Genomic DNA, 55,342 nt, shown 5'->3' on the forward strand with positions numbered 1-55,342 from the left:
CAGCTCGACCAGCCGCGCGTCGAGCAGGCCGGTCTCGCCCGCGTCGGTCATCAGCACGCGCTGGCCGACGCCGGCGTACTGGTCGTCCTGCGAGCCCGGCAGCGGCTGCCACTCGGTGCGGCGCGCCATCCAGACGCGCTCGTCGTCGAAGGCCACGCTGCGCGGATACCGCGTCGGGATCAGCGCCACCGAGGCGCCGCCGTTGGGGAACTCCAGGTGCGCCGCCGCCCAGACCAGGTCGCGCAGGTCGGTCGGGGGCTCGATGTGGATCTCCTTGATCGCGGCGTACGGCACCCAGCAGTAGCGGCCGTTGATCACCGCCTCGAGCACCGGGCCCAGGCGCGAATCGCCGTCGCACAGCCAGTCGAAGGCCTCGCCGTCGATCGTGCCGGCGGTCGCGGGCGCCGCCTCCAGCGCCTGCGCGCGCAGCTGCCGCGCGCCGGCCGCGTCGCCGTCGGCATCCAGCTTGAGCGCATGCACCAGGTTGGCCACCCACTCGGCCGGCTCGCCCATCACCAGCGGCGTGGTGCGGCCCTCGAAGACGGCCTCGCGCACCAGCTCGCACTTGAGCGCCTCGCGGTAGGTGTTGACCATCGCCAGCGTGCCCGCGTCGAGCTCGCCGCAGACCTCCAGCTGCGCGGCCGCCCGCGCCCACTGGCCGGTCAGCGCCAGCAGCTGGAACAGCATCGTGCGCAGCTTGGCGTCCTGCGGCTGCTGGCGCACCTGCGCCTGCGCCGCGGCCAGCGCCTCGGTCGGGCGGCCCGCCGCCAGCAGTTCCTGCACTGCGCTCATCACTTGCTCCCGTGGAAATTCAATCGCGCGCCGGCCCCGGCGCGGCGCCAGGACCGCACGCTCAGGTGAGGTCGTCGTCGAAGGTGTGCGAGCCGCCCATCTGGCCCTTGGCGCTCTGCGGCCGGTACTCGACCGAGACCTTCTGGAAGCTCATCGCGACGCGTTCCACCGGGTTGCCGTGCTCGTCGGCCTCGATGTCGTAGGAGGCGATGCGCGCCTTCTCCAGCGTCAGGCAGAAGTAGTCCTCCTGGGCGCCGCCGGCCTTGCGCAGGTAGAGCTTGGCGCTCTTGACCTCGTCGTTGGTCGCCACGGCGCTCATCAGCGCGGTGGAGCCGCTGTCCAGCCCCTTGAGGATCACCAGCTGGCGGTAGCTGCGCCGGCCGGTCTGCTGGCCGGCGACCGCGTCGCCGGCCGCCCCCACGCCCCAGCTGAAGCCGCGCACGACCAGGTCGTTGGCATGGCCCGCGGCGGTGGATTCGCCCTTGACCTTGCCCGCCCGCTTGAGCGACAGGTCCAGGTACATGTCGGCGCTGCTCGCGCCGCTGGTCAACGAAGTCATCTTGCGCTCCGGCATGGACAACGGATGAGGGCAGGCGCGCCGTCATGCGTTGTCCGAGCGCGACGCGGGGCCCGCGAGGGCCGCCGCGCCGCGGAGGTCCGCGAATCGGGGGAACCGGCCAGCGCCGGCCCCAACCGGCTTAGCGGGTCTCGGTCGTGGCCACGTTCCAGCCGAACTTGACCGCGCCGCCCAGGCCGCCCTTGGCGTCTTGGGCCTTGTATTCGAACTCGATGTCCGCATACGACAGGGCCACGCTCTCGCTGATCTCGCCACCGGCGGAGGCCGACGGGGCGACGTTGGTCACCAGCACTTGCTTGAGGGTGACCTTCAGGAAGTCCTGCTGGCCTTCGCCGGCCTTGCGGCAGGTCAGGACGGCCTGGTCGAAGTGCTTGCCCGAGGCGCAGGCCTTGGCCAGCACCGGGGAGGCCTTGTCGTAGTAGTGCGCGAACACGAACGAGCCCGGGATGCCCTTGCCCTTGCCGGAACCGGTGCCGGCGTTGGCGGTGCTTTCCTGGCGCACGTCCCACGACCAGGCCAGCAGGTCGATCTCGCCCTTGTGGTCCTTGTGGGTGGATTCGCCTTCGACTCCGGCGAACTTCAGATTGGCGTCGATCGTCATGATCGGTTTCTCCTTGATGGACTCTTGAAAACAGCCTCCGCCGCCCAGGGACGGCGGGAGCCGGGGTTGTCGGACCGGACGGCCCGGATGGCAATTGCCTCGAAAGTTCAGAACGGCGCCTTCGACAGCGCTCCCTTGGACACGTCGCGCGTCGATAGCGCGCGATTTCTTGGATTAGCGGTGGTCCTCGTCCTCGCCGGCGCGCGCGCCGCGGTGCCTCACTTGCCCTTTTGCGACGGCAGCGTCGAGACCAGCCGCAGCGACACGGTCAGGCCTTCGAGCTGGTAATGCGGACGCAGGAAGAACTTGGACGAGTAGTAGCCCGGGTTGCCCGGGATCTCCTCGACCACGACCTCCGCGGCGGCCAGCGGCTTTTGCGACTTGGTCGTCTCCGACGAGTTCGCCGGATCGCCGTCGACGTAGTTCATGATCCACTTGTTCAGCCACTTCTCCATGTCGCCGCGCTCCTTGAAGGAGCCCACCTTGTCGCGCACGATGCACTTCAGGTAATGGGCGAAACGGTTGCAGGCGAACAGATACGGCAGCCGCGCGGCCAGGTTGGCGTTGGCGGTGGCGTCCGGGTCGTCGTACTCCGCGGGCTTTTGCAGCGACTGCGCGCCGATGAACGCGGCGAAGTCCGAGTTCTTGCGGTGCACCAGCGGCATGAAGCCGTTCTTGGCCAGCTCCGCCTCGCGGCGGTCGCTGATGGCGATCTCGGTCGGGCACTTCATCGCCACGCCGCCCTCGTCGGTCGGGAAGGTGTGGGCCGGCAGGCCCTCGACCGCGCCGCCCGCCTCCACGCCGCGGATGCGGGTGCACCAGCCGTAGGTCTTGAACGAGCGGTTGATGTTGGTGGCCATCGCGTAGGCCGAGTTGGCCCAGGTGTACTTCGCGTGCTCGCCGCCGCCGGTCTCTTCCTCGAAGTTGAACTCCTCCACGGGGTTCGTCTTCGCGCCGTAGGGCAGCCGGGCCAGGAAACGCGGCATGGCCAGGCCGATGTAGCGCGCGTCGTCCGACTCGCGCAGCGACTTCCAGGCGGCGTACTCGGGCGTGCTGAAGATCTTGGTCAGGTCGCGCGGGTTGGCCAGCTCCTGCCACGAGCCCATCTGCATCAGCGACGGGTTGGCCGCGGCGATGAACGGCGAGTGGGCGGCGGCCGAGACCTTGGCGATCTCGCCCAGCAGCTCGACGTCGGGCGGGCTGTGGTCGAAGTAGTAGTCGCCGACGATGCAGCCGAAGGGCTCGCCGCCGAACTGGCCGAATTCCTCTTCATAGACGCGCTTGAAGATCGGGCTCTGGTCCCAGGCCGTGCCCTTGTAGCGCTTGAGCGTCTTGCCCAGGTCGTTCTTCGAGATGCTCATCACGCGGATCTTGAGCTGCTCGTCGGTCTCGGTGTTGTTGACCAGGTAGTGCAGGCCGCGCCAGGCCGACTCCAGCTGCTGGAACTCGGCGTGGTGCAGGATCGCGTTGACCTGCTCCGAGAGCTTCTTGTCGATCTCCGCGATCATCGACTCGATGGAGACGATGACGTCGCTGCCGATCAGGTTGGTCTGCGACAGCGCCTGCTGCGCCAGCGTCAGCACCGCCTGCTCGACGGCGGACTTGGCCTCGTCGGTCTTGGGCTTGAATTCCTTGTTCAGCAGCGAGGCGAACGCGCCGCCTTCGTACTCGATGCCCTGCAGCGATGGCGAGGCTTGTGCGAGGGTCTCATCGGCCATGGTGCTTGCTCCGTGGGGTCCGTCGATCGGTGGTCTTCACGGCGGCGCGCTTACTGCGCGTCGCCTTCGGGTTTCTGGGCCGAGGCCAGGGACTTCAGCAGCGCCTCGTCCTTGACGACCTTGGCGATGAGCTGCTCGGCGCCGGCCTTGCCGTCCATGTAGGTGATCAGGTTGGCGAGCTGCTGGCGGGCTTCCAGCAGCTGCTTCAGGCCGTCGACCTTGCGCGCCACCGCCGCGGGCGAGAAGTCGTCCATCGATTCGAAGGTCAGGTCCACCATCAGGTTGCCCTCGCCGGTCAGCGTGTTGGGCACCGGGAAGGACACGCGCGGCTTCATCGCCTTCATGCGGGCGTCGAAGTTGTCGACGTCGAAGTCCAGGAACTTGCGGTCCGACACCGGCGGCAGCGGCTCGGTGGGCTTGCCCGACAGGTCCGACAGCACGCCCATCACGAAGGGCAGCTGGACCTTCTTCTCGGCGCCGTAGAGCTCGACGTCGTACTCGATCTGCACGCGCGGGGCGCGATTCCTGGCGATGAACTTCTGGCTGCTGGTGGCCATGGGGTGCTCCTTGAAGCGTGGATCGGGTGAAAGGTCGAAACGGGGGCGCGGGCTCGGGACGTTGCCGGTCACTCGCTGGGCATGCCGGCGAGCTTCTCGATCTCGTGCACGCCCTCGGGGTTGAGGTCGCGCATGATTTCCAGGAAGTTCTTGCTCATCAGCCGCTGCGCGCGCTTGATCAGCAGCGGCGCGGGGTTGCTGGGTTCGTGGCGCTCGATCCAGTCGCACACGCGCTGCAGCGCCCGCACCGCGTCGTCGCGGCTGGCGATCGTGCCCGGCGCGGCGACGGCACCGGCGGCGAAACCGCCGCCGCTGGCCGGCGCGGCGGCCGCGCCGTCGTCGGCCGCGGGCGTCTCGGCGTCCTGCCCGGTGATCTGGCCGGCGGCCGTCGCCAGCGGCTTGAACAGTCGCAGCAGCGGGGAGAAGTCCGGCGCCTGGCCGACGCCCAGGTGGGCCTCGATCGCCTCGACGATGCCCTGCACCGCCGGCAGCGCCTCGCGCAGCCGGCCGGCGAAGGCGGGATCGGCGGCGGCGTGCGCGGCCAGCCCGGCCATCAGGCCCTCGGGCGACGGCACGGCTTCCTCGCCCATCGGATCGGCGTTGCCCAGCGCCAGCTCGACATCGCGCAGCCGGGGGCCGCCGCGCTGGCCGGTCAGGCTGGCGGCGCGCAGGTCGGCGATGGCGGCCGTGCCGCTGATCAGCGGCTGCAGCGCGTTCAGCCGCATCGTCGGGTCGTCGTGATCGGAGGCGTCCAGCTGCGGGTGCACCTGGGCCCATTGGCGTTCCAGCAGGCCGCGGATCAGGGCCAGGCCCTGCAGCGCGGCACCCAGGCCGTGCAGCCGGGCGCCCGAGCGCAGCAGCCAGACGGCCACGCGCAGGTCGCGGGTGCGGCGGGCCAGCGCCAGGGCCTGCTCCTGGACGGCGGACCAGTCCGGGTCCTCGGCGGGGATGACCGTGTCGCCGTACTGCTGCTCCGGCTTGCCCGCGCCCGCCGCTTCGAGGGCGAGGAACGCAGGGTCGTACTCCAGGTCGGCGCCACAAGGGGCGTCGTCCTGCAGCGGGGCAAGCAGCGCGTCGAGGTCGAGGTCAGCCATCGCGTCGGAGGCAGCGGAACAATTGCATGCCACGCACTCTATTGACAGCGGTTGCGGCGCACAGTGGTCGAAAGTCACTTTGGGCGGGGCGCCTCCGCTCAGGCTAGGGATTGCCGCGATCGCGGACCCGGGGTGACGCCGACCGGGCGTTCGGACCCCGGGTCGCCGAGGCCGCCTTCTTGAACGCAGCCGTCAGAAACATTAACAACATGTTTCCGTGCGGGACAAGAACATGGCGCGGTCGCCATACTCCGCCCCCGCAAGACCTGTCCCCGACGCAAGGGACAGGATCACCAGAGGCCGCGCCCATGACCCAGAAGACTTCCTCTCCCCTGTCCGCCCCGCTGCCGCCCGACGCCGGGCGCCGCCAGGCACTCGCCTTCGCGGGGGCGAGCGCGCTCCTGGCCACCCTGTCGGCCTGCGGCGGCGGAGGCGGCGACTCGGCCGGCGCGCCCGCCTCGCCGGCGGCCCCGGCCCCGCCGCCGACGGCGACGGTCAAGCGCGGCCTGGCCTACGACCTGAAGGACGCCGCCGACTTCAACGCGCTGGCCGGCGGCAGCGTCGGCTGGTGGGTCAACTGGGCGCTGCAGCCCAACGCGGCCGTCGTCGCGCAGCCGTCGATCGCCGGCGCGATGGAACACGTGCCGATGCTGTGGAACTTCGACTTCGACACCGCGAAGACCGTCGCGGCGCTGAAGGCGCGGCCGTCGGTGAAGTTCCTGCTGGTGCTCAACGAGCCCAACCTGACCGACCAGGCCAACCTGACGCCCGCCCAGGCCGCCGCCCAGTGGCCGCGCTACGAGGAAGTCGCGCGCCAGACCGGCGTCAAGATCGTCGGCCCGGCGATCACCTGGGGCACGATGACCGGCTACGCCGATCCGGTGGCCTGGATGGACGCCTTCCTCGCCGCCTACCGCGGCGCCAACGGCGGCCGGGACCCGCAGATCGACGCCCTCGCCTTCCACTGGTACGACTACGGCCTGGCCGGCCAGCTCGACCGGCTCGTCAAGTACGGCAAGCCGTTCTGGGTCACCGAGATGGCCAACTGGCATTCGCAGAACGACGGCGCGCAGATCGACAGCGTCGCCCGGCAGAAGGCGCAGATGGCCGAGATGGTCCAGATCTGCGAGTCCCGCGCCGACGTCGTCCGGTATGCCTGGTTCACCGGGCGCTGGTCGCCGGACCCGCATTTCACGAGCCTGCTCGGCGCCTCCGGCGTGCTGACCGAGGTCGGCCAGCAGTACAAGGCGCTGCCCAAGGCTTGACGCGGCCGTCACGCCCGCCAGGGCGCGGGAACCTCGATTGCTGATCCCGGGGCATCACCACTTCACGGAGTTGCCCCCATGAACTTCCAAGTCTCCTCGCATCGCCGCGCCCTGCCCGTCGTCGCCGCCGTCGCGCTCGCCCTGGCCTCGGGCATCGCCGCCGCGCAGGCCACGGCGCCCGCCACCGCGCCCGCTTCGGAAGCGCGCGCCGCCCATGCCGACAGCAGCTTCCTGAAGAACGCCGCCGAGGCCAACTTCGCCGAGATCAACGCCGCCAACATCGCCTTGAAGAAGGCCAGCAGCGCGGACGTGAAGACCTTCGCGCAGAAGATGATCGACGACCACAAGAACGCCGACGCGGACCTGCAGACGCTGGCCGCCAGCAAGGGCGTGAAGCTGCCCACCGACGCGTCGATGGTGCAGAAGGGCAAGGCCAAGATCCTGGAGCAGCGCGACGGCACCAGCTTCGACCACCATTACGCCGAGAACCAGGTGGGCGCGCACAAGGACGCGGTCAAGCTGTTCGAGAAGGCGTCCAAGGACGCCAAGGACGCCGACGTGAAGGCCTGGGCCGCCAAGATGCTGCCGACGTTGCAGCACCATTTGCAGTCCGCGCAGGCGCTCGAGCAGAGCACCAAGGCGGCCGACAAGAAGAAGTGATCCCGGTCAGCGCAGCGCGGCGATCAGCGCCGCCTGCGCGATCCATCGGCGTCGCTCGACGCCGATCTCCTGCCCGCCGGACGTCGCGAGCACCGCCCGCACGTCCAGCACCGGCACCGCCGCGGCCATCGCCAGGCGCCGCGTCACCGCCGCCGGCAGCCCGTGGCAGGCCACCGCGCCGTAGAGCCGGCCCAGCATCCGCCCCACCTCCTCCACCGACGCCCCGCCATCGAGCGCCCGCGCCGGGTCCAGCCGCGTGATCCGCGCGCCGAGCGCCTGTGCCGCCGCGATGAATTGCGGCACCGGTTCGGCCTGCTCGTCGGCGCACAGCACACCCAGGTGGCGCCCCGCCAGCGGCTGGGGCGACACGCCGCCCCGCGCCGCGCGCTCGAGCTGATCGGCCTGTTGCGCCAGCATCGCCGCCGTCGGCGGCAGGACGGACACGGGCGGCGTCGGCAGCGGCGAAGCGGGAGGCGGCATGGTCGGAAGCGGGGCGCGCGGGGCGCGAGGCAGGTGCATGGCGGGGAGCGGCGTCGAGGCGCGGCAGGCGCGCGCCGGCGGCGAGTGGCGGAGCCTAGTCACCTCGCGAGGACACGCGTTGATCGATGTCAACGCCTGGGCCGGGCCGTTTTCGAACTTTTCCGGCCGCTGCCTCATTCGAGCTGTCGTTACCGAACCGTCACCGAGGGTTCACCGACTGTTGCGGGCCGATGTCAAGGATTGGCGTCCCCGTTGCGGGCGCTTCCTAGCATCACCGTCAACCCTTCAACGAGAGACAGTCATGCAAAGCGCCATCGACCCCGACCTGATCGAACGTCCCCGCGATCGCCTGCGCCAGGCCCCGGCCGGCCGACTGCGCATCGCCTCTCCGGCCGACCAGGATCCCCCGGTCGCCCGTCCTCCCGTCCTCGCCCCGGCCGCGCCCGAACTGCGCGTGCTGCGCCGCCCGCCGGCGCAGGACCCGCTGACCAACGAACCGCGCATCCATCAACGCGATCCGCACGAGCGCATGCTCGAGGTGATGCGCGTGATCCGCGACATCGTGCAGCCGGCCGCCAAGGTCGTGCGCGCCGGCGACATGATCTACCGCGCCGGCCAGCCCTTCAACACCGTCTACCTGATCAATGCCGGCGCGTTCAAGCTGGTCAGCCGCAGCCTGGACGGGCGCGAGCAGATCGTCAGCCTGAAGTTCCGCGGCGACTGGCTGGGCTTCAGCGGCATCGCCGACGGCCGCCATCCGAGCGACGCGGTCGCGATGGACACCGGCAACATCTCGATCATTCCCTACGAGACGCTGACCGCCGCCTGCGCCCGCCACCCCGAGATGATGGCCATCGTCCACGAGGCGCTGAGCACCGAGATCACCCATGAGCGGCAGTCGCTGATGTCGGTCTGCACGCTGGCCTCGCTGGCCCGGGTGGCGGCCTTCCTGTGCGCCTGGGCGCGCAGCATGCACCAGCGCGGCCTGCGCGCCGACGAACTGACGCTGCGGATGACCCGCGCCGACCTGGGCAACTACCTCGGCATGACGCTGGAGACCGTCAGCCGCTGCCTGTCCAAGCTCAGCCGCCTGGGCCTGATCCGGTTCGGCGAACGCGGCCGCCGCCAGATCTCGATCCCGAGCCTGCAGCGCCTGGAGCAGTTCGTGATCGGCGGCTCCCTGTCCGAGGACCTGTCCCAGGTCCAGTGACCCGTCGCCCTCAGCGCGACATCACCTTCGCGATCGCCCGCGCCAGCGCGGCGCGATCGTAGGGCTTGGGCAGCAGCTCCCAGCCCAGCGCGGCCTCCGGTCCGGAGGCCAGCAGTTCCGCCGAGAAGCCCGACATCAGCAGCACCGCGGTGTCGGGCCATTCCTTCTGGACCCGCGACGCCAGCTCGGTCCCCCGCATGCCGGCGCCCAGCGCGATGTCGCTCAGCAGCAACTGCGGCAGCTCGCGGCCCGCGTCACGGCTCGCCGAGTCCTGCAGATGCCGCAGCGCCTCCTCGCCGCTGACGCAGGCCGTCACGCGGCAGCGCAGGTCGGTCAGGAAACGCCGCGCGACGGCGCGCACCTCCGGGTCGTCCTCGACCAGCAGCACCCGCAAGCCTTCGGGCACCGCGTCGGCGGCGACGTCGCCGTCCACGGCCTCGTGCGCCGCCTCGGGCGGTTGCGGCAGGATCAGCGTGAGCGTCGTGCCCCGCCCCGTCGCGCTGTCGATGGCGACGGCGCCGCGCGACTGCCGCGCGAAGCCGTAGACCGTGCTCAGCCCGAGCCCGGTTCCGCGCCCGGCCTGCTTGGTCGTGAAGAACGGTTCGAAGGCCCGCTCCTTCACGCCGTCCGGCATGCCCGTTCCGCTGTCCGTCACGGCGATGCGCACGTACCGCGCCCCGGCGTCGGCCGCCTCCTCGTCCAGCTCGCGCTGGAGCTCCGGCGGCACGGCCGCCAGCGGCGCCGCCTCGAAGACCAGTTCGCCGCCCTCGGGCATCGCGTCGCGCGCGTTGATCGCGATGTTCAGCAGCGCCGACTCCAGTTGCGCCGGATCGGCCTGCACGTCGGGGCAACCGGGCGCCACGTCGATGCGGATGCGGATGCGCTGGTCGAGCGTGCGGCGCAGCATGTCGGCCAGCGAGCGCATCATCGCGGCCACGTCGACGCTGGCCGGCTGCAGCATCTGCCGCCGCGAGAACGCCAGCAGCTTGCCGGTCAGCTCCGCGCCGCGGCGCGACGCGCGCGTGGCCGCCGCCACCAGCTGCGGCGCGAAACCGTCGTCGCTCACCGCCGGCAGGTCGGCCAGCACCTGCAGGTTGCCCTGGATGACGGTGAGCAGGTTGTTGAAGTCGTGCGCGATGCCGCCCGTGAGCTGCCCGACGGCTTCCAGCCGCTGCGAGTGGTGCAGCGCCTCCTCGGTCTGCGCGCGCTGCAGGCAGGTGCCGAGCAGGTTGGCCACCGATTCCAGGAAACGCAGCTCCGCGTCGCCGAAGCGCTTGGCCTGCCGCGACCGCACGGTCAGCGTGCCGACCGGCCGGCCGCGGTCCGACAGCGGCACCGCCAGCGCGGACACCAGCCCGGCGCGGCGGTACGACGCGGGCACGACGAAGCGCGTCTCGGTGCCGTAGTCCTCGACCACCACCGGCCGCCCCTGCGCCAGCACGAATCCCTGGGGCTGGTCCGGCAGGCTGGGCACGACGCCGCCGAAGCCCTCCTCCTCGAGCAGCCCGACGCCGCCGGCCACCCGCAGCGCGGTGCGGTCGGGCGTGAGCAAGAACACGATGGCCATGTCGGCCTCGAGCGCCCGCGCCGCGATCGACGGCGCCTGGCGCAGTACTTCCTGGGGGTCGAGCGAATCGACGGCGACCCGGCCGAGCTGGGCCAGGTGCTCGCTGTAGCGGGCGCGCTGCAGCGCCTGGCGCACGCGCGGGTACTCGGCCACGCTGCGGATCGACGCCATCGTGTAGGGCAGCCCGAGCGGCTGCAGCGGGCTCAGCGCGATCTCGACCAGCACCTCCGAGCCGTCGCGGCGGCGCGCGACGAGCTCGGTGGCGGTGCCGCCCATCGGACGCGCGCGCGGCGCGCCCTCGTAGGCCCGGCGATACGCCGCGTGACGCGGCCGGATGCTGTCGGGCACCAGCATCTCGATCGGCGCGCCGACCAGCTCGTCCATCGGATACCCGAGCAGTTGCAGCGCCGTCGGATTGGCCAGCCGGATCAGCCCGTCATCGTCGACCAGCACCAGCCCGTCCGGCGAGGCGGCGAAGAGCGCCCGGAACACCGCGTGTTCGTCGACGCCGGACGGCCAGTCGCTCATCGCGCGCCTCAGGTCGAGAGCGTCGAGGTGACCCTCGGCGCGAACAGGTAGCCGGCGCCCCGCACCGACTTGATCCATTGCCCCTCGCCCGACTCGGCGCCGAGCTTGCGGCGCAGGCGGCCGACCTGCACGTCGATCGTGCGGTCGAACGGGCCCGACTCGCGCCCGCGGGTGTGCTCCAGCAGGAAGTCGCGCGACAGCACGCGTCCCGGATGCAGCAGGAAGGTATGCAGCAGGTCGAATTCGCCGGTCGTCAGCGCGACCTCGTCGCCGTCCGGGCCGGTGACCTGGCGCGCGGCGATGTCCACGGTCCAGCCCTCGAAGTGCAGGCGCTCGCGGCCGGCGGACAGGTCGTGCACGAACTCGCCCGCGGGGCTCGCCGCGCCTGGGGCGCCAAATGCGCCGGTCGCGCTCGCGGAGGCGGGGTCCGGCGCCGGTGCCGGCGCCATGCGTCTGAGCACCGCCTTCACCCGCGCGACCAGCTCGCGCAGGTCGAAGGGCTTGGTCACGTAGTCGTCCGCGCCGATCTCCAGCCCGACGACCTTGTCCACCGCGTCGCCGCGTCCGGTGACGATCACCAGTCCGCAGCGCCAGTGCTCGCGCAGCTGGCGCGCGATCACGAAACCGTCCTCGCCCGGCAGGCCGAGGTCGAGCAGCACCAGGTCCGGCGCGTCGGTCGCCATCAGGTCCATCAGCGCGCGGCCGTCGTGCAGCTGCGTCGTGCGGAACCCGTGCGAGCCCAGGTAACCCGCCAGCAGCAGGGTGATGTCGGGCTCGTCGTCGAGGATCGCCAGGTGCGCCGGCGCGGGCGCGCGGGCGGCGGTCGTGGCAGCGGGCGGCAAGGTTCCGGGGGTGGTCATCGGGGTCGCATTCTAGGAGGCGCCTCCGGGACGGCGCGACCTCGTGCTCAGCGGACGTCGGCGCGGATCAGCCGCTCCAGCGTGCGCGTCAGCCGGTCCAGGTCGATCGGCTTGACCATGTGCTCGTCGAAGCCGCTGCCCAGCGCCTTGTCGCGGTCCGAGGCCTGGCCGTAGCCGGTCAGCGCGATCAGCCGCGGCGCGGCCTCGCCAAGCTCGCGGTGGATCAGCGTGGCGAGCTGGTAGCCGTCGATCACCGGCATGCCGATGTCCAGCACCGCCGCGTCGAAACGCGACGCGTGCAGGCGGTCCAGCGCCTCCTGCGGCAGCGTCGTCGTGACCACGTCGTAGCCGGCGTAGCGCAGCGCCAGGCCCAGCGTCTCGGCGGCGTCGCGGTTGTCGTCCACCACCAGCACCCGCCCCTGCACCGGCGGCAGCGTGTCCAGCGCCTCGGCGGCCGGGCCGGGATCGGGCGGCACGGCATGGATCTCGGCCGGCAGCGTGACCCGGAAGGTCGCGCCCTGCCCCGGTCCGGCGCTGCGGACCGCGACCTGGCCGTGATGCATCTCGACCAGCTGCTTGACGATCGCCAGCCCGATGCCGAGCCCGCCCTTGGAGCGGTCCAGCGTCGTCGAGCCCTGCTCGAACAGCTCGAACACCCGCGGCAGCATGTCCGCGTCGATGCCCGCGCCGTTGTCCTCCACCTCGATCACCAGCGCGCCGCCCTCGGCGCGCGCGGCCACGCGGATCTCGCCGTTGGTCGGCGTGTACTTGGCGGCGTTGCTGAGCAGGTTCACGACGACCTGCCGCAGCCGCGCCCGGTCGCCCACCAGGTGCAGCTCCGGGCCGACCTCGCAGGCCACGCGCAGCTGATGGTTGCGTTCCTCGAGCAGCGGGCTCACGCCCTCGATCGCGTCGGAGAGCAGGAACTGCACGTCGACCGGCTCGCGCGACAGCTCGATCTTGCCGCGCGTGATGCGGGTGATGTCGAGCAGGTCGTCGACCAGCTTGGACAGGTGGCCGACCTGGCGCTCGATGATCTCGTGCTCGCGCGAGAGCTGGCCGGTCTGCAGCCGGATCAGGTGCAGCGCCGTCGAGATCGGCGCCAGCGGATTGCGCAGCTCGTGGCCGAGCATGGCCAGGAACTCGTCCTTGGCGCTGGCGGCGCGTTCGCGCTCATGGTCCAGCCGCGCGGCGTGCAGCCCGGTCGAGGCCAGCGTCGCCGCGGCGCGCATGAACGCGCTCTGGTGCGCGGACGGGAAGTCGGGCCGCGACGAGCCGAACCACAGGCTGCCGGCCCGGCCCGCCGGGCCCAGGTACAGGCGCACGACGCGCAGCGTGCCCAGCGGCGATTCCAGCGGGGTCGCGGTCTCGGCCATGTCGGGCATCTGGCGGCAGGCGTCGATGAAGTCGGTCCAGGCCTCATGCGACACGCGCACGCCGCCCAGCTGCAGCAGCGTCGTGGCGGAGGCCTCGGGCACCAGCGGCGCGTGCACCAGGCACACGGCGGTGCCGACGATGCGATTGACCGCCTCGGTCGTCAGTTGCAGCACGGTGGCGGCGTCGCGCCCCACCCAAAGCGCCGGCAGCGCCAGCAACCCCATCAGGTCGCGCAGCGCCCGGTCGGCGGCGGACGGTTCTCTTTCTCGGGACATCGTCGTCATTCGGCGCGCCGGCTCCTGCCTGGCACTGGAAGCGCCGCCGGTGCGAGCCGCCCGCGGCGCCGGCCGGTGGCGCGGCGCGCGGACAACTCGCGCAGCATTTCCGCCGGCGGGGTGAAGAACGGATTCTCGCGCAGCACGCCGCCGATCATCGTGAGCGGATGCGTCCGCAGCAGGTCCATCATCGTGGCCCCGTCCAGCGGCGCGAGGTCGTAGACGCAGATCGCCGGACACCGGTTCGTGTCCAGCACCTCGTTCAGGCGCGCCTCGTACTCCAGCAGATCCATCCGGTCGATGCCGTGACGCACCGCCCAGCCCATCTGCGTCATGACGCGCAGCCCGCCGGATTCGGATCCGGCGCCGTCCCCGTCCCCGCCGACTTCGGCGGTGGCCCGGTCCATCGCCGCCAGCAGGTCGTCGACATCCAGGCCGCCCGGCTCCGGCGGCCAGGGCCGCACGCGCAACTGCCCGCGGTGCTCGCAGCCGGCCACGTCGATGCCCGCGGCGGCCAGGCCGGCCCGGTGTTCGTCCAGCGTGGACGGCGCGACCAGGTGCAGGCTGCGTTCGCCGCGCTCCAGCGCCTCCCGGTGGAACGGCGCCAGCACCTGGGACGCCTCCTCCCGGCTGTCGAAGAAGGCGCAAATGTGGAAATGGGTTGTGATCACTGCTCTCTCACAACGCCCGGGGCGGCATGGCGCCGGGCGTCCTCCGACCCGAGTTGAAACGGCCAGTGTGCTGACTCTTTTGGGTTGACCCATTGATGTTAGCCTTGAAGCAGGTGTACGTAATGCGACCAGAAGCGGCGCTGATCGAACAGAACAGGTTCGGCCAGCCGTTTGCCTGTTGCGGGACGTCATCTTTCGAGGAGTCACACCATGGAACCCGTCGTCCACCCGTTCTCGGCGCTGTTCGAGCAGTTGGGCCTGCCCGCCGCCGAAGCCGACATCCGCGCCTTCATCGAGCGCCATCGCCCGCTGCCGGGCGAAACCCGGGTGCAGGACGCGCCGTTCTGGACGCCGTCGCAGGCCAAGACGCTGCGCGACATGTGGCTCGAGGACGCGGACTGGGCCGAGGTCGTCGACCAACTCAACCTCGCCTTGCATTGATTTGACGAATCCGGGGTCGCGGCGCCCCGGCGGAGGACCCGACAGAGGTCCCCGGACACCACAGGGATGGACATGCAACACACACTCGACGACGCCGTCGGCTCGAGCGCGCCCGCCGTGGCCGCGATGACGGATCCCGCCGCGGCCGGCGCCACGGAAGGCGGACGCACCGGCCTGCGGGACCGGTGGACCCAGCCGGCGCTGCGGCTGCTGGGCGTGGCGACGGTCGTGATGCTCGCGGGGCTGATCGTGGTCTGGGTGATGGCCTGGACCTGCAGCGACCCGGCCAACCTGCTGAAGACGATTCCCGAGGCGACGCATTTCGAGATGCGCGAGGTGCCGTCCGGCGATCCCAAGGCGCGCGGCTTCGACGGCCGGCTCGTCGACGCGCGCGACCGGCTCGCGCTGCCGGCCTTCGTCCGGACCCCGGTGCACAACGCGCTGTATAAGGTCGCGGAGAGTGCTAAGCGCTTGATTTGACGAGACTTCTGCGGCGCACCGTATGCGGCCACTGTAGGAGCGACTGTATCACCGCCCGGCTAGGACAATGCCGGACGAAGATGGACACCGGGGGACAACAAGCGCTCGCCATCTACCCTGCCTTCGGGCTGGGCTTCGTACCGATCCAGATTGCGAGCCCCCAAATGCCGCTCACGTCGTCCGTCAGAATGATGTTCGTGAACGGAATGCCGGCGTGCGCAAGGGCGACCATGAGGAGTTGCTTTTCAGGGGTAGGTTCGCCACTGACCTCAATGCCCACTTGCGCATTGCTCATTCCCCCAAAGTATCTCGCCTCGTGGCCGGCCGCCTCAATCGCTTCGGATATCTGCTTTTGGAAAGCTGACGGCTCAGCTTCATGTCGGTTGTGGCACACCCAAATGGACATCCTAGGTTGTCCTTGAAGCGCCTGCACAAGTTGGTCGCGTTGCTTAGAGGTCAGACTACGCGCTTCGAGTTGAGATACCAGGTACCGATTCAGCCTAGCAGTTGCAATACGGTTAACGATGGGCCCAACTGCCGCGATGCAGCCGGCCACTATTGCCGTAAGGGTCCATCCGTATCCACCAGCAAATGCTGCCAGCGTTCCGGCAAAGACCGCCGCCAGAAAGGCCACACGGTCGACAACCTTCCAAATCTTCATTTCCCCTCCCCAAGGTCTGCAACGATAGATCAGGACAGCGCGGTGCGAAGCACAAGTGCCGCCTGTTGCGCCACGAGATCAACCTTGGCATCAATTATTTCTTGCCATGCCGGATGGGAAACGTTGTTCAACGTATTTGGCAAACCTAGGTAGGTCAAGTAGAGCTCGGTTTGACTCTGAGGCTGCCCCGTGTGAGCAACGAGGTGCCGAAGAAGCTTGGCCTCGGTTCGAGGATGGGGAGCTTGCGTCGGGGATTTATAGGCCGGATAGGAGATTGCGCAATTCGTCTTCGGATGTGTGAGTTCGATGATCTGAAAGAAGAGCATGATCTTCAACGATGAATCTTTGGCGTCGCATGCAAGCCGCCAGAAACGAGCCTGAAGCTCCGCAGCCTGAGTCCACACCAAGGGCGTCAATTCACCCGGCAAATTGCCTTGAATGTCGGTGGAATTACTGAGGGAAGACCCGGCCGTGCGTCGTTCCATTTCGGCTTGAACTCGCACCACCGTAAAGAAGAAGACTCGATCAAGCTCTCGTGTCACCTGAGGTGTAGTAGAAGGGTCCTCGGGTGTCTGTGACTCCACCGAGAGGATCACCCCCTCGTCGGTTTGGGCGATTGCCATCGTGGGCGGAAGAATGCTGATGACCGACGCAAGCGAAAGGGAGTGCTTGGTTGGAAACGTGAGTCGGTAACGGGTGAAGGTGGTCATTTGCGTTCCCAAGGCTTGCACCCGAGTACTTTATGGCCTCCGTACGATCATGGGGTCTTGCCGATTTGGGGGCTTGGTCAATTCTGCGGCAGCGTGAATGAAACCGCGCACACGTAAGACGCAGGGATACGGCTCGGCAAAGTAGGAGCGGCCGAAGTCCTCCAGGTCGCGCCGGGTCCAGGTTTTGCGAGGCTCAGCGGTGCGGCACACGAGGTCCAGCCATCCCCGCTCAGGTACCGGCTGGCTCCAGTAGTCATCTCCGAGCTGTGCGAGCGACGCAACCCGCTCCAATGCTCCTGGCGAATGCTTGGCAAGCGCCCACAGGGCCAACGGCCGAGGGAGACCAAGCGTGACGACTAGCCTTGTCTCGGTCATGCGTCGCCCAGCGAGGCCCGCTGCGCGTCCAAGGCGGCAAGCCGACTACGCAGCTCAGCGGCTTCAGCATCGAGCCGCTGGCGACGTTGCCGGTCAAGCTCCGCTTGGGCCTCGGTGCGGACGTGTACTTGTCGGGCGTCAATCCTGGCGCGGAGCTCGGTGCGCTCCCATTCGTACCGGGCGATCTGCCCTTCCCGATCAGCCCGGTCCCACGCAGCGCAGCGTTGCGCCTCTTCCTGTCGCCGCTTGGCTTCCGCATCAACCTCGGAGTGAAGGGAGCGGAGCAGCTCCTCCATGCCGCGCAACCGCAGCTCATCGGGGTCCGACACGACCGGAGCGGCCATAGGACCGCGCGGGGCAAGCGCGTTCAGAGTCATTGCGCCTCCTGCTGCTGGCCGGCTGACACCACGAGGGCTTGTCGCACCTGCTGGCGAGCGACTTGGCCAGACCGCATGAGGATCTCCGCGCCGGCCTGCACCGCAGGAACCTGACGGAACTGCTGAAGGAACTGCGCTGCCGCGCCAGGCGGCAGTTGCCCCAGCAACCTCGCGGCGGCTTGAGGGTCCTGAAGCGCGTCAGCCAATGCCCGCGCCGTGGCGTCAGCAACATCCTGCCGAGCCCCACGGACGGCGCCTTGCGCAATTCCGCCGAGAACCGGCACGTGGCCCGCAGCCATCTGCGCCAAGTCGATTGCAGTATTCGAACCGCCACCCATCGTTCCGCTGATCTTGCGCACGCGGCCCGGCATTTCACCGCGCCGAAGGGTGGCCGTCAGGGCTTCAAGCTGTTGCGCTGCTTCGGGGGCGAACTTTGAGCCGAACCGACCTTGCCCGTTGGCGGTGATCGCGCGTTGCAGGTTCGATGCAGTGACCTGCGGGACTGCGCCCATGAGCGGTTTGTGGGCCAAGTCCTCGCCGATCCCCTGGAGGGCCTGACCGCTCGTGATCGGCTTGGACCGCGCAGCGTAGTCCGCGAGGTAGTTGCTCCACAGCCCATCGCTTGCGCCGTTGAAGCCCGAGTCCACGGCGTCGATGATCCCTGCGACTTCGCGGCGCGCGCTCTTGGCTGCCGAACCGAGTTCATCACCCATCGTCGCCTTGGCGGCAAGTTTCTCGCTCAGCGCCTTGCGCGCCTCGTACACGCGGGCGGCCGATGAGTCCGGATCGATCACCGACCGAACGTAGGCGACGACCTTGCGCACGTCTGGGTTGGCACCCGAGGGGCCCTTGTCCAGCGCCTCCACGTAGTCGAGCAGAACTTTCCCAGGTGTTCCCGCCTTGTCCACGAGCGCCAATGCGCGTTCACGCACCGGACCGGTGGCGAGGTCTCGGGCGGTCTTCTGGCGCTCAACACGCAGCGCCGAAGGCGTCAGACCTTGCAGTTCGTCATACACGGCCGCATTGCGCGCCGTGTCGAAGCGGACCCACTCATCGGCGGTGGCCGGGTTTGCGCGGCTCGCCGCCTCCAGCCGGGCGAGCGTGGGATCTCCAGCGCGCTGCGCGGCGGTCTCGGGGATCGCCACGCGCGGCCCCACGCGGGATGCACCGGCGCCGGGGACGGATTCACCGGGAGCGGTGCGCATGGAAGTTGCAATGGCAGTGCGTTCAGCTTCGGGGACAGCATCCAGGAGCAGCCGTTGCGCAGCCCCCTCGGGGTTCATCGTGTCGCGCACCCCGCGAGCCAGGCCAGCAAGTGCCCGACCAGTTGCCGGAAGCGCTCGCGCCAACACAGGGTTGAGCACGGCGCCAGCAGCCGCGCCCATCGCCGCGTTGGTCACTCGGCTTTCCCCTTGCGACTCGATGACCGGGCTGAGCGCTCCTCCAGCCCCGCCGCCCACCGCCCCGGCCAGGGCCGCGGCCTTCACAGGATTCGCAGCCGCATAGGCGCGTGCCGCGTTCGCAGCGGGCACCAACGCGGGCGTGCGGGCTGCCAGGCCCCCGAGCAATCCGCCGCCCAGCATCACGGCAGGAATCGTCGGAGCGACTTCGCCGGCGACCTGCAAGAGCCGCCCTCCACGCGTGCCCTCTGCCGCCCGGTCCGCATAGAAGCGCTGCTCGCGCAGTTCATCATTGCTGGGACCGTCGCCAAGGCCGATCTTCGAAGCAAGCTGCTGCACTCCCTGGCCGAGGCTGCGCATACCGGCACCCACGTTGACAAGGGCTCGCTCGCCCCAGGGCATGTCTTCGAGCGTGGCCTGCGCTGCGTCACGGCTCATCTGCTCCTGACGCTGGGCGCGAGCCTGGGTCACACGCTGGCGCAGTTCAGGCGCATCCCGAGAAATCCCATCGGGGATGTTGTTGATGACGATCCCGTCGCGGGTCTCGATGCTGTAAGGCATGGGGCCTCCCCTCAGTAGTCCACCACGTAGCGCGAGGACGAGTTGTTGGGTTGCGCCTGCTGGCCGCGTTGAGCCGCCACAGCCTGCGGCAGACCACCACCCGAGGTGCTGCCTTGACCACCCGGGAGCGCCCGACCTGCCCGAGTCTTGAGCGACTCGATGTAGTTCTGAGCGCTGAGGAACTTTGCCCGGGTAACGCTGGCATCTTCGCCCCAACGCGGCGTCAGTTCGTTGACCTTCTGACGCGCTTCGTACTCGTTCATGCCTGCACCGGTGGCCGCGCGCAGCAGCGCTTCCGAAAACGAGCTCGCGGCCGTGCTGAACTGCTGGCGCTCGGGTGACATGGCGGCATAGGCTGCGTCGGGGCTCACCTTCGACAAGGCAAGCTCCTTTACCGACGGCTTGGCCGCAGCCGGATTCTTCCCGTAGATCGAGATCATTTGCCCGTAAGCGTTCGTGGCCTGCTGGAGCCAGCCGGCGGCCTTGCGCTCGTCCTCGCTCGCGTTGCCGGCGCTCACGCTGCCCGGCTGTTGTCCGACAGCCTGCGAACGCGGCACGTACTGCGGCTGGCCGTTGGCACCTACGACGATCATGAGCGGCTCCTGCCGGTTCTCGCGCGCCTCGCGACGCCAGGCGAGATTGGCGGCTTGCTGCTCGCGCGCCATTTCGCGGCGGAAATCTTGGTCGCGAGCCTGCTGCTCCCGCTGGTCTTGCGCGCGCTGCGCATATGCCGCCTGCTGCGCCTCCCATGCATCCACCTTGTCCTGCTGACGAGCAATCGACTGGTCCTGGCGCGCCTGTTCAACCGCCTGCTGACGCAAGACCTGGCCCCCTACCTGTGAGAGCGTCTCATCACCGGAGAGGAGCCCAAGAAGTCCGAGTGCCTGCTGCCGCGCGACCGCCTCGGCTACCGGAATGCGCAGGAGTTGAGCCTGCGACAACCTGGCGGCGTAGGGATTGGCGGCCGCTGGGGCTTGATCGGGCAAAGTCGCATTGGCGGCGGTAGTCATGGCAGCTCCTCAGTCGAGAGGGGTGCAAAAGGCACTGACTCGGGGGCGATCAGCGGCAGGACATCCTCCGCAACGCTCGGCTCTTGGCCAGCCAGTACTCCAAAGGCTTCACAACCGTCGGGCTCGTTCAGCAACTCCCGCGCAGCCATGAGGAGCTCTTCTGACGCCGGTCCCTCGGCGACAGCCTGAACCGCCTGGCGCTCCAGAAACATCGGCAGCGCCTGACGAAACACCTTGCCCGGTGGGTACTGAGGCGGCGCGTCGTCTACAGCTTCATCGGGGGAAAGTTCGGTTTCAGGCACGGCAGTCCCCATCACATGCCCCCAGGAGCGCAGTGCTGCAGCTCGCACCATCTGCCCTTGGGCTCGGCTCGCCGCAGCGAGCAGAGCCTGAGCGGTGGGGTCCATCCTCGGCGGGATCAGAGGCACCTGGCGAGGAATGCGGTTCGGTTTCATGACACGCCTCACGCGGCGTCCGTTGCGCCGATGAGCCCGTCATCCATCAGCGGGTCTTCGAACAGGGCACGAGCGTTGTGCATGTCCATCGCCGCCGCCACCGTGTCTCGCAGCGACGGACGCGAAGCGCTGAACTGCTCGGGCAAGCGCACATGATCCTCATCGCTCCAGTGGTTCATTGCCTGAACGATCGATGCGCGGCGATTGGCCTGATCGTTGCCGACCTGGGCCAGGTCCGGACGATTCGGGAGCAGAGCCGTCTCATGACGGCGCTGCTGAGCGTCACGCTCGCGGAAGCGGTCAGCAACGCGCTGCTGCAGGTCCGAATCGCGAGAACGCTCGGCGACGAACTTGATCGATTGCCGATCCCACGGCACCGGGGTGGAACGCGAATCGTCGGCCATGCGGTCGAGCATGTTCTCGCGAGCCCTCGATTCCCAAGCGGTCTGGACATAGCGCTCCGTCTGGTGTTCGAAGTCCTTGACCCCCTTCACGTACACACCAACCAGTTGCATGGCCTCGGAAAAGAGCTGATCGCGCTCAGCGCTGGCCGGACGGCGCTCGATCTCCACGGCCAAGCCGGCGGCCCATTCGGTCGGGGACAGCCCGTGACGCTCGCGCAGCATCGCGGACTGGGCCATTGCCAGCGGCAACAGGGCGGCATAGGTCGGGCGCATCGCAACTCTCCTCAGTGATCGAACGGCCACGGGGCATCGCCCATCGCCGATTGAAGCGCGGCGCGAAAGTCCGCCTTTTCCTTGCGCACCAGGTCGGCATGACCGGCGGACTGGCCATCGAAGTAGCAAGCGCGCCCCCAGCAATCGGAGACGGTTGCCCAACCGAGGGGCCGATACCTCTCAGGCGGAGCCAGCAAAAACGAGCGGCCGAACAACCCCATGGGGTCGAACTCAGCCACGTTGAGCAACTCATCGCGCATCGACCCCAAAGCATGGAGCTTTCCGGCGGCGAAGGCGGTGGCATCACAGGCTGCGCGATAGGCAGCTCCCGCCTTCTTGGCCTCGGCTTCGAGCGCATCGAGAATCGCCAAGCGGAGACCAGCCCTGGCGCCGGAGAACTGTTGCTTCGAGGAGCGCGCGAGTTGCTCGAGTTCAAGCGCCGTCACCCGCACGGTCGGGTCCACGCTGTACCGCGCCGTCAATGCCCGAAGGTCGGCCTCTTGCTGACTCACATGAGCCGCCGCGAACGCTTCGCCCGCCACCCGCAACGCACTCGACTGCTCGGCCGAGAACATACCCGCCAGGCTGGGGACAGACAGAGCATCGCCCTCGGGCTCCGCCCTGCGACAGGTGCCAGGCGGACGGCCGCGCTTGGCGCGCTGCGCTTCAATCAACGACAAGGGGCGGACCTGAATGCCAGTCGCAACCGGCACCGCGCCGTCCCGGTCCAGGCGATCCGAGAGCGCTTGCTTCTCAGCGCCATTGAGCTGGTCGATGTGAGCGGGCTGGGCGGACATAAGTAATCCAATGGATTAGTGGGAACGACGATGGCAGGGGTGCGGAGGAGGAACACTTTTTTCCCCCAGGCCCCCACCTGCCGATTGACCTCCCCCCGGGGGTGCGGCCGGGACGCTCGCACAGCTCGGAGCATCTGAAGGCGCTGGAGCTTGCGCGAACGCGTGACGCGGGATCGGGTCCGGCGAGTGCCGTTCGCGGCCCCTGGGCACGAGGAGACACCTCGGTGAGGCATCCGCCGCATGACGTTGCTCGGCCTCGGCATTCGGCCGACAGGTGGATGCGCTTTGCAGACCGACGTTATGTGTGTGAACGTTGGTCTCGCCTGCAAACCCGCATGGTTGCTGGGTTCCCGGATGATTGGGACGCGAGGCACTGTAAACGGCACTGTGCGCGGACATGGGTCACTCCATGTCCAGCACTTCACCGGTCCCATCCGGCGCGGCGCGCGGTGGACCAATGTGACCAGCGACCGGGGAGCTGAGGACGCCGGGGACAGGCGCTGCCTGAACCTGGATTGTCTGGATGACGAACTGCAAGCCGTCGAGCAATGCGTCGCCCTTGGTGGGAGCGTCAGCCCAACCCCGGCGCAGGATCGCTTCCGCTGCCTGGACGCGGATACCCGGGGCGTTGCGCTTGTTGGCGTGGATCTCGGCCAGGGTGCGCAGCGCCGGCTCGGTCATGTCGCGCGCGAGCTGCGTCACCGTGCGGCCGTCGCTGGTCTTACGGGAGCGCCCGCCGGGATTACCCGATTCCCCCGGCTTCCACTTCTGCGCGTCGGGCCAGCCGCCACGCTTGGCGCGTGGCTCGGCGGAGACTTCGGCGGTATCGACTGACTGCACCATGGTCCCGAAATTCTCGGCACGCGCGCGTCAGTCTCCCGACAATTTCAAAGTCTCACGCCAGTCTCGCGAGAGTCTCATGAGAGCGTATTGAGAATGCGGCGGCTCCCGTAGGAAAGGAAATCAGTCTCACGAGTCTCACTCCCCCTAGGGGGGTGAGACTCGTGAGACTGATTCCTCGGGCCGCCCGCACCGTGAACGCGCCTACTGCTTCTCGGGCGGCAAGGTTTCTAACTCGTCAGAAACGAACTTCCGCATTGCGAGGCTGCGGCCCAGTGCCGTCAGTTCGTAGTGATTGGCGCCCCGCCTGCTCAACGCCTTGATCTCTATCAAACGATCCATCGCGTGTTCGGCTGCAGTTCGCGAGGACCCCATCGTCGACGCAAGATCGGCGGCAGAGAGGATCGACGCCTTGCGCTTTTCTAGCGTCGATACGATTCCCATCAGGGCATCAATATCCGTCCCGCCCAAAGCGGTTTCGAATGAACTCAATGGTGGGCGCTTTTCGAGGGAGCGCAGGCGTCCCTCCAGGTTTTCAACGGACTCCTTCAACGCGCGGTTTTCCGACGACATCTCATCGACAAGGCGCTGCGCCTGTTGCACTTCGGCCCGCGCGGCGGAGCGAATCGCTCGCGATTGCTCCACGGACAAGAGCTCCGCCCCCTCAATCTCCTGCTTGATGCGATTCAGCGTCGCCTGGTGCGTACGCACATATCGGAAGACCAGGGTGGCCGGAAACGGGTACAGGAACACGTAGGCCAGCGCGGATGCCAATGGAGCAAGTACGCCGCGCCAGACAACTTCCCAATCGCTACGGAAGGCAACCGTCTCGATGAGGCGAAATGTCGTCGTGACGGAATTGCTTGAGAGCAAGATCACCAGAAACTTGTAGTTCCACAGCGGCCAAGCAAGGATGAACGAGCCGATGAGCGGGCTGGTCAGGCGATCAAGCAACGTCTCTTTGGCGGACGTGATGAGGTCGTTGAACATGCGTTCCTCCTGGCCGGAAATATACCGGTCAAGTCCGCATGTCGAACCTAGGAGATGCCTGCGGCTGAAGACGCCGACAAGACGATCAACTCGCCCGACTCCGCCAGTTGGCCTGAGTCGATCATCCGCTTGATGGTCTTGAAAAGATTGGGCTCCGACATACCCGGTTGCCCGAGCAATGCCCGAACGATCTCCGCCCGAATCAAGCCCTCCCCGCGTACGTTGAGGAGTTGGGTGATCGCGATGGCCGCAGGGGTTGCGATCAGCTTGCCGCCAATCCTCGGCGGGGCACCTTTGGGCACGACGACGCAAGCGAACCTCTCTACCCCGAAGTCCGTCCTGCCGATGTGCACCGGTTTCAGCTCGAATGAGTAACGGTCGCTCTTCCCCGGGAGGTCACGCTGCTTTTCGACCGTCAGCACCTGCTTGTCGTTGAGCTCGATTGCGGAGTCCAGGGCGCAGTAGGTTCCGCTCCAGCCGCGCAGGCCCCTCTCGGAGTTCTTGCCGGTGTGGCTGATCCAGAGCCAATGCGCTCCGGTCTTGTTGACGATCTCAGCGGCGCGACGAATCACGGGGCCCATGTCCTTCCCAGAGTTCTCGTCCGCGCCGGGCGTCATCGCCGCAAGGGTATCGGCGACGATCAACGCCACCTTCTCCCCGCTCACCCGTTCCGCGCGGGCGATGACCTCCATCAGCTCGGCTGCCGAGGTCTCATTCCTCAAATCGACCGCATCCGGCACGATCATGAGCAGACCGAGCGCTTCGCCGCGCTCGATGCGATACGCCTTGATCCGATCACAAATGGAACTCCCGCCCTCGGTCGCAAGGTAGAGGACGAGCCCGCGCCGCGTCTTGCGGCCCATCCAAGGAACACCGAGCGCGACTGCGCATGCCATATCGAGCGCTACGTAGCTCTTGCCCGCGTTGCTCGGTCCGTAGAGACAGGACATCGCCTTCCGGCCGAACACCCGTTCGATGAGCTCATCCGTATACAGAGCCGGCGCGGTGGAAATCTCGGCTGCGCGGACCAGATTGAGCTCCCGCGGCGAAGCGCTCGACCCATCCTGCATGGACGCATGCGTCGAACGCTTGGGGCGAGTCGGCCGAGACGGTTGCACCGCCTCGATCACCGAACTGTCCGGGGGCGGAAGGCACCTCGGCATCCAGTCGTCCAAACGCATCGGTATGACGGAGCTGTCTGCCGCCACCTCCGCCGCCGCGTCCGCTACATCGGAGAACCGGGCATCGCATATGTGGGGCGCCCACTCGCGCAGTTCGGCTTCGTGGTCGCGCTTGGAACGTGTGTGCATAGGAACGCGTGCAGCGTCCTCCCTGCGCCCCTTGAGCGCGGCCAAAGCCCAGGCGAATCCCTTTCCCTTGGTCACCGCTTCTAGCGCGATGAGCTCAAAGTCTTCGGCCTTGACGCCGGCCTTCACCAACTCGCGCAAGACCAGGTGGCCCGGGTGAGCGTTGGCGAGTCCACCTTGACGCATCGCCTTTGCCGCCACTCCGCATTCAGCCTGCCACGACGACCGATCGGTCGTCTCACCAGCATCCTGCTCCAGCATGAGACCTCCAGGTGTCAGGCGTTGCCATACTGGGTCAACCGGCGGAGCAGCAGACGACGGCTCAACCAGCAATGCCAATATTCACCGCTCGCGCCTTTGGGCGGCGGCGATGCCAGCCAAGCGGCATACCTGCACTGCCAATACGACGACGCAAGGGCGGAGGCAATTGCCTCATCGGCCCCTTTTGCAGCCATGGCACGAGGAAGAGCGATGGTCATGGTGGTGACTCCAAAATGCGTTGAGCCGATTGCCTGGGACCCAGAGGTCTCCGACAATCGGCTCTCTTCGCGGCTGGTGGGCCGCTGGGCCGGTTCGCGTGGTGGCGCCCGGCCCATTTCTTTTGGCCAAGCGCTGCGCTTACCGGGGATTCGAACTAGGCCGTTGCCCCCTTGCGCTGCGGCATGCGACCGCCATCGGCGATCCACTGCTCAATGACTTCGGGACTCCACAGCAGACGCTGCGGCATCCGGATGGTGGGCGGCGGGCAAACTCCACCCTTTACCCAACGATGCACGGTGCAACGGGACACGCCGAAGAGCTCAGCGAGCTTGTGCTGGTCATACATCGGCCGGGGCATGCTCATTTGCGCTCCTTGTTTGCGGCGGTTTCTGCCGGTTGCAGAATGCTGCGCGCGCAAGACCTGGCCCGCAACGAATCCAAAGGATTGGCTGGGGGACTTCCGAGGACATGCGTGGACAGGCATGGACCGCCCCTCGGGTAACTCCCAACAAAGAAAAACGCCCCGAGGCATGAACCGTCGGGGCGTTGTCCGAGTTGCGCTCGCTCAAGCGACGCGCAGCGGCACGACGTTGTTGAGCACGCGATCCATGTAGTCAGCCCAACGCTGGCTCGCCGCAGCCCGCTCTTCGAGATAGGACGCCCGGGCGTAGGCACGTACGGTGCGCGATCCCTGCTGATGCGCGAGCTGGGCCTCAAGAGCTTCAGGACGTTCCTTGAGGGCCTCATCCGCCAGTGTGCGGAACGTCGCCCGGAGCCCGTGCGGCGTCACCTTGCCACGCAGACCCATGGCCTTTAGGCTTTGGCAAAGGCTGCCCCTGCTGATGCCCTGCTGCACGCCTCTCCTGGCAGCGGGAAGCACAAACGGTGACCCGTGCACATTCGCCTCCCGCCGCGCTTTGATGATCTCTACCGCCTGCGCCGGCAGCGGCACAACGTGGGGCTGTCCCGATGCCTTCTCATGCTGCTTGCGCTTCATGTCGGCCGACGGAATGACCCACACCGGGCCAGCGAAATCTAGCGACAGGCCGTAGCGGCTCCAGTCGAATTGACCACCCTCCAAGTCCAGGTCATCCCAGCGCATGCCAGCGACGTTCCCCGGGCGTTGAGCAAGCAATGCCCCGAGCATCAACGCGTCGCGGTGGGTCTCGATGTGATAGCTACGGATGGTTGCGAGAGCCTCGCGCAAATCGCGTTCGGTCAACGGGGCCGGCCGATGCCTGCGCGGCGGCACAGCATTCATGTCGAGACGAAGGTCGTCCGCCGTGTTGCTCGTCACAACACCCCGTCGACGAGCCCAGGAGAACAGCTGATCCAAGAACCCGCACACGAACTCGCGCACGGACGGAGCCGCAACGCCATTGACGACGCTCACGAGCTCGGGATAGGTCACATCCCCAACGGGCTTCGCGCCGATGGAGGGGTTGACGTGCAAGCGAAAGCACCGCGTCCAGTTGTCGGCATGAGACTTCGACCATTGAACCTTGAAGCCCTTGGGCCGCTCGTCCTCTGGGAGCCAGCGCTCGGCCTTGAACTCGGCTTCCAGCGCTGCGACCGTCCCGGGCGCGGGCTTGCCGGCCTTGACGAGCGCGGCACGCTCCTGCTCGGCGCGCTGCGTCGCCTTGTTCTCATTCCGGCTCGTGGCCGGACAGTCGCCATTCGCGATCAGGCGTCGAGCATCGTCCGCAGCCTGGCGCGCTGCCGCGAGGGTCAGGTCGGGCCAGGTGCCCAAGATCAGCGTGTTGCGCTTGCCGGTGGCCGGGCTCTTGAAGTCGAAGCGCCAGGAGTGCAGCCGCGTCGGGAAGACGAGCTTCAGGTAGAGCCCCCGGCCGTCGGTGAGCTGCTTGGCGCCACCCTCGCGGGCGGCTTCGATCTGCTTGGCGGTGAGGGCGAGGGATTTCGTCATGTCGGCTCCGTTGAGGTCATGGGCGGAGCCGCCTGTGCGACCCACTGTAAAACCCACTGGAAGTTGTGCTGTCCTTGCTTGTCCTCGCGTGTCCTCTCATGACCTCCGATGACCCGCCATGATCGAGCAGAACACCGATGAACACTGGAGAAACTCGCGACAGTGTCCGCAAATGACCTAAGCTGTCAACGTCGAATCTCCCCTACCTGACCTTCCGCTGTACAAGGTCCGTTTCCAGATCGACATCGACCCCTACCTCGAGGCCAGCGACAAGCACGACCCGACGCGCGGCAACGGCGCGCCGATCCTGGGCCGGCCGCCGGCCAAGAGCCTGGTGTTCTCGCAGGCGATCAATGGCGCCGACGTCTACCTGAACGACGTCTGGCTGGACGGATTCGCGCAGTCCCGGCAGGACGCCCGCTTCATGTGGTTCCGCCCGCTGGTGGCCGAGCTGCCGCCGCGGCTGCTGCGCCGGGACGGCCCCAACATCGTCACCGTCGAGATCACCAGCTGGGAGCCGTACTTCACGATCGCGCCGATCCACATCGGTCCGTCGCAGGAGGCGTCCTATGTCGCGGAGTCGATCGACTTCCTGGCCCGCACGCTGGCGAACGCCTCACGCGGCTTCTGCCTGCTGGCGGGCGTGTTCATGGTGGGCGTCTGGCTCGCCAACCGGCGCGACCCGGTCTATGGCCTGCTCGGCGCCGCCGCGCTCACCTGGGCGGCGGTCTACACGCTGTCGCTGTGGATCTACATGCCCGCGCACTGGCGCCCGCTGTGGCTCTGGGCCTTCTACCTCTGCGCCGGCGGGCTCAACGTGCTGCTGGTGCAGTTCATCCTGCGCTACGTCGACCGCCCGCTGAGCCGGCGCGCGCTCGGCACGCTGGTGGCGATCTCCGCGGTCGCGGCGACGGTCTGGCCCTTCCTGGGCGCGGTCGTCGAACTCAACCTCGACATGTTCTGGATCTGGGTGCTGATGCCGTTCCAGGCCTGGGCGGTCGCGCAACTGGCCCGACACGCGTGGCGTACCCGCAGCACCGACGCGATGCTGCTGCTGGTCGTGGTCGTGCTGGCGGGTGCGCTGATCCTGCACGACTACAACGTGCTGATGCAGCTGGTCCGATGGCGCGTCGATCCCGACGACTGGAACCTCGTGCGGCTGCTCACCGCGCCGATCTACCTGACCCACCTGGCGCTGCCGCCGCTGCTGATCGTGATGGCGCGCGTCCACCTGTCCAAGTACCGGCAGAGCCTGGAGCACGTGCGCCAGGCCAACCACATCCTGGCCGAGTCGCTGCGCCGCCGGGAGATGGAGCTGGCGGTGAGCTACTCGCGCCAGAGCGACCTGGAGCGCCGCGAGGCCGCGCAGGACGAGCGCGAACGCATCTACAGCGAGCTGCATGACGGCATCGGCTCGCGCCTGGTGACGACGATCTTCAGCGTGCGCGAAGGCCGGCTCGACCGGCAGCAGCTCGAGCGCGGCCTGCTCGACGTGCTGCAGGGCGTGCGCGACGTCATCAGCGAGACCGACACCACCGAGCATCGCGAGATCCAGGACATCCTGTTCGACTACTGCCTCAACCTCGATTCGCTGCTGAGCGCGCCGGACTTCCAGATCGAGTACGAGATCGAGAACGGCCGCGAGTGCGTGCTGCTGGGGGAGCTGTCGAAGGACGTGATGCGCGTCGTCGAGGAGAGCGTGGCCAACACGCTCAAGTACGCGCAGTCCACGCGGCTGTCGATCGCCTTGCGCCAGGACGACGCCTGCCTGACGCTGACCGTCGAGGACAACGGCGATGCCGCGGCGGGGGCGTCCTCGGCGGTGCGGCCGGCGTTCGGCGCGTCGACCGGCCACGGCCTGGCCAACATGAAGGAGCGGGCGCGCCGCATGGGCGGCGACTATCGCTTCGAGCGCGGCCCCGCGGGCGCTCGCACGACGCTGACCCTGCCGTTGGCGGCGTTGCCGCCCGGCCCGGACCGCAGCCGTCCGGATACCCCTTCCGACGCTCCGGATTTCACGCGACATTCGCTTTCATAAACTCCTCAAGATATTCCATCACCCGCGTGCGGCGGGATATGACGGGTTTCGGGGAGCGGGCCAGCGGAAAGCGGCGCCGCACATATTGACGGCGGCGTCCTCCATATTCCCCGGATTCAGTCGGCGGATCACTTTCTCAATGGGCGCCGCCCAGCGCGTGCCGTTCGCCCGCGTGAACGTCACAGGCCGACGCGCAGGCCCGGCAGGCTTGCGCGCAACGCTTGCAATGGGCGTGCGAATGCTTGTCGCATTCATCGGCGCAGGCGCGGCACACATGGGCGCACAGGGCGCAGAAGTCGCCATGGTGGTCGGATTCCCGGGACAGCACGCCGAGGGTAGCTTCGCAGATCGCGGCGCAATCGAGATCCAGCAACGCGCACGCCTCGAGCAGGCGATCGCCCGAGCGGATGCAGGCATTGGCGCACTGACGCGCCGCGATCAGGGCGTCGGCGCAGGCTCTCATGCAGGGTTCGAGGTCTTCGGTGGGGGTCATGGCGATGTCCGATGAGGGTGGCGAGGCCCTTCTCCCGGCAACCGACATGCCCCTCACAGGCGTCCCGTTCGCGCGGCCCCTCTCGCGCGAAACCGATCGATCGCCATCACTGACATATCTTTGCTAGTGGTTTTACGTGATTCAACCATCATTGGCAGTCGATACGGAACTGCTAGCAAATGAATGCTATTGGCGACGAAGGAGACCCGAAACGAAACTGGACACCGAAGCGAGACCACCCCCAGGGAGTTTCCCGTGTCCATCCGTCCCCATATCCATTTCCTCCGCTCCGCGAATATCAATATCTCCCTCCCCGGACGATATTCATTCGCCGCCCTGGCGGCAGCCGCGCTGCCCTGCCTGGCGTCGCCACACGTCGCGGCGAGCGAGCCGACGCCCCACCCGGTCATGCGGGCCTCGGCCGCTGACGACACCGGCCCAGCTGCCTCCTGGGGCGCGGCGATGGACGAATTCCTGTCCACCGCGCTGATCGACGATCCCTCCATCGAACGCGCCCGCGCCGCGATCGCCGCGGCGCAGGACGGCATCACCGCGGCGAAATGGCAATTCGGTCCCACGCCGAGCTTCTCGCGCGAGCTGGCCACCGGATCGAGCCGCTACGTCAATGTCCTGCGCATCCAGCAGCCGCTGTACACGGGCGGCCTGCTGAGCGCCAACCTCAGCGGCGCCCGCACCGCGCTGCAGGGCAGCCAGCAGGAACTCCTCGCCGCGCAATTGCAGTTGAAACTCAAGATCGTCCAGAGCTGGGCCGACTGGGTCAAGGTGCAAGGCCGCATCGACAGCCTGGACCTGCTCTGCGACGTCCACGAGCGGCTGCTGGACATGATCCGCCGTCGCAACCTGGCGGGCGTCGCGACGAACACGGATGCCGCGCTCGCGGCATCCCGCTTGAGCGCGGTGCAGGCCGAACTCGCCCAGGCGCGACTCGAGGAAGGCCTGCAACGCGACCGCCTCGGCCGTCTCGCCCGCCGGCCTGTCGACGCGCCGCTGCGCACGGCGCTCGACGGCGACCTTCCCGCGCCGCCGTCGCTGCACAAGGTCCTGGACCGCATCCAGCTGTCGCCGGAAATGGCCCTGGCTCGCGCCAATGTCGATCTCGCGCGCAACGAGCTGGCCAAGGCCAAGGCCGCGTTGATGCCGACCCTCAGCCTCCGGCTCGACCACCAGAGCGGCGCGTACAGCGACCAGCGCGTCGGGCTGGTCTTCCAGGCCAGCCTGCAAGGCGGTTTCGCGGGCCTCGCCGGCGTCAACGCGGCGCGTTCGCGGATCGCCGCGGCCGAGGCCGCCGTCGCCGCGACCGAGCAGGACCAGCTCGGGAACTACCAACTGGAGTACACGCGCTATGCCGCCGCGGCGACGTCGCTGCGCAATGCGGCGCGCACGGCGGCCACCAGCGAAGACGTGCTGGCCTCCTACCGGCGCCAGTTCGACGCCGGCAAGCGCGCCTGGCTCGACCTGCTGAACATGGTGCGCGAGACCCATGCCACGCGCCAGATGGCACGCGACGCCGCGATCGACGAGCGGGCCGGCCTGTATCGGCTGGACCTGCTGCTTGGCGGCGGACCGGATCGGGACTGATCCCTCGCCGCCGCCGGGCTTCGCGCACGAACACCACTCGCTTCAGAAGGGCTGTCATGACCTGGAATCCATTCAAATCCCGCCCGCCGGGCGACACCGCATCCGCGCCGGAGGCGCTCGCCAACGCATTGAGCCACTGGATGCGCCTGAAGGGCCGTCCCACGCCGCCCGCGCTGGTGCGCCAGCGCCTGGCCGCGATGCCGGCCGAGGGAGACACCCTCGACGCGGCCCGCCATCTGGCGGCCACCATCGACGAACGGGTCCGCCTCGTCACCCTCCCGGGCCCCCAGCTCGCCGCGCTGCCGCTGCTGTGCCGGCATGACGAGCATGGCTGGCAGGTCGTCACCGCCCGAACCGCGGAAGGCCTGTGGTCCTGCATCGGCGCGGACCAGGTCCGGCGCGACCTCGTGCTCGACCGCGTGCCCTGCTTGCACGCCGTCGCCTCCGACGAACAGGCCGAAGCGGGGATCTGGCGCAGCGCCCACCAGATGATGCTGTCGCAGGTGCGCCGGCAGTGGCCGATCTTCGTCGAAGCCGCCGGCCTGTCCCTCGTCCTCGCGCTGATCGGCATCTCGATCTCGTTCTTCTCGATGCAGGTCTACGACCGCGTGATCCCGAACCAGGGGCATCAGACCCTGTGGGTCCTGACCATTGGCGTCGCGCTGGCGGTGCTGATCGAGTTCCTGCTGAAGGTGGCCCGCGCGTCCTTGCTCGAACCCCGGCTCAAGCTGCTCGACGTGGGCATCTCGAAGGCGCTCATGGCTCGCCTCAACGCCATCCGGATGGATCAACGCCCGGGCTCGGTCGGGACGCTGGCATCACAGGTGCAGAGCTTCGAATCGATCCGGGGCATCCTGTCGGCCAGCACCCTGTTCCTGTTGTTCGACATGCCGATGGCGCTGATCTTCGCGGTCGTGATCGGGATGATCGGCGGCATCTGGATGGCGCTGCCCGCCGTCGTGCTGTTCGGCGTGACCGTGTCGATCGGCCTGCTCCGGGCTCGAAGGATCGCGCGATTGACGGCGAGCAACCAGACCGGCGCGAACGCCAAGACGGGCCTGCTGGTCGAGACCATCGAGGGCACGGAGAGCATCAAGGGCCTGGGCGCCGGCTGGCGCTTCGAGTCGCGCTGGTCGGGACTGTGCGAAGTCAACGCGGCGCAAGGACTGTCCCTCAAGCACGAGAGCGACACCACGTCCTACATCGCGGCCGCGTTACAGCAGGCCAGCTACATCTCGTTGATCTGCGTCGGCGCGGTCCTGGCCATCGACGGGCAACTGACGCAGGGCGCGATCATCGCCTGCTCGATCCTGTCGGGACGCGTCCTGTCGCCGCTGGCTTCGATTCCTCCCCTGCTCGTCCAACTCGGCAGCGCCCGGGCGTCGATGAAGGCGCTGGACGCCATCTTCAAGCTGCAGGTGGACAACGATGGCCTCGAGCGCCCCATCGTCCCCGAATCCCTGCGCGGCGAGCTGCGCTTCGAGGACGTGGAGTTCGCCTACCCCGGCCAGAAGGAGCCGTTGCGCATCGGCCATCTCCGCATCGCGCCGGGAGAAAAGGTCGCCGTGCTGGGCACGATCGGCGCGGGCAAGACCACGCTGCTGTCCCTCGCCTGTGGCCTGTCCAAGCCGACGCGCGGCACGGTGTTCCTGGACGGCGTCGACCAGCAGCAGATCCACGCCGGCTGGCGCTCGACGCAGATGGCCTACTGCCCTCAGCATGCGTGGCTCTTTGCCGGCACGCTGCGCGACAACCTGCTGTTCGGCCTGCCTGACGTCAGCGACGACCAACTGATCGCGACCTGCCAGCAGACCGGCCTGTGGCCGATCGTCGCGCAGCATCCGTCGGGGCTGGATCGCAAGCTGTCCGAGGGCGGGCGCGGCCTGTCCGGCGGGCAACGCCAACTGGTCGCGCTGACGCGCCTGGTCCTCGCCGACCGCGCGGTCTGGCTGCTCGACGAACCCACCTCCGGCATGGACGACGGCCTCGAACAGGCGACCGTCCATCTGATGAAGCAGCTGCTCAAGCCCCAGGCGACGCTGCTGCTGGTCACGCATCGCCTGTCAATGCTTGCGCTGGTCGAGCGGGTGATCGTCCTGTCGCCGCAGGGCGTCCTGCTCGACGGACCACGCGACGCCGTGCTGGCCAAGCTGCAGGGCCGGCCCGCGCCGGCGCGCGCCGCCCAGCCCGTCGAACCGGCCGAGGCGGCGACCTGAAGCCCGCCGCCGCGCCACGACTCTCACAACATCGGGGAATCAAATGAACAACTCTCGTGCGTCGCATGACAGCCAGTCACGGGTCCGTTGGACCGTCATCGCCACGGTGGCGGCCTTGGGCGCAGGACTCTGGTGGGCCGCTCAGGCCGAACTCGAACAGGTCACCCGCGCCGGCGGCAAGGTCATGTCCCTGTCCCGCACCCAAGTGATCCAGGCGCCCGATGGCGGCGTCGTGGAGACACTCTTCGTGCACGAGGGGGACGCGGTCCGCAAGGGCGACCTGCTGGTGCAGTTCGACAGCACCAAGGCCAGCTCGGCGCTGGCGGACTCCAGCGAGAAGAACGCGGCGCTGAACGCGTCGCTCGCCCGGTTGCGCGCGGAGACGCTCGGCACGCCCTACAGCCCCGCCGGCGCCGGCCCGTTCAACGACCTGCAACGCAAGCTCTACGAACGCCGCCGCACCGCGCTCCAGGAAGAACTGGCGGTGCTGTCCAAGTCCGCCGAACTGGCCAGGCGCGAGGTTGAGCTCAACGAACCGCTGCACAAGGCCGGAGACATCAGCGCCGCCGAGTTCCTTCGGCTGCAGCGCGCGGCGAACGAGGCGGCCGGCCAGGTCACGTCCCGGCGCAACAAGTTCCTCCAGGACGCGCAGGCCGAGCTCACCAAGACCGAAGAGGACCTGGCCAGCGTCCAGCAGATGCTGAACGATCGCCGCGGCAACCTGGAGCACACCCAGCTGCGAGCGCCGGTCGACGGCATCGTCAACCTGATCACGTTGACGACGGTCGGCGCGGTGTTGCGCCCCGGCGACGAGATCATGCAACTGCTGCCCACCGGGGAGGATCTCATCATCGAGGCGCGCCTGCGGGCCGCCGACATCGGCTTCGTCCGTCCGGGCATGCTGGCGACGATCAAGCTCGATGCGTTCGACTACAGTATCTACGGCGCCCTCGACGGCAAGGTCACCTACGTCAGCCCAGACGCATTGACCGAACGGACACCGCAGGGAGAGCAGCCGTACTACCGCACACATATCCATATCAATGGAAAGCGCTTCAAGGGGGAGAAGGCGGATCGGATCGTCATCCAGCCCGGCATGACCGCCACGGCCGAGATCATCTCTGGCCGACACACGGTGCTCGACTACCTGCTCAAGCCGGTCAAGAAGACCTTCTCGGAATCGCTCGTCGAGCGCTGAGGCCCTGCCTGGCCGCACGACACTTGAGCCATCGCCACTCACTTCGCGCCATCCCATTTCCTTCGATCGTCATCGACAACAACTTGGAACTTCAGGGGCACATCACATGATCACCGTCACCATCATCGAAGACGACGCGACCGTCCTGCAGCGACTGATCGACGTCGTGTCCGCCAGCAGCGCCTGCCAGATCGTGGGCATCGGCCGCAACCGCGGGGAATCGGTCTCCGCGATCCTCGCCAACCGCGCCGACATCTACCTGGTCGACCTGGGACTGCCCGACGTGGACGGCATCGACCTGATCAAGCTGATCAAGGAGAAGTGTCCCGACGCGCACAGCATCGTCATCAGCACCTTCGGCGACGCCAAGCATGTGATGCGCAGCCTGCGCTCCGGCGCGTCGGGTTATCTGCTGAAGGAAGAGATCCAACCCAGCCTGATCGACAAGATCATCGCCACCCACAACGGTCACGCGCCGCTCAGCCCCGCCGTCTCGCGCCTGGTGCTGGACAAGCTGGAAAGCCTGGAGACCGGCGTCAAGCCCAAGGTCGACAAGGCGCAGAAGCTCAAGGAACTCGGCCTCGGCCAGCGCGAATGGAGCGTGTTGAACCTGCTCATCGAAGGCCTGCCGATCGTGGACATCGGCAACCGGCTGTCGATCTCGCGCTTCACGGTGAATCAGCATCTGCGCTCGATCTATCGCAAGCTGAACGTCAACTCGCGCGCCATGGCCACCAGCGTCGCCCGCACGCATGGCCTGATCGACGACTGAACGATCCTGCCGGACAGGCGGTTCGAACAGCAGCCCGAACCGCCGCCTCGACAACGAAGAAGCCGCCCTCGGGCGGCTTCTTCGTTGCGGGAGCGGCACAGGATCAGGCCGCGAGCGGCTCGGGACGCGCGAAGCCCCGCGATGGGACGGTACCCACCGCCCGAGGCTGCAGCCGCATGCGCAGCAACTGCTTGCAGATCACGAAGGACGCGCGCTCGAGCTCGCCGGAGGTGCGCACCAGTCCCTCCTGCCGAAGGCGAAGGCGCCCGTGGGCCAGTTGACCGCGCAGCAGCACCGCCAGCTCGCGGTCGCGGCCGTGAACGGCGGCGATGTTCAACACCGCCAGCCAGGCGACCAGCACGGCGCGGGGCATCGACTCGAGCACCTCCACCAACGAATCGGAGACCGCCACCTCCTGCGGCGCATGGATCTCCTGCAGGCGCAACAGACGCGCGACGATCGCCGGATGCCGGCCCGCGACCATGGCCAGCGACGGTGCCGCCACGCCGGCCCGCGCCAGCAGGTAGAGCTGCCCCACGACCGACGCCTCGCAGCCCGGCAGCGCGGTCACCGCCAGCGTCGACGGGCAGGCGATGCCGAAGCCCTGGAAGTAGTCGGCGCCGGCGGACAGGGCGCGCTCGTGGACCTGCTCGTCATCGATCTTCTCGGCGATGACGGCCATGCCCAGTTGATGGGCCTTGCGGATCAGCGACTGCAATTGATCGGTCGTCAGGCCGGGGACATCGATCTTGGCGAACTGCACCCACGGCGCCAGCGACCAGCGCTCGTCGTCCAGGCGGACGACGTCGTCCAGCGCGAAACGATAACCACGCCCGTGAAGATCCCGGATGCGCTGCGTGAGCGCCTCGTCGACCTCCACCGTTTCCAGCAATTCGATGACGCCGACATCGGGCGTCATCGACTCGGCGATCGGGCTCATCAGGGTGCGGGCATCCATGTTGACCAGCACGTCGCCGATCGGATGCTCGGCCGCCGGCGAGCGGGTCAACAGCTCGCCGTCGAGCAGCGCGTTCGACAGCACCGCCGCCGTCGCGTATGCCCCCAATTCCGGCCCCACCGGATCGTCGCTGCCGTTCCAGCGAAACAGCAGTTCCGTCGCGACAACGCGTCCTGTCCGATCGATGATCGGCTGGCTGGCGTACCGGACATGGGGGGTGAGGTGTTCACGCGGGGAGATCGTTGGCGTGGGGGAATCCGCACCGCTGACGGGGGTGCGACCGGAGTCGAGGGAGCGGGTCATGACGCTGGGCAAGAGGGAAGTGGCGGGAAGCTTCATGCTATGAATCGCCCTCTCGAAACCGAATAGCAAACTCTTGTCATCCCCGACTGCCACCTAGCAGTTATTGGTGGGTTGCACCGACTACGACGAAGGAGGCACGCGGGCCTCGTCCTTGCCCCGTGCCCTCGACGTCCGGCACGTGTCGCACCGCAACCCGGTGCGACGCGCGCGCAACTCATCCGCCGGCTTCGGCACGGGGCGCCACCGCGCGGGGATACTTCCCCACGCAGGCGGCGAAACGACCGCCGGGCCGTTGGGTTTTCATTCCGGATCACAAGGAGAAGCAACATGCAGATGCGACACACCCGACTGGCCGCGGCCGCCCTCGCGGCGGCGATCCTGGCCGGCTGCGCCAACATGGACGAACGCCAGCGCGGCACCGCGGGCGGCGCCGCGATCGGGGCCGTCTCCGGCGCGGTCATCAGTTCCGCCACCGGCGGCAAGGCCGGCACCGGCGCGCTGATCGGCGGCGCGCTCGGCGCGGTGGCCGGCAACGTCTGGTCGCGCCACATGGAAGACAAGCGCCGCGCGATGGAACAGGCCACGCAAGGCACCGGCGTCGAGGTGACCCGCACCGCCGACAACCAGTTGAAGCTCGACGTCCCGAGCGACATCTCGTTCGCGACCAACAGCGCGGCGCTGGAACCGCGCCTGCGCCCGGTGCTCGACGCCTTCGCCAACGGCCTGAACAGCAATCCGTCGCCGACGATGGTCCGCGTGGTCGGCCACACCGACAACACCGGCTCCGACGCGATCAACGACCCGTTGTCGCTGCGCCGCGCGGAAAGCGTGCGCAGCTACCTGGCCGATCGTGGCGTGCGCGGCGAGCGCATCGAGGTCGCCGGCCGCGGCTCGCGCGAGCCGCTGGTGTCCAACGACACGGCCGAAAGCCGCGCGAAGAACCGCCGGGTCGAGATCTTCCTGCGCGAACCGCAGCAGGGCAGCGGCGGTTGAAGCCGCCTCGATGAACAAAGGGCGCCCCGCGGGGCGCCCTTTTCATTGGGAAGCACCAGGCGTCAGAACTGCGGCTTGGCCGGTTCCGGCCCCATGTGGGGCCCGGTGCGATGGAGCGCCCCGCCCTCGCCTTCCCAGGTGGTGACCTCCTCCGGCTTGCCGTGCGAGGTCTTGTGGCGTTGCGTGGCGCGGCGCGCCTGCCATTGCCACAGCGCATAGCCGGCCAGGCTCGACAGCGCGATCGGGACCAGTCGTTTCATCAGCATGATGGATCGCTCCTCGCTTGATCAACGGGTGGGCGCGCTGGCCTTGGGCTGGCGCGGCGGCGGGACGTCGGGACCCGGCCGCATCGTCGCGCTCGGCGGCGTGGCGGGCGCGCCCGCGGCGGTGGGGTTCTCCTGCACCATGCGGTCGATGCGGGTCAGGATGCCGCCGCTTTCGACGCTGCCATCGCGCGTGCCCTGGCCCATGACCATCCGGCGGCAGTCCTCGCGGTCGTCCTCGTTCACGCGCTGGCAACGCAGCATCGCGTTGTTGGCGAGCTCCTGCGTGCTCGCGGTCTTGAGGCGGCCGCGCTGCGCTTCCTGGCGCGCGGCGCCGGCCTCCTTCAAGCAGGTGGCGCGGGCCTGGCCGGATTGGCCGGACAGGCAACGGGCCCGTTCCTGCTCATAGGTCGACTGGGCGTCGGACTTGGTCGAGGCGCCCGCGGCGAAAGCCGGCGCGGCCACCATCATGACCGCCGAGAGCACGGCCCCGGCGGTGACCAGGGCGGCGGTGGACGGCGACGAGAGGGTCTTGTTGAACTTGATCATCTGGATTCCTTTCCGGCGCGCGGCGCCGCAGCGGACGGACGATGAAAGGGAGGATGGAGCAAGCGTAGGCCGCCCGCGCGCCGGCGTCTGTCGTACCGCGCCGGAGCCGCCTGTAGGACGAGTCCGGCAGCGCCGCGCTCGGCGTCCCGTCCTACATCCGGACGTGGACCCTGCCGACCCCCGCGCGCCGGGGGCCGCTTCTACAGTGGCTGCAAGCGCCGCGCCGCGGCCGACAGCAGGAAAGGACATCGTCATGTTGAAGTGGGCCTTGATCTTTGCCGTGATCTCGCTGGTGGCGGGTGTGCTCGGCTTCACCGGCGTCGCCGCCGGCGCGGCCGGCATCGCCAAGATCCTGTTCGGGGTCTTCCTGGTCATCTGCCTGGTGCTGCTGGTGCTCGGCATCACCGGCGTGAACGCCTTGCGCAAGTGACCGTCCCGCATCCGTTTCCAGAGGAGCCAGCCCATGAACGCCCCTGAACACAAGCACCTGCAGCTCGACGAGCAGGCCTTGCAGCGCGCTCGCCAGCACCTGGACGAAGGTCCCGTCACGCCGAGCTACGGCCCGTGGCGCGACGACGTCGTGCGCCTGCTCAACGACGCGCTGGCCACCGAGCTCGTCTGCGTGCTGCGCTACAAGCGCCACTACTTCACCGCGCACGGCATGAACTCGCCGCGCATCGCCGAGGAGTTCCTCGAGCACGCCACGCAGGAGGCCGTCCACGCGGACCGCATCGCCGAGCGCATCGTGCAGCTCGGCGCCGATCCGGACTTCAGCCCCGACTCGCTGACCCGGCGCAGCCATGCCGAGTACGACGAGGCCAAGGACCTGAAGTCGATGCTGCGGGCCAACCTCGTCGCCGAGCGCATCGCCGTCGAGGCTTATCGGCAGATGATCCAGTTGATCGGCGACAAGGATCCGACGACGCGCCGCATCCTCGAGGAAGTCCTCGCCGAGGAGGAAGAGCACGCCGACGACCTGGCCGACCTGCTGAGGGAGTGATCGGTGCGCCGGCGCGTCGCGGCCCTGGTCTTCGCGCTCGGCATCGGCGCGGGCCTCGTCGCCTGCGGCACGCCGCGCCCGCCGGTCAACGGCCGGATCCCCGACCCGCCCGCGTCGGCGCCGCCGCTGACGCGGGTCGCCGCGCAGGTGGACGTGGTCGGCACGCGCGGGCCGATGAACCAGGCCAGCCGCGAGCAGGCGCTGCAGGCGGCCGCCGCGCAAGGCAAGGCCGAGCTGCTCAAGCGCCAGCTCGCGGCGATGTCCGCGTTCGGCGATGTCGACCTGTACGCGGGCAACGATGCCCGGCTGCTCGTCGATGGCCCGGCCACCTTCGCCGCGATGTTCGCGGCCATCGGCCAGGCGCGCCGGCAGGTCGTGCTGGAGAGCTACATCATCGAGGACGCCGACGTGTCGCGGCAGCTCGCCGATCTGCTGCTGGCGCGGCGGGCGCAAGGCCTGGAGGTCGCGATCCTGTACGACGCGGTCGGCTCGCTGGGCACGCAGGACGCCTACTTCGATCGGATGCGCCAGGGCGGCATCGCCGTCTGCGCCTTCAATCCGGTGAACCCGCTCAAGCGCGCCCGGTATCACAAGATCAGCCACCGCGACCACCGCAAGATTCTCGTCGTCGACGGCGAGGTCGGCTTCACCGGCGGCATCAACATCAGCGCGGTCTACTCGTCGGGCTCGGGCGGCTTCGGCAGCCGCGGCTCGGCCAAGCCCGCCAAGGCCTCGCGGTCCGCCGCGGCCGCTTCACCGGCCTCGGCGGCGAGCGACGCGACCGCCCAGGCCGACGAGAACGGCTGGCGCGACACCATGATCCAGGTGCGCGGCCCCGCGACGCAGGCGCTGCACACGATGTTCCGCGAGGTCTGGTCGCAGCAGCACTGCGAGGGCACCGTCAGCGCGATCGCGTTACCGCCGGGGCCGCCCGCGGGCAAACAGCTGATGCGCGTGATCCCGTCCACGCCGCAGGACACCGAGAACCGCATCTACACGCTGCTGCTGGGCAGCATCCGCGCGGCGCAGCGCAGCGTCTACCTGACGATGGCCTACTTCGCGCCCGGCCAGGACATGGTGGACGCGCTGTGCGACGCGGCCGCGCGCGGGGTCGACGTCGAGTTGATCCTGCCCTCGCGCAGCGACTTCTCGCCGGTGATGCACGCGGGCCGCAGCCACTACGAGCGGCTGCTCAAGGCCGGCGTGCGCATCCACGAGCTACAGGACGCGGTGCTGCATGCGAAGACCGCCGTGATCGACGGCGTGGTCTCCACGGTCGGCTCCAGCAACATGGACTGGCGCAGCTTCGTCCACAACAACGAGGTCAACGCCGTCGTGCTCGGCGAGGACTTCGGCGACGCGATGACCCGGATGTTCGAGCGCGACCGCGCCGCCTCCCGGTCCATCGACCTCGTCCGCTGGCAGGACCGCGGCGTGTGGCAGCGCGGCAAGGAATTCTTCTCCAGGATGTTTGAACAATGGTGGTGAACAACGAGACCTCCGGCGCGTCGCACGGCGCGCCGACGCCCGAGCCGCGACGACGTCGCGCGCGGCATCACTGGGCGGTGGGCCTGCTGACGCTGCTGGCGCTGCTGCTGATCGCCGTGGGCGTGTGCGAGTGGCTGGGCTGGCCCTTCCTGCGCCGCCCGGCCGAGCAATGGCTGAGCCAGAAGATGGACCGGCAGGTGCGCTTCGACGGCGCCGAGGGCGGCAGCTGGCAGTTGCGCCTGATCGGCCATCCGCGGCTGCGCGCGCACAGCGTGACGATCGCCGGCCCGAGCTGGAGCACCCTCGGTGGCCCGACGCTGCAGGCGCAGGACGCCGAACTGACGCTGCGCTACACCGACCTGCTCGCCTTGCGCCACGAGGGCCAGACCTTCCGGGTGAAGGCGCTCCGCGCCGGCGAGCTCGCGCTGCGGCTGGAGCGCGATGTCGAGGGCCGTGCCAGCTGGCAATTCGGCAAGCAGCCGTCCAGCGACACGCAGATCCGCCAGCGGCCCAAGATCGACGGCGTGCGCTTCGACCTGCTGGAGGTTCGCCAGGGCACGGCGCTGGTCGACGACAAGATCCAGCAGCTGTCGCTGCTGGCGCGTTTCGCGCTGCGCGAGACCTGGACCACGGCGGACCGCGCGGCGTCGGCGGTGCGGTCCGGCGAGGACGGCGCCTCCAGCACCGTGCGCGAGCGGGGCACGCCGTCCGTCGCGAGCCGGGCCGCGAGCGCCGCGGCCTCGGGCACGCGCCTGGCGGTCGACTTCGGCGAACGCCTCGCCGGCAAGCCCAAGGGCGCCTCCGACGCCGCGAGCGCGCCGGGCCCCGGCGAAGGCGGCCGCTACGGCGTGACCGCCCATGCCGAGGGCCACTACCGCGAGTTGCCGCTGAAGGCGACGCTGCAGACCGGCTCCGCCCTGCCCTGGTTGTCCTCCGACCCGAACGCGCCGGCGGTGCCGGTCACCCTGCGCGGCAACATCGGCAAGGCGCAGTTGAGCTTCGACGGCCTGGTGCGCGACCTGCTGGTGAGCCAGGGCCTGGACGGCCGCTACACCTTGAGCGGTCCGTCGCTGGCGGCGGTCGGCGAGCCGCTGGGCGTGACCCTGCCGACCACGCCGGCCTTCGCGATGCAGGGCCGGCTCACCCGCGACGGCCCGCGCTGGACCACCGCCGTGTCCAAGGCCACGATCGGCAAGAGCCACCTCAGCGGCGACTTCGAGTTCCTCAAGCCCGACAACGCGGTGCCCAAGCTCACCGGCGAGCTGCGCGGACGCGAACTCTGGCTGGCCGATCTCGGACCGGCGGTGGGCGTGCCGGCCAATCCCGACGCGCCCAAGGCGAGCCGGCCGACCCGCGTGCTGCCGGACAAGCAGTTCGACCTGCCCTCGCTGCGCGCGATGAACGCCAACGTCGACGTGAAGCTGGCGCGCTTCGAATCGGGCACCGCGCTGCTGCAGGCGGCCGAGCCGCTGAACGCGCGCATCGTGCTGCAGGACGGCGTGCTCGAGCTGCGCGACATCGACGCCCGCGTCGCGCGCGGCCAACTGGCCGGCCGGATGATGCTGGACGGCCGTGAGCCGCGGGCCAAGTGGCAGGCGCGGCTGCGCGTCAGCGGCGTGCACCTGGAGCAGTGGCTGAACCTGGAGCGCAAGAACGGCCAGCGCTGGGTGACCGGCGTGATGGGCGGCCGGATCGCGCTGGACGGGACCGGACGCTCGACGGCGGAGCTGCTGGCCAGCGCCGACGGCCGCATGGTGCTGTTCTGGACCGACGGCACCGTGTCGCACCTGATCGTCGAGGCCGCCGGCATCGACATCGCCCAGGGCCTGGGCCTGCTGGTGCGCGGCGACGACGCGCTCCAGGTCAACTGCGGCGTCGCCGACCTGCGGGTCAAGGACGGCGTGGTGACGCCGCGGCCGATGGTGATCGACACCAAGGACTCGGTGGTGCTGGTGGACGGCGGCATGTCGCTGGCCACCGAGCGGCTGGCGCTGACGGCCAAGGTCGATCCCAAGGACAAGAGCCCGCTGACGCTGCGCACGCCGCTGAACATCCAGGGCACGCTGGGCGATCCCAAGCTCAGCCTGCAGAAGGGCCCGCTGCTGCGCAAGCTGCTGCCCGCGACGGTGCTGGGCGTGGCGGTGGCGCCGCTGGCGGCGATCGTGCCGCTGATCGACCTGGGCGAGGAGCCGGACGAGGAGAGCCTGCGCGCGCTGTCCGAATGCAACGCGCGCCTCGCGCCGACATCGAAGCGGAGGCCGGGATCGTGATAATGGGCGGCTCGTACACGCCCATGCCCATGTCCACCGTTCCCGTTCCCGTCACCGCACCGACGCCCGGCACGCTGAACTGTTTCCTGGTCGAGGACAGCCCGCTGATCCGCGAGAACCTGGTGGCGACGCTGCAGGAGATGCTCGACCTCGAGGTCGTCGGCCAGGCCGAGGACGAGGCGGCCGCGCTGCGCTGGCTGCACGACGAGGCGGTGCCCTGCGACCTGGTCATCGTCGACCTGTTCCTCAAGCGCGGCTCGGGCCTGTCGCTGCTGCCCAAGGCGCGGCTGCTGCAGCCCGAGGCCAAGATCGTCGTGCTGAGCAACTACGCCACCGCCGACATGCGCCGCCGCTGCGCCGAGCTCGGCGCCGACCGCGTCTTCGACAAGTCCAGCGAGCTCGACGAGCTGATCGCCTACTGCCTGGACCTGGCGTCGTCCAAGGCTTGACCCTCACCCCTGCCCTCTCCCGCAAGCGGGAGAGGGGGTAAGAAGGGAGGCGCTACCCGGTCAGCTCGGTGCACGCTCACTCCCTCTCCCGCTTGCGGGAGAGGGTGGGGGTGAGGGCCAGCGGACGATGCAGTACTGACGGCTCAGTGCGCCCCGCCCGCGTCCACCGGCGCGCCCACCTTCGGCGGCCGCTTGGTCAGCCAGACGAAGGCGATCAGCACCAGGAACAACACCGCCGAGACCAGGAAGATGTCGTCCGCCGCCCGGGTGAAGGCCTGCTGGTCGACCAGCCGGTTCAGGAAGGCCAGCGCCTGGTCGTGGCTGAAGCCCTGGCGCTGCAGCGTCTCGATCGCCTGCGTCTCCGGCACGTCGCCCAGCGCCAGTCGCTCCGCCAGGTGATGGTGGTGCAGCGCCGCGCGGTTCTCCCACAAGGTGGTCGAGATCGACGTCCCCATCGCCCCCGCCGTGATCCGCACGAAGTTCGACAGGCCCGCCGCGGCGGCGATCCGGTCCGGCGTGATGCCCGACAGCGTGATCGTCGTCAGCGGGATGAAGAAGAACGCCAGCGCCGCGCCCTGCAGGACGGTCGGGATCATGATGGTCCCGAGGTCGGTGTCGGTCGTGAAGCTCGCGCGCATCCCCAGGACGACGGTGAACATCACGAACGCGAAGCTCGCCATCAGGCGCGGGTCCCACACCGAGACCTTCTTGCCCGCCAGCGGCGACAGCAGGATCGCCAGCACGCCCACCGGCGCCAGCGCGAAGCCCGCGGCCGTCGCCGTGTAGCCCATGTGCTGCTGCAGCCACAGCGGCAGCAGCACGACGTTGCCGAAGAACAGCCCGTAGGCGATCGACAGCACCGAGGCGCCGAACAGGAAGTTGCGCCGCGCGAAGAGCCGCAGGTCCACCACCGGATGGTCGTCGGTGAGCTCCCAGACGATGAACACCGCCAGACCCACCACCGCGATCACCGCCAGCGCGATGATCTGGTTGGATTCAAACCAGTCGAGCTCCTTGCCCTTGTCCAGCATCACCTGCAGCGCGCCGACCCACAGGACCAGCAGCGCCAGCCCGATGCCGTCGATGGGCAGCTTCTTCACCGGCGTCTCGCGGGTGCGGTAGATGCTCCAGGTCAGGCCCGCGGCGAACAGCCCCACCGGCACGTTGATGTAGAAGATCCACGGCCAGGTGACGTTGTCGGTGATCCAGCCGCCCAGCAGCGGCCCGACCACCGGCGCCACCAGCGTCGTCATCCCCCATAGCGCCAAGGCCGTGCCGGCCTTGTGCTTGGGATAGCTGGCCAGCAGCAGCGTCTGCGACAGCGGGATCATCGGCCCCGCCACCAGGCCCTGGAACACGCGCGCCGCCACCAGCATCTCCAGCGAGTGCGCGAAGCCGCACAGCCAGGACGCGAGCACGAACAGCAGCACGCTCATCGTGAACAGCCGCACCGCGCCGAAGCGCTGCGTCAGCCAGCCGGTCAGCGGCACCGAGATCGCGTTGGCCACGCCGAAGCTCGTGATCACCCAGGTGCCCTGCACCGGGGAGACGCCGAGATCGCCGGCGATCGCGGGCAGCGACACGTTCGCGATGGACGAGTCCAGCACGTTCATGAAGGTCGCCAGCGACAGCGAGATCGTGCCCAGCACCAGCGCCGTGCCGGTCAGGGGCGCGGCCGCCGCGGGGCCCGGAGGCGCCGCGGGCCGCGGAGGTGCCGGAGGCACCGGCGGCGTCGCCGCCGCGTCGGAGGAATTGCTCATTGCACGCGCGTGGCGCCCGTCTTGGCGGCGGACTTGCCCAGGTTGGTGGCGATGATCTTGTTGACCTGGTCGTCGGCGGCCTTCTCCTGCGTGTCGAAGATCGCCGTCTGCAGGCGCGGCGCGCTGGCGCCGGTCGCGGAGGCCAGCATCGGGCCGCCCTGGTCACGGATGTCGACCTGCACGTCCATCGACAGGCCCACGCGCAGCGGGTGCTCCTGCACCTCCTTCGGGTCCAGCGCGATGCGCACCGGCACGCGCTGCACGACCTTGATCCAGTTGCCGGTGGCGTTCTGCGCCGGCAGCAGCGCGAAGGCCGCGCCGGTGCCCGCGCCCAGGCCCTGGACCGTGCCGTGGTACTCGGTCTTCTTGCCGTAGACGTCGGCTTCCAGCGTCGCGGTCTGGCCGATGCGCAGCTTGGCCAGCTGGCTTTCCTTGAAGTTGGCGTCGACCCAGACCTGCTGCAGCCCGACCACCGCCATCAGCGGCGCGCCGGCCGCCACGCGCTGGCCCAGCTGCACCGAGCGGCGCGCGACCCAGCCGTCCACCGGCGCGATCAGCTCGGCGCGCTGCAGCGCCAGGTAGCTCTCGCGCAGCCGGGCGGCGGCGCGCAGCACGTTCGGATGGTCCTCGACCTTGACGCCGTCGGTCAGCACCTGGTTGGAGCTCAGCTGGTCCTTGGCGGCCTGCAGCGCCGACTGCGCGGCGGCGGACTGCGCGCGCGCGGCGGTCAGTTGCGCCTGCGCGTGCTCCAGCTCTTCCTTGCCGACGGCGCCGGTGGCCACCAGCGGCTGGCGGCGCGTCACGTCGGCCTGCAGCCGGGCGAGCTCGCTCAGCGTGCGTTGCAGGTCGGCCTCGCGGACCTTGACCTGCGCCTCCAGGCCGCTGTTGTTGGCGTAGAGCGTGCGGACCTCGCGGACCGTCTGCGCCAGCTGCGCCTGCGCCTGCTCGAGCGCGACGCGCGCGTCGACCGGATCCAGGCTGACCAGCTTCTGGCCGGCCTTCACGAAGTCGGTGTCGTCGGCGTAGACCGCGCGCACCGTGCCGCCGACCAGCGGCGTGATCTGCACGACGTTGGCCTGCACGTAGGCGTTGTCGGTGGTCTCGTAGCGGCTGCCGACGATCCAGGCGTAGGCGCCGTAGGCCAGGCCGACGACGACGACCGCCGCGGCGATCACCGTCAGGCCCTTGCGGCGGGACCCGTTCTTGGTGCCGTTCGGGGCGGCGGGAGCTTGCGTTTTGTTCTCGGGGGTGGCGCTCATGGTGGGCTCTGAGAGAGGTTGTTCCGCGGGGTCCGCGTGTTCGGGTCGTCCGCCGGCGCCCTCGCGCCGGGGTCAGGAAGATGGGGTCGCTGCCTGTCTGGGGGGCGGCCGGGTGTCGGCGGCCGTCAGCCGCGCTCGGCCGCGCTGGCCGGCTGGGCCTGCGCGGCGGCGCGGCCCGGTTCGGCGTAACCGCCGCCCAGCGCGCGCATCAGGTTGATCTGCGCGTCGACGGTCAGCGCCTGCAGGTCGATGCGGCCGCGCTGCTGGAGCAACTGGTTCTGCTGCGCGTTGATCACCGCGATGCGGCCGGTCAGGCCGGCGCGATGGCGTTGATCGGCCAGGCCGGCCTGGCTGTCCGCGTTGGCCACCAGCGCGTCCTGCTGCGCGCGCTGCTCGCGCAGCGAGGCCAGCGTCGTGAACTGGTCGCTGGCGTCGCGCACCGCGTCCAGCACGGCGGCGTTGTAGGTCGCGATCGCGGCGTCCTGCTCCGCGGCGCTGCCGCGCAGGTTGGCGCGCAGCCGGCCGCTGTCGAACAGCGGCAGGTGCAGCGCCGGGCCGGCGCCGAACTGGCGGCTGCCGCTCTTGAACAGCTCGTCCATGCCGATCGCGTTCAGGCCGACGAAGGCCGTCAGGCTGACGCTCGGATAGAACTGCGCGCGGGCGACGCGGATGTCCTGGGCGGTGGCCTCGACCCGGGCGCGCGCGGCGGCCAGGTCCGGGCGGCGGCCCAGCAGGTCCAGGTGGGGCGCCTGCTGCCAGTCGAGCGCGGCCGGCAGCGTGGCGTCCAGCGACTCGGTCGCCTTCGGGCCCTGGCCGGTCAGCGCCGCGATCTGGTGGCGCAACAGCTGCTGCTGCTCGCGCAGGACCAGCTGCTGGCGCTGGATGTCGGGCAGCGGGGCCTCGGCGGTGCGCAGGTCCTGGCCGTTGTCCAGGCCGGCGGCGCTGCGCTGGCGCACCAGGTCCAGGCTCTGGTCGCGCAGCGTCTTCTGCTGCTCCAGCAACCGGCCCTGCGCCTGGCTGCGCGCCAGCGCGACGTAGGCCTTGGCCACCGCGTTGGACACGCTCAGCCGCGCCGCGGCGGCGTCGGCCTCGGCGGCGCGCCGCTGGCCCAACGCCGCCTGCAGCGCCGCGTCATGCTTGCCGAAGAAGTCGAACTCGTAGCTCAGCCCGGCCTGGATGTTGGCCAGCGTCTGCACGCTGCCGGCCAGCGGCGGCGGGTAGATGCCGTGCTCGGACAGGCGCTGGCGGGTCGCGTCGGCCTCGAGCTCCGCGGACGGCCGCTTCGCCGCCTCGGCGTTCTCGGTCATCGCGGCGGCGCGGGCGATGCGGGCCCGCGCCAGCGCCAGGTTGGGCGAGCTGGCGATCGCCTGCTCCACCAGCCCGTCCAGCCGCGCGTCGCCGAAGGCCTTCCACCACTGCGCGTCCAGCGCCTGCGCGGGATCGGCGGCCAGACCCAGGCGGGCGCCGGCCTCCGGGCCGTCGATCGGCTGGCCGGGCTCGGCCAGTTGGGGGATGGGCGCGCACGCGGCGAGCACCATCAGCAGCGCCGCGCCCATGGCCAGGGCCAGCGTCGTGCGATGAAGAGAGTGGGAACTCATCGGGGATTCCTCGGGGATGTTGTTCTTGTGAAGGGAAAGGGACAGCGAAAAGGGAAAGGAGGGAAAGGAAACGGCGCGGGCCTCACTCGTCCTTGCAGACCAGCTCCGAGGTGTCGGAGGACATGCCCGCGTCGCGGATCGCATGGCCGTTGGCGACGATGCGCTGCAGCAGGCTGATCAGCGTGCGGAACTCCTCGTCGGTGAAGCCGGCCAGGTGGTCGTTGAAGACCTTGGACAGCACGCCCGGCGCGGCGGCCATCGCGTTCACGCCGACCTCGCTGAGCGAGACCATCACCACGCGGCGGTCCTCGACCGAGCGCTCGCGGCGCACCAGCGACTTGGCCTCGAGCCGGTCCAGCAGCCGCGTCATCGCGCCGCCGTCCATCGCCAGTTCGCGCGCCAGCGCGGCGCTGGACATGGGGCCGTTGAAGCGCAGGCGCAGCATCGGCGCCCACTGGGCATGGGTCAGGTCGTGCTCGCCGAGCATCTTGTCGGCCTGCAGCACCATCGACTGCTTGATCTGGCGCAGCAGCCAGCCCAGGCTGGGCTCGGAGGTGAAGCTGTCGGCGCTGTAGAAATCGGCGGGCGGGGGCAAGGTGGCACTCATGGCGGCGGCTTTCCGTGACGGAGCTTCTGGAAAAAGCTGATGACAATTATTGCTTAGGCAATCATTGCCTTGCCAATCACTGCCTGGGATGGGCTTTGCGCCGGTGGGGCTATTCGCGTCACGGGCGGCCTCTACACTGACCCGATGTCCGCCCTGTCCCCCTCCTCGACGACGTCCCCTTCCGATGCGCCGACCGGCCCGGCCGGTCCGGCAAACGCCGTGCGCACGCCGCCGCCGCTGCGGGCCATGTGGCCGGCGCTGTGGCCGTTCCTGCGTCCGTACCGGGGGCGGATCGCCGCGGCGGTCCTGTTCCTGATGCTGGCGGCGGGGGCGACGCTGGCCTTCCCGATCGCGCTGCGCGAACTGATCGACCAGGGCCTGGTGGCGGCCGATCCGGGCGAGCGCCTGATGGCGCTGCGGGAGCACTTCTTCTGGCTGTTCGCGACCGGCGCGGCGCTGGGCGTGTTCTCGGCGCTGCGCTTCTACGCGGTGACCTGGCTGGGCGAGCGGGTCAGCGCGGACCTGCGCACGGCGGTCTACAGCCATGTGCTGCGGCAGAGCCCGGAGTTCTTCGAGACGACGCAGACCGGCGAGGTCATCAGCCGCATCACGACGGACACGACGGTGATCCAGGGGATCGTCGGCTCCAGCCTGTCGATGGGCCTGCGCAACCTGATCATGGGCCTGGGCGCGGTGGCGCTGCTGATCGCCAGCAACCCGTGGGTGATGACGCAGGTGATGGGCATCCTGGTGCTGGTGGTGGCGCCGGCGATGTTCTTCGGACGCCGGGTGCGGCGGCTGTCGCGCTCGAGCCAGGACCGCATCGCCGACACCAGCGCGATCGCGGCGGAGATGCTCAACGCGATCACCGTGGTGCAGTCGCACGCGCAGGAGGCGCGCGAGACCACGCGCTTCGATGCCGCCAGCGAGGCCGCCTTCGACACCGCGCGCAAGCGGACCAAGGTGCGTTCGCTGCTGGTGGCGTTCGTGATCACGGCGACCTTCGGCGCGCTGCTGTGGGGCCTGTACCAGGGCACGCAGGCGGTGATGGCGGGCCGGATCTCGGCCGGCCATCTGGGGCAGACGGTGGTCTACGTGATCCTGCTGGTGTCGTCGGTGGCGGTGCTGGCCGAGGTCTGGGGCGACCTGCTGCGGGCCGCCGGCGCGACCGAGCGGCTGATGGAGCTGCTGGCGGCGCAGTCGCCGGTGGCCGATCCGGCGGCGCCGGCCGCCCTGCCCGCCTCGACCGGTCCGGCGCGGGTCGCGTTCGAGCAGGTCCGCTTCCATTACCCGTCGCGGCCGGACCGGGCGGCGCTGGACGATTTCACGCTGCGCATCGAGCCCGGCGAGACGGTCGCGCTGGTCGGCCCCAGCGGCGCCGGCAAGAGCACGGTGCTGCAGCTGCTGCAGCGCTTCTACGACGTGCAGTCGGGCGCGGTGCAGCTCGACGGCATGGCAGTGGACCGGGTCCGGCTGGCCGAGCTGCGGGGGCGCATGGCGCTGGTGCCGCAGCAGAGCGTGATCTTCTCGGCCAGCGCGCTGGACAACATCCGCTACGGGCGTCCGGACGCGAGCCGCGAGGCGGTCATCGCCGCGGCCAAGGCAGCCCATGCGGATGAGTTCATCCGCCAGTTGCCGCAGGGCTACGACAGCTTCCTGGGCGAGCGCGGCGTGCGCCTGTCCGGCGGGCAACGCCAGCGGATCGCGATCGCGCGGGCGATGCTGCAGGACGCGCCGTTGCTGCTGCTGGACGAGGCCACCAGCGCGCTGGATGCCGAGAGCGAGCGCCTCGTGCAGCAGGCGCTGGACGAGGCGATGCGCGACCGCACGACGCTGGTGATCGCGCACCGGCTCGCGACGGTGCAGCGGGCGGACCGGATCGTGGTGATGGACCACGGGCGCATCGTCGAGCAGGGCTCGCATGCCGAGCTGGTCGCGCGCGGCGGGCTGTACGCGCGGCTGGCGGCGTTGCAGTTCAACGCCTGACGCCGGAACGCCCCTCGCCCCCGCCCTCTCCCGCCTTCCCTGGCCCCTCTAAAATTCGTTCCCATGACCGCCGACATTTCCTCCGCCCGCCCCGTGCGCAGCCAGTACGAAGACTTCATGCGCCATGTCCACGAGCATGGCGTCGCCAAGGGCGACCGGACGGGCACCGGCACGCGCAGCGTGTTCGGGCATCAGATGCGTTTCGACCTCAGCGAGGGATTCCCGCTGGTGACGACGAAGAAGGTGCACCTGAAGTCGATCATCCTGGAGCTGCTGTGGTTCCTGCGCGGCGATTCCAACGTCAAGTGGCTGCAGGAGCGGGGCTGCACGATCTGGGACGAATGGGCGCGCGAGGACGGCGACCTGGGTCCGGTCTACGGCGTGCAATGGCGCAACTGGCCCAAGCCCGGCGGCGGGCACGTGGACCAGATCGCGGAGGTGGTGAAGCAGCTGAAGACGAATCCCGATTCGCGCCGGATCATCGTGTCGGCGTGGAACGTGGCGGAACTGGACCAGATGGCGCTGATGCCGTGCCATGCGTTCTTCCAGTTCTACGTGGCCGACGGCAAGTTGTCGTGCCAGCTGTACCAGCGCAGCGCGGACATCTTCCTGGGCGTGCCGTTCAACATCGCGAGCTACGCGCTGCTGACGCTGATGCTGGCGCAGCAATGCGACCTGGCGCCCGGCGACTTCATCTGGACGGGCGGCGACTGCCACATCTATTCGAACCACGCGGAGCAGGTCGAGACGCAGCTCGCGCGCGCGCCGTTCCCGTATCCGACGATGTACATCGCGCGCAAGCCCGCCTCGATCTTCGACTACGAGTTCGAGGACTTCGAGCTGCGCGACTACCAGCACCACGCGGCGATCAAGGCGCCGGTGGCGGTGTGACGGCTAGACTGCGGTCCGAGCTTCATCGAAAGAACAGCGCCATGTCCCGCCGTCCCGAAGACCTGACCGAATCCGCGATGCGCGCCGCCGAGCGCCGTTTCCCGGAACTGGCCGCCAAGGCCGGCCGCGAGGCCTACAAGCAGGCGCTGGCCGAGACGGGGGCCGTGGTCGTGGCGACAAGCAAGGGGCAGCTCGTGAAACGCAAGGCCGACGGCACGACGACGGTCATCAAGGACCTGCCACCGGACAAGCGCGTCAAGGTCGGCCTCGTGCTCAAGCGTGTCAAGCAAGAAGCCGCCTGATCCGAGACGCGCGTCGCAGCCGCGCCTTCGCGCGCCAGCTCGGCCTGCACGGCCTGGTCGGCCGCCTGACGATCGACGCCGCGCTGCAGTTGCGGGTTCCGGGCCCCTACGACTCGTACCTCGCCTCCGTGCTCGCGGATGCCATCCGGCGTGAGCTCCTCGAGGAGGGGCAGACCTTCACCTTCGAGACGGTCATGTCCTCGCGCGACAAGATCGACTTCATGCGGGAAGCGCGCGAGCGCGGCTATCGCGTCTACCTCTATTTCGTCGCGACCAAGGATCCGGCGATCAACGTGGACCGGGTGCGCAATCGCGTGAAGCGCGGCGGTCATCCGGTCCCGGCCGACAAGATCCGGGAACGCTACGTCCGCTCCATCGATCTACTGGCCGAGGCCGCCGACGCGGCCCATCGCGCCTATGTCTTCGACAACTCCGGCGCGAGGCACAAGCTCCTCGTCCAGGTGGTCGACGGCCAGTCGATGGAGATCGAATCCGGCGCGATGCCCCGGTGGTTCGTCGAGACGGACCTCTGGCGATCGTTCAACGGCTGATCAGGGCGTCCGGCGAGATCCGGCGCGGCATCGCCTTCGCCTGGCCTACTCGCCTCGCGCCCGCGGGTCGCGCAGGAAACTTTCCCAGCTCAGGCCGATGCCGGCGCGCTCCTGCCCCGCCGGCGTGTGCGTGCCCGCGCCATTGGCATCCAGGAGCTGCCCTTGTCCGGTCCAGACGACGTACCGGAACAGCGTTTGCGCCTCGACCTTCCCAGGCCGCCCGACGCTCGCCGCCAACGCCGCCACGACGCGCTCGAAATCGGCGGGCCGGATCGTCAGGTTCACCTGCTTGAGACGGCCCTGCGCGAAGTAGCTGTTGACATGCAGCACGTCGCAGCCGAAGAGACGCTCGCCGCGTCCCTTCGCCAGCAACGTCTTGCCCGGCACTTCGAAACGACGGCAGCTCGACAGCGTCTCGCCCTCGGTGCATCGACCGCCTGGGAAGCGCTTGGCGAAGTCCTCGACCGACATGTCCAGGCGAAGCCCATCGATGTCGAAGAGCCCCGCCTGCGGGGCCGACGCCGCGCTCGCGGCCGAGCGCGGCAGCGGCTGCGGCTGCGGCTGCGCCTGGACGTCCGCGACGCCCGCCGCGGCGATCAGGCCGAGCGCCAGCCCCCGCGCCAGGCGCGGCATCGTCCGCATGTCAGCGCAGCCCCTTCACCTGCAGCCAGCCGTGCGGCAGGCCGGTGCCCACGGCCAGCGTGCCGTCGGGCAGGAAGCCCAGCGCGCTGAAGTTCGCGACCAGCTCCACCGGATCGCGGTCCGCCCAGACCTTGGCCATCAGCGGCAGGTCCTGCAGCACGTAGTCGAAGGACTTGGCCTGCAGGTCGACCCGCACCAGCCGGTAGTCCGTCGCGGTGCGCAGCCACAGCGTCCCGTTCGGGTGGAAGAACATCAGCGGGTCCGAGCCCGACAGGTAGGTCTTGTCCTGCTTGCCGTCGATCACCTTTGTCAGCGAGCCGTCGGCCTCGACCTTCCAGAGCGCGCGGTCGTAATAGAACACCACCGTGCCGTCGGCCGAGGCCGCCACCGTCGTCAGGCCGGCGCCGGTCAGCGTCTGCAGCGTCGTCACGACGCCGTCCGCGGTGATCTTCGCCAGGCGGCGGTGCTGGTCCACGACGTAGATCGTGCCGGTCGGCGTGACCGTCAGTCCGCTGATGCCCGAGAAGCCCGCGCCCGCGCCGGTGCCGTCCTGCGAGGTGTAGGTCGAAGGGCTGCCGGCGATCGTCGCGAGACGGCCATCGGCGCCGCGGCGGCGCACCGTGCGGAAGTTGTCGACGAAGTACAGGTTGCCCGCGCCATCCGCCGCCGTCAGCGTCACGAAGTTCGCGCGTCCGATCCCCGTGCCGCCGTCCATCACCGGCAGGCCGCTGCCGCTGATCTCGCGGGTCAGGCGCGGCTGCGCGCTCATGTGATACCGGTACACGTGGCCGTTGTTGGTGAAGTACACCTCGCCCGCGCTGTCCGTCGTCAGCGCGCCCAGCGGGATCACCCAGGCGTCCGCGGCGCTCTGCAGCACCGGCAGCGGCAGGATCGAATCCGACCGCGTCTGCCCCGCCACGACCGCGTGCGTGCCGCTGGTCAGGTTGACCCGCTCGATGACGTGCTCGCCGCCGCCCAGGCTGACCCAGGCGGTGTTGGTGTCGTACAGCGCGACGCTGACCGGGTAGCTCAGCGTCGTGACCGTGCGCAGGCTGTCGTCGGCGCCCAGCGCGCGCAGCGTCTGGTTGAACAGCATCACGCCGGAACCGTCGGCGCGCAGCGCCAGGCTGCTGCCGGTGGTGAAGCAGGCCGAGTCCGTCGGCTTGACCGAGGCCGCCGCGTAGCGGACCACCGTGCTCACCGTGCCGTCGGCGCCGATCTTGCGCAGGCCGTAGCAGCCGTCCAGCACCAGGATCTCGCCGTTGGCCCGCACCGCCACCGCGTCGAGCGAGCCGAAGCGCGCCACGTCGGCCGCGCCGTCGACCCAGGCCGCCGTGTCGGTCGAGCCGGCCACGGTGGTGATCTTGCCGTCCTTGAGCCGGAGCACGCGGCGCGTGTCGACCAGGATCAGGCTGCCGTCCGCGGCGGTCGCGATGCCGT

55 protein-coding genes (1 of these 55 cut by a window edge) are annotated in these 55,342 nt (G+C 69.1%); 20 read left to right on the forward strand and 35 right to left on the reverse strand.

Annotated elements, in window-relative coordinates:
* From N5D62_RS18875 to tssA, 6 genes are all read right to left on the reverse strand, one after another.
* The coding region (locus N5D62_RS18875; RefSeq protein ID WP_279759418.1) for a type VI secretion system accessory protein TagJ at window positions 1–792 on the reverse strand (792 nt) is incomplete at its 3' end.
* A 61-nt stretch (window positions 793–853) separates the two neighbouring features.
* Window positions 854–1,351 (reverse strand): type VI secretion system tube protein Hcp, encoded by a 498-nt coding sequence (locus N5D62_RS18880; RefSeq protein WP_279759419.1) that lies wholly within the window; start codon window positions 1,349–1,351, stop codon window positions 854–856.
* Window positions 1,352–1,490: 139 nt separating this feature from the next.
* Complete coding sequence (locus N5D62_RS18885; protein WP_279759420.1) at window positions 1,491–1,970, reverse strand: type VI secretion system tube protein Hcp; 480 nt, start codon at window positions 1,968–1,970, stop codon at window positions 1,491–1,493.
* 218 nt (window positions 1,971–2,188) lie between these two features.
* Window positions 2,189–3,688 (reverse strand): type VI secretion system contractile sheath large subunit, encoded by a 1,500-nt coding sequence (gene tssC / locus N5D62_RS18890; protein ID WP_279759421.1) that lies wholly within the window; start codon window positions 3,686–3,688, stop codon window positions 2,189–2,191.
* Between the two features lie 50 nt (window positions 3,689–3,738).
* The gene (gene tssB, locus N5D62_RS18895; protein ID WP_279759422.1) at window positions 3,739–4,245 is read right to left on the reverse strand and encodes a type VI secretion system contractile sheath small subunit; all 507 of its coding nucleotides are present in this window, start codon (window positions 4,243–4,245) and stop codon (window positions 3,739–3,741) included.
* A 68-nt stretch (window positions 4,246–4,313) separates the two neighbouring features.
* On the reverse strand, window positions 4,314–5,339 hold the full coding sequence (gene tssA, locus N5D62_RS18900; RefSeq protein ID WP_279759423.1) for a type VI secretion system protein TssA: 1,026 nt from the start codon (window positions 5,337–5,339) through the stop codon (window positions 4,314–4,316).
* Between the two features lie 308 nt (window positions 5,340–5,647).
* Here tssA and N5D62_RS18905 point away from each other — a divergent pair, with 308 nt between their 5' ends.
* Both N5D62_RS18905 and N5D62_RS18910 read left to right on the forward strand, forming a co-directional pair.
* On the forward strand, window positions 5,648–6,604 hold the full coding sequence (locus N5D62_RS18905) for a glycosyl hydrolase (RefSeq protein WP_279759424.1): 957 nt from the start codon (window positions 5,648–5,650) through the stop codon (window positions 6,602–6,604).
* A 78-nt stretch (window positions 6,605–6,682) separates the two neighbouring features.
* Window positions 6,683–7,264 (forward strand): DUF4142 domain-containing protein, encoded by a 582-nt coding sequence (locus N5D62_RS18910; protein WP_279759425.1) that lies wholly within the window; start codon window positions 6,683–6,685, stop codon window positions 7,262–7,264.
* A 6-nt stretch (window positions 7,265–7,270) separates the two neighbouring features.
* On the opposite strand, the gene N5D62_RS18915 is transcribed toward N5D62_RS18910, so the two are convergent.
* Complete coding sequence (locus tag N5D62_RS18915; protein ID WP_279759426.1) at window positions 7,271–7,744, reverse strand: hypothetical protein; 474 nt, start codon at window positions 7,742–7,744, stop codon at window positions 7,271–7,273.
* A 301-nt stretch (window positions 7,745–8,045) separates the two neighbouring features.
* Here N5D62_RS18915 and N5D62_RS18920 point away from each other — a divergent pair, with 301 nt between their 5' ends.
* Window positions 8,046–8,954 carry a helix-turn-helix domain-containing protein gene (locus tag N5D62_RS18920; protein ID WP_279759427.1) on the forward strand — a complete coding sequence of 303 codons (909 nt, stop codon included), beginning with the start codon at window positions 8,046–8,048 and terminating at the stop codon, window positions 8,952–8,954.
* 10 nt (window positions 8,955–8,964) lie between these two features.
* Here N5D62_RS18920 and N5D62_RS18925 read toward each other — a convergent pair whose 3' ends face one another.
* From N5D62_RS18925 to N5D62_RS18940, 4 genes are read right to left on the reverse strand one after another with little or no spacing between them, the layout of a single operon-like run.
* A complete protein-coding gene (locus N5D62_RS18925; protein ID WP_279759428.1) occupies window positions 8,965–11,049 on the reverse strand; it encodes a GAF domain-containing protein in 2,085 nt (694 codons plus the stop codon).
* An 8-nt stretch (window positions 11,050–11,057) separates the two neighbouring features.
* Window positions 11,058–11,909 (reverse strand): response regulator transcription factor, encoded by an 852-nt coding sequence (locus tag N5D62_RS18930; protein ID WP_279759430.1) that lies wholly within the window; start codon window positions 11,907–11,909, stop codon window positions 11,058–11,060.
* 47 nt (window positions 11,910–11,956) lie between these two features.
* Complete coding sequence (locus tag N5D62_RS18935; protein ID WP_279759431.1) at window positions 11,957–13,570, reverse strand: hybrid sensor histidine kinase/response regulator; 1,614 nt, start codon at window positions 13,568–13,570, stop codon at window positions 11,957–11,959.
* Window positions 13,567–14,232 carry an MEDS domain-containing protein gene (locus N5D62_RS18940; RefSeq protein WP_279759432.1) on the reverse strand — a complete coding sequence of 222 codons (666 nt, stop codon included), beginning with the start codon at window positions 14,230–14,232 and terminating at the stop codon, window positions 13,567–13,569. The genes N5D62_RS18935 and N5D62_RS18940 overlap by 4 nt, the downstream gene beginning before the upstream one ends.
* A gap of 210 nt (window positions 14,233–14,442) precedes the next feature.
* Here N5D62_RS18940 and N5D62_RS18945 point away from each other — a divergent pair, with 210 nt between their 5' ends.
* Window positions 14,443–14,673: a DUF2789 domain-containing protein gene (locus N5D62_RS18945; protein WP_279759433.1), complete on the forward strand. Its 231-nt coding sequence runs from the start codon at window positions 14,443–14,445 to the stop codon at window positions 14,671–14,673.
* A gap of 72 nt (window positions 14,674–14,745) precedes the next feature.
* Complete coding sequence (locus tag N5D62_RS18950) at window positions 14,746–15,153, forward strand: hypothetical protein (protein ID WP_279759434.1); 408 nt, start codon at window positions 14,746–14,748, stop codon at window positions 15,151–15,153.
* Window positions 15,154–15,265: 112 nt separating this feature from the next.
* On the opposite strand, the gene N5D62_RS18955 is transcribed toward N5D62_RS18950, so the two are convergent.
* The 14 genes from N5D62_RS18955 to N5D62_RS19020 all read right to left on the reverse strand — a co-directional run bounded on the left by N5D62_RS18955 (window position 15,266) and on the right by N5D62_RS19020 (window position 27,717).
* Entirely contained in the window at window positions 15,266–15,814 is a 549-nt protein-coding gene (locus tag N5D62_RS18955; RefSeq protein WP_279759435.1) for a hypothetical protein, read from the reverse strand.
* A 29-nt stretch (window positions 15,815–15,843) separates the two neighbouring features.
* Window positions 15,844–16,524 carry a hypothetical protein gene (locus tag N5D62_RS18960; RefSeq protein WP_279759436.1) on the reverse strand — a complete coding sequence of 227 codons (681 nt, stop codon included), beginning with the start codon at window positions 16,522–16,524 and terminating at the stop codon, window positions 15,844–15,846.
* A 371-nt stretch (window positions 16,525–16,895) separates the two neighbouring features.
* The gene (locus tag N5D62_RS18965; protein ID WP_279759437.1) at window positions 16,896–17,276 is read right to left on the reverse strand and encodes a hypothetical protein; all 381 of its coding nucleotides are present in this window, start codon (window positions 17,274–17,276) and stop codon (window positions 16,896–16,898) included.
* A complete protein-coding gene (locus N5D62_RS18970; RefSeq protein ID WP_279759438.1) occupies window positions 17,273–19,237 on the reverse strand; it encodes a hypothetical protein in 1,965 nt (654 codons plus the stop codon). Before N5D62_RS18970 ends, N5D62_RS18965 begins: the two co-directional genes overlap by 4 nt.
* An 11-nt stretch (window positions 19,238–19,248) precedes the next feature.
* Window positions 19,249–20,247 (reverse strand): hypothetical protein, encoded by a 999-nt coding sequence (locus N5D62_RS18975; protein ID WP_279759439.1) that lies wholly within the window; start codon window positions 20,245–20,247, stop codon window positions 19,249–19,251.
* Window positions 20,244–20,702, reverse strand: coding sequence for a hypothetical protein (locus tag N5D62_RS18980; protein ID WP_279759440.1), 459 nt, complete (start codon window positions 20,700–20,702; stop codon window positions 20,244–20,246). The genes N5D62_RS18975 and N5D62_RS18980 overlap by 4 nt, the downstream gene beginning before the upstream one ends.
* 8 nt (window positions 20,703–20,710) lie before the next feature.
* On the reverse strand, window positions 20,711–21,379 hold the full coding sequence (locus N5D62_RS18985) for a hypothetical protein (RefSeq protein WP_279759441.1): 669 nt from the start codon (window positions 21,377–21,379) through the stop codon (window positions 20,711–20,713).
* 11 nt (window positions 21,380–21,390) lie between these two features.
* The gene (locus tag N5D62_RS18990) at window positions 21,391–22,176 is read right to left on the reverse strand and encodes a hypothetical protein (protein WP_279759442.1); all 786 of its coding nucleotides are present in this window, start codon (window positions 22,174–22,176) and stop codon (window positions 21,391–21,393) included.
* Window positions 22,177–22,578: 402 nt separating this feature from the next.
* Window positions 22,579–23,019: a DUF5681 domain-containing protein gene (locus tag N5D62_RS18995; RefSeq protein ID WP_279759443.1), complete on the reverse strand. Its 441-nt coding sequence runs from the start codon at window positions 23,017–23,019 to the stop codon at window positions 22,579–22,581.
* A gap of 201 nt (window positions 23,020–23,220) precedes the next feature.
* Window positions 23,221–24,006, reverse strand: coding sequence for a hypothetical protein (locus N5D62_RS19000; protein ID WP_279759444.1), 786 nt, complete (start codon window positions 24,004–24,006; stop codon window positions 23,221–23,223).
* A 47-nt stretch (window positions 24,007–24,053) separates the two neighbouring features.
* Window positions 24,054–25,574 (reverse strand): AAA family ATPase, encoded by a 1,521-nt coding sequence (locus N5D62_RS19005; RefSeq protein ID WP_279759445.1) that lies wholly within the window; start codon window positions 25,572–25,574, stop codon window positions 24,054–24,056.
* Window positions 25,575–25,588: 14 nt separating this feature from the next.
* On the reverse strand, window positions 25,589–25,792 hold the full coding sequence (locus N5D62_RS19010) for a hypothetical protein (protein ID WP_279759446.1): 204 nt from the start codon (window positions 25,790–25,792) through the stop codon (window positions 25,589–25,591).
* Window positions 25,793–25,947: 155 nt separating this feature from the next.
* Complete coding sequence (locus N5D62_RS19015) at window positions 25,948–26,157, reverse strand: helix-turn-helix domain-containing protein (protein WP_279759447.1); 210 nt, start codon at window positions 26,155–26,157, stop codon at window positions 25,948–25,950.
* A gap of 201 nt (window positions 26,158–26,358) precedes the next feature.
* Complete coding sequence (locus N5D62_RS19020; RefSeq protein ID WP_279759448.1) at window positions 26,359–27,717, reverse strand: site-specific integrase; 1,359 nt, start codon at window positions 27,715–27,717, stop codon at window positions 26,359–26,361.
* 334 nt (window positions 27,718–28,051) lie between these two features.
* On the opposite strand from N5D62_RS19020, the gene N5D62_RS19025 reads away from it, so the two are divergent.
* The gene (locus N5D62_RS19025; protein ID WP_279759449.1) at window positions 28,052–29,755 is read left to right on the forward strand and encodes an ATP-binding protein; all 1,704 of its coding nucleotides are present in this window, start codon (window positions 28,052–28,054) and stop codon (window positions 29,753–29,755) included.
* A 136-nt stretch (window positions 29,756–29,891) separates the two neighbouring features.
* On the opposite strand, the gene N5D62_RS19030 is transcribed toward N5D62_RS19025, so the two are convergent.
* Complete coding sequence (locus N5D62_RS19030; protein ID WP_279759450.1) at window positions 29,892–30,248, reverse strand: four-helix bundle copper-binding protein; 357 nt, start codon at window positions 30,246–30,248, stop codon at window positions 29,892–29,894.
* A gap of 183 nt (window positions 30,249–30,431) precedes the next feature.
* Between N5D62_RS19030 and N5D62_RS19035 the strand changes: the two genes are divergently transcribed.
* The 4 genes from N5D62_RS19035 (at window position 30,432) to N5D62_RS19050 (ending at window position 36,033) form a co-directional block, all read left to right on the forward strand.
* Entirely contained in the window at window positions 30,432–31,847 is a 1,416-nt protein-coding gene (locus tag N5D62_RS19035) for a TolC family protein (protein ID WP_279759451.1), read from the forward strand.
* Between the two features lie 56 nt (window positions 31,848–31,903).
* Entirely contained in the window at window positions 31,904–34,063 is a 2,160-nt protein-coding gene (locus N5D62_RS19040) for an ATP-binding cassette domain-containing protein (RefSeq protein WP_279759452.1), read from the forward strand.
* 106 nt (window positions 34,064–34,169) lie between these two features.
* Window positions 34,170–35,261: an HlyD family type I secretion periplasmic adaptor subunit gene (locus N5D62_RS19045; protein WP_279759453.1), complete on the forward strand. Its 1,092-nt coding sequence runs from the start codon at window positions 34,170–34,172 to the stop codon at window positions 35,259–35,261.
* A 106-nt stretch (window positions 35,262–35,367) separates the two neighbouring features.
* Complete coding sequence (locus N5D62_RS19050) at window positions 35,368–36,033, forward strand: response regulator transcription factor (protein ID WP_279759454.1); 666 nt, start codon at window positions 35,368–35,370, stop codon at window positions 36,031–36,033.
* A gap of 103 nt (window positions 36,034–36,136) precedes the next feature.
* Here the strand turns inward: N5D62_RS19050 and N5D62_RS19055 are convergent, their stop codons facing one another.
* The gene (locus tag N5D62_RS19055; RefSeq protein WP_279759456.1) at window positions 36,137–37,387 is read right to left on the reverse strand and encodes an EAL domain-containing protein; all 1,251 of its coding nucleotides are present in this window, start codon (window positions 37,385–37,387) and stop codon (window positions 36,137–36,139) included.
* Between the two features lie 240 nt (window positions 37,388–37,627).
* Here N5D62_RS19055 and N5D62_RS19060 point away from each other — a divergent pair, with 240 nt between their 5' ends.
* The gene (locus N5D62_RS19060; protein WP_279759457.1) at window positions 37,628–38,287 is read left to right on the forward strand and encodes an OmpA family protein; all 660 of its coding nucleotides are present in this window, start codon (window positions 37,628–37,630) and stop codon (window positions 38,285–38,287) included.
* A 62-nt stretch (window positions 38,288–38,349) separates the two neighbouring features.
* Here the strand turns inward: N5D62_RS19060 and N5D62_RS19065 are convergent, their stop codons facing one another.
* The gene (locus N5D62_RS19065) at window positions 38,350–38,553 is read right to left on the reverse strand and encodes a hypothetical protein (RefSeq protein WP_279759458.1); all 204 of its coding nucleotides are present in this window, start codon (window positions 38,551–38,553) and stop codon (window positions 38,350–38,352) included.
* Between the two features lie 21 nt (window positions 38,554–38,574).
* The gene (locus N5D62_RS19070; RefSeq protein WP_279759459.1) at window positions 38,575–39,099 is read right to left on the reverse strand and encodes a hypothetical protein; all 525 of its coding nucleotides are present in this window, start codon (window positions 39,097–39,099) and stop codon (window positions 38,575–38,577) included.
* 253 nt (window positions 39,100–39,352) lie between these two features.
* Here N5D62_RS19070 and N5D62_RS19075 point away from each other — a divergent pair, with 253 nt between their 5' ends.
* Genes N5D62_RS19075 through N5D62_RS19095 form a run of 5 tightly spaced genes read left to right on the forward strand, consistent with a single transcriptional unit; the run spans window position 39,353 to window position 44,306 of the window.
* Window positions 39,353–39,529: a DUF1328 family protein gene (locus N5D62_RS19075; protein WP_279759460.1), complete on the forward strand. Its 177-nt coding sequence runs from the start codon at window positions 39,353–39,355 to the stop codon at window positions 39,527–39,529.
* Window positions 39,530–39,562: 33 nt separating this feature from the next.
* Complete coding sequence (locus N5D62_RS19080; protein ID WP_279759461.1) at window positions 39,563–40,099, forward strand: ferritin-like domain-containing protein; 537 nt, start codon at window positions 39,563–39,565, stop codon at window positions 40,097–40,099.
* A gap of 3 nt (window positions 40,100–40,102) precedes the next feature.
* A complete protein-coding gene (locus tag N5D62_RS19085) occupies window positions 40,103–41,587 on the forward strand; it encodes a phospholipase D-like domain-containing protein (protein WP_279759462.1) in 1,485 nt (494 codons plus the stop codon).
* Window positions 41,578–43,857 (forward strand): AsmA family protein, encoded by a 2,280-nt coding sequence (locus N5D62_RS19090; protein WP_279759463.1) that lies wholly within the window; start codon window positions 41,578–41,580, stop codon window positions 43,855–43,857. Before N5D62_RS19085 ends, N5D62_RS19090 begins: the two co-directional genes overlap by 10 nt.
* Before the next feature lie 29 nt (window positions 43,858–43,886).
* Window positions 43,887–44,306 carry a response regulator transcription factor gene (locus N5D62_RS19095; RefSeq protein ID WP_279759464.1) on the forward strand — a complete coding sequence of 140 codons (420 nt, stop codon included), beginning with the start codon at window positions 43,887–43,889 and terminating at the stop codon, window positions 44,304–44,306.
* A gap of 143 nt (window positions 44,307–44,449) precedes the next feature.
* On the opposite strand, the gene N5D62_RS19100 is transcribed toward N5D62_RS19095, so the two are convergent.
* From N5D62_RS19100 to N5D62_RS19115, 4 genes are all read right to left on the reverse strand, one after another.
* Window positions 44,450–46,066 (reverse strand): DHA2 family efflux MFS transporter permease subunit, encoded by a 1,617-nt coding sequence (locus N5D62_RS19100; RefSeq protein WP_279759465.1) that lies wholly within the window; start codon window positions 46,064–46,066, stop codon window positions 44,450–44,452.
* Entirely contained in the window at window positions 46,063–47,325 is a 1,263-nt protein-coding gene (locus N5D62_RS19105; RefSeq protein ID WP_279759466.1) for an efflux RND transporter periplasmic adaptor subunit, read from the reverse strand. Before N5D62_RS19105 ends, N5D62_RS19100 begins: the two co-directional genes overlap by 4 nt.
* 125 nt (window positions 47,326–47,450) lie before the next feature.
* On the reverse strand, window positions 47,451–48,923 hold the full coding sequence (locus N5D62_RS19110; protein WP_279759467.1) for an efflux transporter outer membrane subunit: 1,473 nt from the start codon (window positions 48,921–48,923) through the stop codon (window positions 47,451–47,453).
* Between the two features lie 82 nt (window positions 48,924–49,005).
* Window positions 49,006–49,530, reverse strand: coding sequence for a MarR family transcriptional regulator (locus tag N5D62_RS19115; RefSeq protein ID WP_279759468.1), 525 nt, complete (start codon window positions 49,528–49,530; stop codon window positions 49,006–49,008).
* 246 nt (window positions 49,531–49,776) lie between these two features.
* Here N5D62_RS19115 and N5D62_RS19120 point away from each other — a divergent pair, with 246 nt between their 5' ends.
* From N5D62_RS19120 to N5D62_RS19135, 4 genes are all read left to right on the forward strand, one after another.
* Window positions 49,777–51,516, forward strand: coding sequence for an ABC transporter transmembrane domain-containing protein (locus tag N5D62_RS19120; RefSeq protein WP_279759482.1), 1,740 nt, complete (start codon window positions 49,777–49,779; stop codon window positions 51,514–51,516).
* A 63-nt stretch (window positions 51,517–51,579) separates the two neighbouring features.
* The gene (locus N5D62_RS19125; RefSeq protein ID WP_279759469.1) at window positions 51,580–52,407 is read left to right on the forward strand and encodes a thymidylate synthase; all 828 of its coding nucleotides are present in this window, start codon (window positions 51,580–51,582) and stop codon (window positions 52,405–52,407) included.
* 41 nt (window positions 52,408–52,448) lie between these two features.
* Window positions 52,449–52,709 (forward strand): hypothetical protein, encoded by a 261-nt coding sequence (locus N5D62_RS19130; RefSeq protein WP_279759470.1) that lies wholly within the window; start codon window positions 52,449–52,451, stop codon window positions 52,707–52,709.
* 128 nt (window positions 52,710–52,837) lie between these two features.
* Complete coding sequence (locus N5D62_RS19135) at window positions 52,838–53,260, forward strand: zeta toxin family protein (RefSeq protein ID WP_279759483.1); 423 nt, start codon at window positions 52,838–52,840, stop codon at window positions 53,258–53,260.
* Window positions 53,261–53,305: 45 nt separating this feature from the next.
* Here the strand turns inward: N5D62_RS19135 and N5D62_RS19140 are convergent, their stop codons facing one another.
* Window positions 53,306–53,902: a hypothetical protein gene (locus N5D62_RS19140; RefSeq protein ID WP_279759471.1), complete on the reverse strand. Its 597-nt coding sequence runs from the start codon at window positions 53,900–53,902 to the stop codon at window positions 53,306–53,308.
* A gap of 1 nt (window position 53,903) precedes the next feature.
* On the reverse strand, window positions 53,904–55,342 hold the 3' portion of the coding sequence (locus N5D62_RS19145; RefSeq protein ID WP_279759472.1) for a PKD domain-containing protein. It continues 1,066 nt past the right edge of the window; only the last 1,439 of its 2,505 coding nucleotides appear in the window; its start codon lies off the right edge, out of view — the gene reads right to left on this strand; the stop codon is at window positions 53,904–53,906.

The sequence above is a fragment of the Mitsuaria sp. GD03876 genome (genome assembly GCF_029840635.1).
In the GTDB taxonomy this organism is placed as follows: Bacteria; Pseudomonadota; Gammaproteobacteria; order Burkholderiales; family Burkholderiaceae_C; genus Roseateles.

Bases quoted from the DNA above. Each gene is read 5' to 3' on its own strand.
- N5D62_RS18915 (WP_279759426.1), bottom strand. From the start codon at position 7,744: ATGCCGCCTCCCGCTTCGCCGCTGCCGACGCCGCCCGTGTCCGTCCTG.
- N5D62_RS19075 (WP_279759460.1), top strand. From the start codon at position 39,353: ATGTTGAAGTGGGCCTTGATCTTTGCCGTGATCTCGCTGGTGGCGGGT.
- N5D62_RS18970 (WP_279759438.1), bottom strand. From the start codon at position 19,237: ATGCCTTACAGCATCGAGACCCGCGACGGGATCGTCATCAACAACATC.
- N5D62_RS19015 (WP_279759447.1), bottom strand. From the start codon at position 26,157: ATGAGCATGCCCCGGCCGATGTATGACCAGCACAAGCTCGCTGAGCTC.
- N5D62_RS18980 (WP_279759440.1), bottom strand. From the start codon at position 20,702: ATGAAACCGAACCGCATTCCTCGCCAGGTGCCTCTGATCCCGCCGAGG.
- N5D62_RS19050 (WP_279759454.1), top strand. From the start codon at position 35,368: ATGATCACCGTCACCATCATCGAAGACGACGCGACCGTCCTGCAGCGA.
- N5D62_RS18995 (WP_279759443.1), bottom strand. From the start codon at position 23,019: ATGGTGCAGTCAGTCGATACCGCCGAAGTCTCCGCCGAGCCACGCGCC.
- N5D62_RS19110 (WP_279759467.1), bottom strand. From the start codon at position 48,923: ATGAGTTCCCACTCTCTTCATCGCACGACGCTGGCCCTGGCCATGGGC.
- N5D62_RS18880 (WP_279759419.1), bottom strand. From the start codon at position 1,351: ATGACTTCGTTGACCAGCGGCGCGAGCAGCGCCGACATGTACCTGGAC.
- N5D62_RS18905 (WP_279759424.1), top strand. From the start codon at position 5,648: ATGACCCAGAAGACTTCCTCTCCCCTGTCCGCCCCGCTGCCGCCCGAC.
- N5D62_RS19100 (WP_279759465.1), bottom strand. From the start codon at position 46,066: ATGAGCAATTCCTCCGACGCGGCGGCGACGCCGCCGGTGCCTCCGGCA.
- N5D62_RS19060 (WP_279759457.1), top strand. From the start codon at position 37,628: ATGCGACACACCCGACTGGCCGCGGCCGCCCTCGCGGCGGCGATCCTG.
- N5D62_RS18990 (WP_279759442.1), bottom strand. From the start codon at position 22,176: ATGTCCGCCCAGCCCGCTCACATCGACCAGCTCAATGGCGCTGAGAAG.
- N5D62_RS18925 (WP_279759428.1), bottom strand. From the start codon at position 11,049: ATGAGCGACTGGCCGTCCGGCGTCGACGAACACGCGGTGTTCCGGGCG.
- N5D62_RS19090 (WP_279759463.1), top strand. From the start codon at position 41,578: ATGGTGGTGAACAACGAGACCTCCGGCGCGTCGCACGGCGCGCCGACG.
- N5D62_RS18935 (WP_279759431.1), bottom strand. From the start codon at position 13,570: ATGACGACGATGTCCCGAGAAAGAGAACCGTCCGCCGCCGACCGGGCG.
- N5D62_RS19030 (WP_279759450.1), bottom strand. From the start codon at position 30,248: ATGACCCCCACCGAAGACCTCGAACCCTGCATGAGAGCCTGCGCCGAC.
- N5D62_RS19005 (WP_279759445.1), bottom strand. From the start codon at position 25,574: ATGCTGGAGCAGGATGCTGGTGAGACGACCGATCGGTCGTCGTGGCAG.
- N5D62_RS19120 (WP_279759482.1), top strand. From the start codon at position 49,777: ATGTGGCCGGCGCTGTGGCCGTTCCTGCGTCCGTACCGGGGGCGGATC.
- N5D62_RS18975 (WP_279759439.1), bottom strand. From the start codon at position 20,247: ATGACTACCGCCGCCAATGCGACTTTGCCCGATCAAGCCCCAGCGGCC.
- N5D62_RS18920 (WP_279759427.1), top strand. From the start codon at position 8,046: ATGCAAAGCGCCATCGACCCCGACCTGATCGAACGTCCCCGCGATCGC.
- N5D62_RS19125 (WP_279759469.1), top strand. From the start codon at position 51,580: ATGACCGCCGACATTTCCTCCGCCCGCCCCGTGCGCAGCCAGTACGAA.
- N5D62_RS19115 (WP_279759468.1), bottom strand. From the start codon at position 49,530: ATGAGTGCCACCTTGCCCCCGCCCGCCGATTTCTACAGCGCCGACAGC.
- N5D62_RS19040 (WP_279759452.1), top strand. From the start codon at position 31,904: ATGACCTGGAATCCATTCAAATCCCGCCCGCCGGGCGACACCGCATCC.
- tssA (WP_279759423.1), bottom strand. From the start codon at position 5,339: ATGGCTGACCTCGACCTCGACGCGCTGCTTGCCCCGCTGCAGGACGAC.
- tssB (WP_279759422.1), bottom strand. From the start codon at position 4,245: ATGGCCACCAGCAGCCAGAAGTTCATCGCCAGGAATCGCGCCCCGCGC.
- N5D62_RS19035 (WP_279759451.1), top strand. From the start codon at position 30,432: ATGCTATTGGCGACGAAGGAGACCCGAAACGAAACTGGACACCGAAGC.
- N5D62_RS19140 (WP_279759471.1), bottom strand. From the start codon at position 53,902: ATGCGGACGATGCCGCGCCTGGCGCGGGGGCTGGCGCTCGGCCTGATC.
- N5D62_RS19020 (WP_279759448.1), bottom strand. From the start codon at position 27,717: ATGACGAAATCCCTCGCCCTCACCGCCAAGCAGATCGAAGCCGCCCGC.
- N5D62_RS18945 (WP_279759433.1), top strand. From the start codon at position 14,443: ATGGAACCCGTCGTCCACCCGTTCTCGGCGCTGTTCGAGCAGTTGGGC.
- N5D62_RS19000 (WP_279759444.1), bottom strand. From the start codon at position 24,006: ATGTTCAACGACCTCATCACGTCCGCCAAAGAGACGTTGCTTGATCGC.
- N5D62_RS19010 (WP_279759446.1), bottom strand. From the start codon at position 25,792: ATGACCATCGCTCTTCCTCGTGCCATGGCTGCAAAAGGGGCCGATGAG.
- N5D62_RS19095 (WP_279759464.1), top strand. From the start codon at position 43,887: ATGTCCACCGTTCCCGTTCCCGTCACCGCACCGACGCCCGGCACGCTG.
- N5D62_RS18910 (WP_279759425.1), top strand. From the start codon at position 6,683: ATGAACTTCCAAGTCTCCTCGCATCGCCGCGCCCTGCCCGTCGTCGCC.
- N5D62_RS18930 (WP_279759430.1), bottom strand. From the start codon at position 11,909: ATGACCACCCCCGGAACCTTGCCGCCCGCTGCCACGACCGCCGCCCGC.
- N5D62_RS18960 (WP_279759436.1), bottom strand. From the start codon at position 16,524: ATGACCACCTTCACCCGTTACCGACTCACGTTTCCAACCAAGCACTCC.
- N5D62_RS19070 (WP_279759459.1), bottom strand. From the start codon at position 39,099: ATGATCAAGTTCAACAAGACCCTCTCGTCGCCGTCCACCGCCGCCCTG.
- N5D62_RS19080 (WP_279759461.1), top strand. From the start codon at position 39,563: ATGAACGCCCCTGAACACAAGCACCTGCAGCTCGACGAGCAGGCCTTG.
- N5D62_RS19065 (WP_279759458.1), bottom strand. From the start codon at position 38,553: ATGCTGATGAAACGACTGGTCCCGATCGCGCTGTCGAGCCTGGCCGGC.
- N5D62_RS19130 (WP_279759470.1), top strand. From the start codon at position 52,449: ATGTCCCGCCGTCCCGAAGACCTGACCGAATCCGCGATGCGCGCCGCC.
- N5D62_RS18955 (WP_279759435.1), bottom strand. From the start codon at position 15,814: ATGAAGATTTGGAAGGTTGTCGACCGTGTGGCCTTTCTGGCGGCGGTC.
- N5D62_RS18965 (WP_279759437.1), bottom strand. From the start codon at position 17,276: ATGACTCTGAACGCGCTTGCCCCGCGCGGTCCTATGGCCGCTCCGGTC.
- N5D62_RS19105 (WP_279759466.1), bottom strand. From the start codon at position 47,325: ATGAGCGCCACCCCCGAGAACAAAACGCAAGCTCCCGCCGCCCCGAAC.
- N5D62_RS18950 (WP_279759434.1), top strand. From the start codon at position 14,746: ATGCAACACACACTCGACGACGCCGTCGGCTCGAGCGCGCCCGCCGTG.
- N5D62_RS18985 (WP_279759441.1), bottom strand. From the start codon at position 21,379: ATGCGCCCGACCTATGCCGCCCTGTTGCCGCTGGCAATGGCCCAGTCC.
- N5D62_RS18885 (WP_279759420.1), bottom strand. From the start codon at position 1,970: ATGACGATCGACGCCAATCTGAAGTTCGCCGGAGTCGAAGGCGAATCC.
- tssC (WP_279759421.1), bottom strand. From the start codon at position 3,688: ATGGCCGATGAGACCCTCGCACAAGCCTCGCCATCGCTGCAGGGCATC.